The following is a 57,671-nucleotide window of genomic DNA, read 5'->3' as shown; positions in this document are numbered from 1 at the left end:
CATTTTTCCAATAAAATCGGGAAGTATAAATTGCTCCCTTCTTTCATCGTCCTTACAGTTTTCGGCAATACCATTGGCCACATGTACAAGAGTGTCCAAGCCTACGACATCAACCGTTCGGAAGGTGGCCGATTTTGGTCTGCCTATTACAGGTCCGGAAAGTTTGTCAATTTCTTCTACGGTAAGGTCCAATTCCTTTACGGCATGGAACAAACTCATAATGCTGAAAGTCCCTATTCTATTACCAATAAATGCGGGAGTATCTTTGGCAATCACCGAAGTCTTGCCTAAAAATTGTTCACCATAACCATTTAAAAAGTCCAGCACTTCTGGAGAAGTTTTTGGTCCTGGGATTATTTCAAAAAGTTTTAAATATCTGGCAGGGTTAAAAAAGTGGGTTCCACAGAAATGTTTTTGGAAATCCTCGCTTCTTCCCTCACTCATAAACTTTATGGGAATACCCGATGTGTTGGAAGTAATTAAAGTACCAGGTTTTCTGTGCTTATCCAGATTTTCGAAAACTATTTTCTTTATATCCAAACGTTCTACGACCACCTCTATGATCCAATCTACCTGTCCTACTTTGGCAATATCGTCTTCAAGATTCCCAGTTGAAATTCTTTGGGCAAATTTTTGATGGTAAATAGGGGAGGGTTTGGATTTTAGCGCAGCCACCAATGATTCGTTTACCAACCTATTTCTTACCACTTTATCCTTTAGCGTAAGTCCTTTTGCCTTTTCCTTGTCGTTAAGTTCCCTAGGGACAATATCCAAAAGCAATACTTCCACCCCAATATTGGCAAAATGACAGGCAATACCACTTCCCATTATACCTGAACCAATAACTGCTACTTTTTTAATGTGTTTGTTCATCAATAAAAACGTGTTAATTAGGTTTTAATGTTATGTATAAATTTTCTTTTCAGCTATTAATTTGTTGATGACCTCAGCTACCTCAAAAAAGGTATCCAATTTTTCCATGGGTACATGATTTCTTACCACTTCGTTAAAACGAAGTACAACGTCCTTTGAGTCCTTTCTCTTTTCCAAGCCAAAAGCCGTGAGATGTATTAATACGCCCCTGCCATCGTTGGGGTTGGGTCTACGTTCTATTAGGCCCTTTTCCTCCATACTTTTTAATATACGGGAAAGACTTGTTGCCTCCATGCCCATTTTTGGGCCTAGAGCCGTTGAAGGTGTACCGGTTTTGGGGTCTATGCTCAATAAGGTAAACCCTACGGCCATGGTACTTTCAAATTTTCTTGCCTCTTCATTATACATCTTTGTCACCGCTTGCCAAGTTGCCCGCAGCGTATAATCTATCGTTAAGTCTTTCATGTTGAGTTGTTGGTTCTTCCAAAGATATGAAAATATATTATGCATGCATAATATATTTTCAAAAAAATATGTAGTTTGAAAATAAAAACAGCCTCTAATAATAGAAGCTGTTAATAAATTAGGATATAGAAATCCTATTAATGCTCGTAGATGTCATTATATAGGTCGATATATTTTTCCTTGACAATTTTACGTTTTAATTTCATAGTAGGGGTAAGGTGACCTCCATCTATACTCCAGATATCCGGTGTAAGTCTAAATTGTTTAACCTTTTCCCATTTGGCAAAACTTTCATTGGCCGAATCCACTTCCTCCTGGAATCTGGCAATTACTTTTTCATTTTTAACCATTTTTTGGTTATCACCAACTTCCACATTATGAATTTTCGCCCAGTTACGCACAAATTCGAAATCGGGCTGAATTAAGGCTGCGGGCATTTTTTCCCCTTCACCGACGACCATTATTTGTTCTATAAATCTCGATTGCTTAAATCTGTTCTCCAATAACTGCGGGGCAACGTATTTACCTCCCGAGGTTTTGAACATTTCTTTCTTCCTGTCCGTAATCTTGAGAAACCCATCTGCATCAATCTCGCCTATATCGCCGGTATGAAAATATCCATCCTTTATGACCTCGGCTGTTTTTTCGGCATCCTTGTAATAACCTAACATTACTTGTGGACCTTTAACACAAATCTCGCCGTCTTCTGCGATTTTCACCTCGGTATTTTCCAAAAGTTTTCCAACGGTGCCAATTCTAAATCCACCATTCCTCATATCGTTAACCGAAACCACAGGGGAAGTTTCCGTAAGGCCATAACCCTCCATGACTCCAAATTCAGCAGCATTGAAAATTCGTGCCAAACGAGGCTGCAACGCGGCGCTACCCGATGCTATTAATGAAAGATTTCCTCCCAGACCTGCTTTCCACTTACTGAATATTAATTTTCTGGCTAGGGCTAATTTCTTTTCGTACCACCAACCATTTTGTCCATAAGGTTCGTATTGTAGACCAACCTCAACGGCCCAGAAAAATAATTTCTTTTTTATGCCGGTAAGTTCTGTTCCCTTGGCGATGATTTTGTCGTAAACTTTTTCCAATAATCTGGGAACAGCGGTCATAACATGGGGAGAACACTCCTTTAGGTTATCACTTATCTTATCCATGGACTCGGCAAAATAGATGGTGACGCCAGCGTATTGATACAAATACATCATCATTCTTTCGTAAATATGACATACGGGTAAAAAGCTTAAGCAAGTAGTATTGCCATAATCTATGGGTAAACGTTTGGAACTTGCAATGGAATTACTAACCACGTTATCATGTGTTAACATAACCCCTTTTGGTCTACCGGTAGTTCCCGAAGTATAAATCAAAGTGGCCAAGTCATGCGGCTTAACCATGTCCTTTAGCTTTACAACTTCCTTTTGATTGGAGGTGTCCGCGCCCAACTCAAGAATTTCACTCCAATTTTTACAATTACCCAGAACATCAAAAGAGTATACATCTTTTAAATGTGGAGTATTTGCCTTAACCGCATTAACCTTGTTAAAAACCTCCTCACAGGAAACAAAGACGTATTTGGCCTCTGAATGATTTAGGACATATTCATAATCATCTTCCGATATGGTAGGGTATATAGGAACGTTTTGTGCCCCTAATTGCAGAATTCCTATGTCCATAATATTCCATTCGGTTCTATTGGCCATGGAAATTAGGGCAATTTTATCGTTGGGTTTTACACCAAGTCGCAACAAAGCCCTGCTTATGGCATTTGCCTTGTCTATATATTCCTGGGTGGATGTTGCTACCCATTCTCCATTATACTTAGTGACCAGTGATTTTTTTAAATTGAATTTCTTTAATTGGTAATAAGGAAAATCAAAAAGGCGGGTGATTTCTTGCATATTTTATTTGCTGTTCGTATTCGCAAATTAAGAAAAGGGAACGGTATTTTAAAATGACATTCGTATAAAAAATGTAAAATAATTATTGAGTCCGCATTTTATGCGCTTAAATAGGTAAGCTTGTGGCAATGTTTATATAGGTAGCATCCTTGCAATCGAAATGTTTTAAGATAGAAATATTTATAATTTTTAATCAATTTTATGCCCATCGGGGATTTATGTTGATAATGGACATTTATTCAAGTATATGTGGGCCGAATTATTTTTGGGGTAGAATAATGTTGTTTGTATTATTTCCGAGGTTACTTAGCTAAGATTTATAGGTTGGAAATTACAAAATGATTAAGTTCAGTCCTTAATACAATATTAGAAGATCAGCGTTTCGGCATTTTTTAGGGTAACCAAAGTGCTTAAATGTGCATTACATTAAATTTTTAATAACAAATAAACTAAATCAATGAAAAAGCTTTTTGTAACGGCAGTGGTTATTTTTACTATGATTTCCTGTGCCGAAAAAACCAAGATTCCTGTATATGCATGGACGGGTGGACCTGGAGAGGCCACTGATCAAGAACTTATGGCAACCTTTAAGAACTATAAAGAGAAAGGTATTGATGGACTTATGTACAATGGCGGACATAATCCGGAAACGTATAAGCGGGTAGGTAAATTGGTAAAAGATGCTGGAATGGAATTCCACACTTGGGTACCGACCATGGTGCAAGGGGATAATCCAAAATTGCCCAAAGATCTTTATGCCATAAACAGAAATGGAGATTCGGCTTTTGATAAACCTGCCTACGTTTCATATTATAAATTTTTGTGTCCTAATAAGGAGGGTTCATTTAACTTTTTGTCGGAATTATATGGAAATATTGCTGCCGTGGAAGAAGTTGACGGAATACATTTGGATTATATCCGTTTTCCGGATGTAATTTTAGCGGAAGGTCTTTGGGATAAATATGGACTGGTGATGAACGAGGAATATCCTATAGCCGATTACTGCTACTGTGATAAATGTGTAGGGGATTTTAAGGAGAAATCCGGAATAGATATAAAGGAGGTTGAAGACCCTTCCCAGGTTCAGGAATGGAAGCAATTTAGATATGATTTAATAACTAATATCGTAAATCGTTTGGCCAAGGTGGTCCATGAAAAAGGTAAAGAGATAAATGCTGCGGTTTTTCCAGGTCCAAGCAATGCTATGAAAATGGTGAGACAGGAATGGAACAAATGGAATTTGGACGCCTTCTATCCCATGAATTATAACGATTTCTATTTAGAGAGTCCTGAATGGGTAGGGGAGATAACCAAGGAAGAGGTAGCATCCGTTAAGGGAGAAAAACCTATTTACAGTGGACTTTTTATTTGTCCTAACCCTGAAAATAAAACAAAGGAAAATGACCCTGAAAATCACGGGTTGTTACCGTCTGAAATTGAGACAGCAATTAGAACATCAATGGAGAACGGTGCCGCAGGGATTTGCCTTTTTACACCGGAAAGAATGAAGCCCGAACATTGGGAAGCCTTTGACAAGGCCATTCATGCTGATTATTCCAAAAAATAAAGAGATGTAGGAACATCGCTAGGCGGTGACACCATTGTTTTTTAATAGTAAATCCCTTGGAAGGGGGTTGAGGTCAAAATTGCTCAAAGTGCAACTTTATCCAACTTCTTTCCAAGGGATTTTTTATTTGTGGAATTACAGGTGTAGTTTTAATCCTTCGTGGGTAGCTTTGAACCCCAATTTTTCATAAAATCTGATGGTGTTCGGCCGCTGCTTGTTAGAGGTTAATTGCACCAAATGAACTCCTTTTTCCTTGGCTCTTTGAATAATCCATTGGAACATTTGTTTGCCAATTCCCATACCAGTTTGATCTTCCCGAACATGGACATTTTCTACAAGGCAACGTATACCTCCAACATAGGTAAGGTACTGCAGGAAACTCAATTGAAAGGTAGCAATAACTTGGCCTTCGGAATTCACGATAACCATAAGCTGCTGATTTTTATCCCCATCGATACGATCAAACGCGCTATAGTATTCCTTTGGAAGGGGGTCTTGATAATTCTCACGTAGACTGCCCAAGGCATCATTGGCAATCATTTTTATTATTGCCGGCAGGTCTTCCTTGGTAGCTCTTCTAAAAATCATGATTATCCATTATTCACTTCCAGCCATTTCCTGGCATTTATAAACGCTTCAAGCCAAGGGGAAACCTCATCTTTTCTTCCTGCTGGATAATGTGCCCAATTCCACTGGAAAATAGAGCGTTCTATATGCGGCATGGTTACCAAATGTCTGCCTGTGGTGTCACATAACATTGCGGTATTAAAATCGCTACCGTTAGGATTGGCAGGATAGCCTTCATAGCCATAGCTTGCCACAATATTGTAATTATCCTTGGAAAGCGGCAATTTAAATTTCCCTTCACCATGGGATATCCAAACTCCTAAATTGGCTCCTTCCAAAGTTGAAAGCATTACGGAATTGTTTTTTTGAACAGCTACTGAAGTAAATCCACTTTCGTGTTTGTGGGAATCATTATAGGTCATTTTTCCATGTTCCTGATGCTCAGGATTGATCAATTCCAGTTCCATGAATAACTGACAACCGTTACAAATACCAATGGAAAGGGTATCAGGTCTGGCAAAGAAATTCTTTAGGGCGGTATTCGCTTTTTCGTTGTATTTAAAGGCACCTGCCCAACCTTTTGCACTGCCCAGAACGTCCGAGTTTGAGAAACCTCCAACAGCCCCTATAAATTGTATATCTTCCAAGGTCTCCCTTCCGGAAATCAAGTCGGTCATGTGTACATCCTTAACATCAAAACCGGCAAGGAACATGGCATTGGCCATTTCGCGCTCGGAATTACTACCTTTTTCTCGTAGAATCGCCGCTTTTGGACGAGAAGTTGCCTTAGATGGCAGCTTGCCATCAAAATGTGCAGGGAAGGTATAAGTTAAGGGTTGATTTTTATAATTGCTGTATCTTTCTTGGGCCAGGTTGTTGGCAGTTTGTCTTTTATCTAGAAGGTAGGAAGTTTTAAACCAGGTATCTCGCAGGGAATTAATGTTTAATCCCATTTCCATCCCTTGATTTTTAATGGTCAAGGTAGCTGCTTGGCTTACGGATCCAATTTTGTGAAAATCAATTCCTGCATCGGCCAATTCCTTTTCTACTGAACTATCCTTGACCTGAAAAACGATTCCTGCGTTTTCAGAAAACAATAATTTTATGGTATCTGCCTCGCCTATTGAAGTCAGGTCCAAATTGGCACCTAAATCCAGGTCGGCAAAACAAAGTTCCAGAAGGGTTGTAATCAGGCCGCCCGAAGCTACATCATGCCCGGCCAGAATCTTACCGTCAAGGATCAAACCTTGAAGTGTATTGAATACGGACTTAAAATTATCCGCATCGTTTATTGTTGGTGCCTCATCACCTATGGTATTCAAAATTTGGGCAAATGAAGATCCTCCCAGTTTATAGGTATCTTTTGAAAGATTAATGTAATAGATATCGCCTCCATTTTTTTCTAAAACCGGTTCTACCACTTTGCCAATATCGGTACAGTTTCCTGCGGCCGAAATGATTACGGTACCTGGAGATATAACTTCTGCATCTTTATAGCGTTGTTTCATGGACAGGGAATCCTTTCCAGTAGGAACATTGATTCCCAATGCAACGGCGAAATCCGAAATAGCCTCTACCGCCTCATAAAGTCTGGCGTCTTCACCAGGATTTTTACAGGGCCACATCCAGTTGGCCGAAAGAGAAACTGAGTCCAAACCGTCTTTTAAGGGTGCCCACACAATATTGGTCAAGGCTTCGGCAATACTATTTTTGCTTCCGGCAGAAGGGTCTATTAATCCAGAAATAGGGGAGTGGCCTATAGATGTGGCTATTCCTTCCTTTCCTTTATAATCCAATGCCATAACACCACAGTTGTTCAAGGGCAACTGTAAAGGACCAGCGCATTGCTGTTTGGCCACCTTACCACCTACACAACGGTCCACCTTATTGGTAAGCCAGTCTTTGGAGGCCACGGCTTCCAATTGCAGGACTTGGTCCAAATAATCGTGGAAGTGTTCCAAAGAATAGGATGGGGCCTTATATTTTCGAGTTAATGTGGAATCGTTCATTACCGTTTTTGGGGAACTCCCAAACATATCGGATAGCTCCAAGTCCATTGGACTTTCTCCTGTAGTGGCAGATTTGAAGGTAAACCGATTGTCGCCAGTAACATCACCAACCTCATACATGGGTGAACGTTCCCGATCCGCGATTCGGTGCAGCATGTCCACATCCTTTTTCCCGATTACCAGTCCCATACGTTCTTGGGATTCGTTCCCAATGGTTTCTTTGGCCGATAGGGTAGGGTCTCCTATGGGCAGTTTATCCAAATCTATTTTTCCTCCGGTTTCTTCCACCAATTCGGACAGACAATTTAAATGTCCTCCTGCACCATGGTCGTGTATTGAAACAATAGGGTTATGATCACTTTCTACCATACCTCGAATGGCATTGGCAGCTCTTTTTTGCATTTCTGGATTGGACCTCTGAATGGCGTTGAGTTCTATAGTCGCCCCAAATTCGCCCGTATCGGCACTGGATACTGCGGCACCTCCCATGCCAATCCGATAGTTGTCACCTCCAAGGATTACAATTTTATCACCGGTTTTTGGTATGTCCTTTAATGCCTGTTCCGCTTTGCCATAACCAATACCTCCGGCCTGCATAATCACTTTATCGTAACCCAACTTTCTGCCTTGTCCATTTGCTGAAGATTCAGCGGCCTCATCATGTTCAAAAGTAAGTACCGAACCGGCAATTAAAGGTTGCCCAAATTTGTTTCCAAAATCAGAAGCTCCGTTGGATGCTTTTATTAAAATATCCATTGGGGTCTGGTACAACCAGTTCCTTTCCTTCATGCCCTTTTCCCAAGGTCTGTTTTCTTCCAATCGGGAATAGGCGGTCATGTAAACCGCAGTTCCCGCCAAGGGTAAGGAACCCTTTCCACCTGCCAATCGGTCCCTAATTTCACCTCCGGCCCCTGTAGCAGCTCCATTAAAAGGTTCTACAGTGGTTGGGAAATTATGGGTTTCCGCTTTTAAGGATATTACAGATTCAAAAGGTTTTTCCTCGTAATAATCTGGCTTGTCAGCACTTTTGGGTGCAAACTGAACCACTTTTGGCCCTTTAAGAAAGGCTACATTATCCTTATAGGCCGAGACAATGCCCCCGGGGTGTTCTAGTGACGTTTTTTTAATAAGTTTAAACAGCGATGATGGTTTTTCCATTCCATCTATTACAAAAGTGCCGTTGAAAATTTTGTGTCTACAGTGCTCTGAATTTACTTGGCTAAAACCGAATACTTCCGAATCTGTAAGTTTTCGGCCAATTTTTTGGGAGACTTCTTGAAGGTAGGATACTTCTTCTTCACTTAAGGCCAACCCTTCCTGTTCATTATATTTGGCAATATCCTCAATTTCCAAAATAGGGGCGGGCAACACATCAATCTTAAAAATATCCTGAGACAGGCCATTGTATTTTTGTGAAAGCATGGGGTCAAAGCTTTTATCATCTTTGTCTACAGCCATAAATTCCTCAATTCTTATAATTCCAGAAATACCCATATTTTGAGTTATTTCTGTAGCGTTTGTGCTCCATGGTGTAATCATGGCTGCCCTGGGACCAACAAAAAAGGCGTCTATTGACGCCGCGTTTAACCTAGGTTGGTTGCCAAACAACCACGTAAGTTTTACACTATCTTCTTGGGATAGGTCGCTTTTGGTCTGTACCGCAAATATCTTAGTGCTAAGGTCTCCAAAGAAATGAATCATCTAATATGTAAATTGTATGGATTATAAAGCTGCAAATTTACGGTTTTAATGTGTAATTTTTCAGTAGAATAGTTAACAGTTTTAGTGGACAATTGTTAATTTCTAAGCGAGGACTATTCTGTAGTGCAGAACGGCTCAATTTTTATTTGGGCTCTATATGGATCAAAACGTGTCCAATGTTGGGGATTTCAGTTCTAAGTCTATCTTTGAGTTTATGGGACAGATCATGACCTTCCTTTACTGTGATACTTCCGTTTACCATGGCATGTAGGTCTACGTGATATTTGGTACCCGCCTTTCTTATAAAACATTTTTCAGTTCCTAAAATGCCGTCAACTTTCAGGGAAACTTGCCGAATCTCATCAATGAGGTCGTCATATAAATGTTCGTCCATTATTTCGCCAAGGGCAGGTCTAAAAATAAGATAGCCATTGTAGAAAATAAAAAAGGAGGCGGCCAACGCAGCCCAATCATCGGCAGTTTCATAACCTTTACCAAAAATCAATGCTATGGAAATCCCAATAAACGCCATTACCGAAGTAATGGCATCACTTCTATGATGCCAAGCATCTGCCTTTAGGGAGGAGCTATTGGTTTGGATACTTTTTTCAATACAACCCTATACGAAATCTCCTTCCATAAAATAATTCCCCCCAAGACCAATAGGGTCCAGGACTTTGGTGTTTTGTGAGGGGTTAATATGTTCATAATGCTTTCATAGGCTATTATGGTAGCCGAGGTAATTAAAAAACCAACCACCAAAAAAGTAATCAAGGGTTCAATTTTACCATGACCGTAAGGATGGTTTTCATCTGCGGGTCTTTTTGCATATTTAAGTCCAAACAAGACCAGTAGCGAGGAAAAAATATCAGTAGTGGATTCAATGGCGTCTGCGATCAACGCATAGGAATTGCCAAAAAATCCTGCAAGGCCTTTGATTACTGCCAGGACTATATTTCCAGCTATGCTGAAATATGTGGTTCTTATGGCCGACTCCTCGTTGTTCATGCTATTCCTAAACTGGATAAAAAATTTAAAGGTAATAAAGATATGTAGCTTTTTCGGGAGGCGAATCTATAATTGTATTTTACTAGTGTTTATGTTGTTCCGAATAGATTCCAAAACTTTCATTTTTCATTAGGAGAGTAAATTGTATCTTACGTATTGTAATCTTAACTAACCTATTATTGTTTTTACCATGGCAAAAGAATATGTAGATATCGCAACTTTAAAATATTTGTTATACCAAGTTCATAAAGTGGAGGAACTGCTTACTTCAGAACGATACCAAGATTATGACAAAGATTCCTTGGACCTATTTATTAATTCTATCAAGGAGTTTTCCGATCGCGAATTATTTCCCTATTTCAAAGAGATGGATGAAACACCGGCAGTATATAAGGATGGTACCATTATGGTACATAAGCAGGTAGATGTAATGATGAAAAAAGGTGGTGACATGGGAATTATTGCAGGTCCTTTTGATTATGGTGAAGGGGGCCTACAGTTGCCATTTATCATCCATACGGCCTCAGCGTATATACAGGAGGCAGCCAACAATCACCTACCGGGATATGCAGGTTTAACCCAAGGAGCGGCAGAGCTAATAGTTCATTTTGCCGATGATGCCCTCAAGGAAACCTTTGTTCCTAAAATGCTATCTGGCGCCTGGGGCGGGACCATGTGCCTTACAGAACCCCAGGCAGGAAGTTCTTTATCGGATATCACTTCCAAGGCAACACCAACAGATGAAGGACATTATAAGATATCCGGACAAAAAATATTTATTTCAGGAGGTGATCATCAATATGCAGAAAACATAGTACATCTGTTGCTGGCCAGAATTGAGGGAGCGCCTTCGGGAACCAAGGGTATTTCCTTATTTGTTGTGCCTAAACTGAGGGTTGAGAGTGATGGTAGTTTAAAACAGAACGATGTGGTGACAGTGGCCGATTTTCAAAAAATGGGACAGAAGGGATATGCCACTACCCATTTGGGCTTCGGTGATAACGGCGATTGCCATGGCTGGTTGGTAGGTGAAGCGAATAAAGGTTTAAAATATATGTTCTTAATGATGAACAGTGCTAGGATCAGTGTGGGGCGGGGCGGGGCCGCAATTAGTATGGCGGCCTATCAAGCTTCATTGGAGTATGCCAATGAACGGCCCCAAGGGCGAAAACTTTCCAGCGATGGAAAAAAAGATCCCAATGAAAAACCTTGCTTAATAATTGAACATCCAGATGTAAGGCGCATGCTTTTGTTACAAAAAGCGATTGCCGAAGGTTCACTGAGTTTGGTTTTGTTGGCAGCCAAATATTATGATATTATTCAATCCACCAAAGACCCTGAAGCCAAGGAAAAGTACGGTCTATTGTTGGAAATGGTAATTCCTATTGTAAAGACCTATCCTACCGAGGCTGGTTCTGTAGCTGTAAGCAATGGGGTGCAGGTATTGGGCGGATATGGATTTTGTTCCGATTTTATTCTACAGCAATACTATAGGGATATCCGAATATTTAGTATTTACGAAGGCACTACGGGAATACAATCCCAGGATTTATTGGGAAGAAAAGTTCCCATGGAGAATGGAAAGGCTTTGGAATTATTATTGACGGAAGTATTGGATACCATAACAGAGGCATTGGAGTTTGATGAATTGCGTTCCTCGGCAAAAATATTGGGAGGCAAGATCAAACTGACAAAAGAGGTTTTGGATTTCTTGATGCCTTTTGCCAAAAAAGGCAACTACGAACGGTATCTGTCCGATGCGAATTTATTTATGGAATTTTTAAGTCACGTCGTTTTAGGCTGGTTATGGCTCGATATTGCGGTACATGCACAACGAAATCTAGAGGAAAGTGGGCAAACCCATTCCAAAGCTTTCTATGAGAGCAAGATTCACACTATGAAATTCTATTTTAAGTACGAGTTGCCAAAAACGAGCAGCTTGGCGGAATCCTTGATGCATCCGGATGTGCTGACCATAAAATCCAAGAATGAGGTCTTTTAAAAACTAATTTGTTGGAAAATGAAGTAGGGTAAATTAGAGGTTGATTGTTTTATATACAAACAGGGTTAAAAATCACGGTTTAAATAAAACAATCAAGTTATGAAAAGATTACAATTTTTAAGTTTGGCAGTCATGCTTTTTACCGCTTCAGGAACTATAGCACAGGAAGTAGAATCTTCAGAACAGGAAAAGCTTTCCTATTACGAACAAAGGGCCAAGGAAGATGCCAAATTTGAGCAATCACAGGAATTGGCAGAACAAGAGGAGGAGGAATTCTGGGAATCACAAAAGGAATATGAGAGCCGATTGAAAAAAAGGGACAAAAAGGCTTATAGGGCATATATGAAAGGAAAGAGGGATGCATATGCCGAACATAGGGATCATTGCGATGCCCATTGTCATCATAGTCAGCATTATCATAGCCATGCCAGCTTCTACTATTATCATAACGATTCTTATCGCTATAATAGTTATCCTAGGAGAACTACAATTAGAACTGGAATTGGGGTCAGTGCGCCTAGTGTAAGAATAGGATTATAAGTTTTAAAATGTAAAAAGAGGCTGCCAATTCCAATTGGCAGCCTCTTTTTTTTGCGTATAAATTTAACTACTAAGCTGGGTTTTTCTCCAGCAATGCCATGTAAAATCCGTCAAAACCAGTTTTGCATGCATAAATATTGTCATCCTTGATCAAATTGAAATCTTTACCAGCTTCAGTACTTAGGAATTTCTTTACTTGCTGTATATTTTCCTGTGGTAATATGGAACAGGTGGCATACACCAACTTGCCGCCAGGTTTCACAATGCGACTGTAGTCCTGGAGGATTTGTTGTTGGGTTACCATGATTTTATCTAAAAAATCAGGCTGAAGTTTCCATTTGGCATCCGGGTTTCTTTTTAGGACCCCTAATCCGGTACATGGGGCATCTATTAGTACCCTATCTGCGGAGTCGTATAACTTTTTAATGACTTTGGTGGATTCTATGGTTCTTGTTTCCACGTTATGGGCACCATCTCGTTTGGCTCTTCGCTTAAGTTCTTTTAGTTTGTTTCCATAGATGTCCAAGGCGATCAGCTGGCCTTTATTTTCCATGAGTGCTGCTAAATGCAAGGTTTTTCCTCCAGCTCCGGCACAGGTGTCTACCACACGTTGACCCGGCTTAACGTCCAAATATGGCGCTACCAATTGGGAAGAGGCATCCTGTACCTCGAACCAGCCATTCTTAAAGGCCTCGGTTATAAATACATTTGAGCGCTCCTTTAGACGTAAAGCATCAGGATACCCTTTTATGGACTCTGTTTCCACTCCGGCTTCATGGAGGGCACTACTTAAATTATCCTTGGTTGTTTTTAAGGTATTTGTCCTAAGAATCACTTCTGCCTGTTCATTTAGGGCATGAATTTCTTTGGTCCATAGTGCTTCGCCCAATGATTTGGAACAAAGCTCGTCCATCCAATCGGGAACAGATTCCTTGTATTTTCGTATTTTGGATAGTTCATCAAATTTTCCTTTTATCCTTCTTTCCGGGGTAGGTTCCAACTGTTTCCAATCAGGTAGTTTAATTCCCTTAAGAACGGCCCAAACGGCAAACATTCTGAATAGGTTGGGCCTGCTATACGGTGCTTTTACTTCAGCTATCTCAGCATATAATCGCTTCCAGCGTACCATTTCATAAGTGGTTTCTGCAATAAATCCTCTATCCCGGGCACCCCATCGCTTGTCGTATTTTAATACTTTTTCTACTACCTTATCTGCGTATTCACCTTCATTAAATATAAAATTTAACGCATCAACAACCGCAAACACTAGATTTCTATGTAATCGCATTTTAAAAAATTAAGATTGCAAAGGTATTGTATTAGAACCTATTCCTATTATTTTTGATGAAAATTATAACCATGCGAAATTATTTGGTGATTCTTATACTCTTTATTTTAAGCTCATGTTCCGAAAAGGAAGAAACGAGCAAGTTCACTACTGTGGAAGTGGAGACCATTTATACGGATTCATTGAGTTTTAGGGCTATTCAAATTATGGATGGTGGCAATATGGCGTTCGCGGCCAATAAGGGCGCTTTTGGATTGGTAGACCTTAAGACCAATAAAGTACGGGTCAATACCCAAAAATATGATAGCATTCTACCTGAATTTCGGGCTGTAGCACAAAATGCAGCAGATTTTTTTATGCTTTCGGTGGGAAATCCGGCCTTATTGTATAAGACTGGCGATAGCGGAGATATGGAACTGGTTTATAAAGAAGAGGACGACAATGTATTCTATGATGCTATGGCCTTTTGGAACAATCAGGAGGGGATTGCCATAGGAGATAGTATGAATGGGTGTCTTTCAGTAATCATTAGCAGGGATGGCGGTAATACATGGAATAAACTACCTTGTTCTTCCTTGCCCAAATCGGAATCGGGAGAAGGAGCTTTTGCCGCTAGTAACACCAATATTAAGGTGCTTGGCAATAAGGCATGGATAGTTACTACCAACGGAAATGTGTATTACTCTGAGGACAAGGGGTTTACTTGGACCGTGATAAAAACCCCAATAGAAAGTTCAGAACCCACACAAGGTATTTACTCCATTGATTTTTATGACGAAAATTTAGGTGTTGTATTTGGTGGAGACTATACCAAGCCCGAAATAGATGATGCCAATAAGGCAATTACCACGGATGGCGGTAAAACCTGGAAGCTGATTGCCAATGGAAAATTACCTGACTTTAGAAGCTGTGTTCAATTTGTACCAAATTCAGAGGGTAAATCCCTTATAGCCATAGGATTTAATGGTATTGCTCATTCCCATGATGCCGGAGAGACCTGGAAACAACTTTCGGATGAGTCTTTTTATACCTTGAGATTCCTAAACGATTCTATTGCATATGCAGCAGGGAAAAATAGAATTGCAAAACTAATTTTTCATTAGACTACAGAAGGGCTGTTGTTAATTTTCTATATACTAAAACCTTAGAAAAAGCAGTTTCTATTTACTACCTCTTCTCTGTCTATATTGTTTTATTAATTGACGTTTGAAATCCTCTTCTGTACGCATCAATAAAATGGTCTTTTTTGCCGAAATGGTCTTGGATATTTTTTCGATATAGGATTTTTCCGCCTTGTGTTTTTCTTCCTCCAACTTCAGCATACGGCTAAGAAGTTCGCTGGCCTTGGCGTCCGAAAGGGCATCCAAATTTTTTATTTCGGTACCTATTTCAAAGCGCTCTTCTCTGAAAAACCCCTCCTTTTTAGATTGATGTTCATTATATATGGGCCAAAAACTTTGGGCTTCTTTAGGAGTAAGCTCCAGTCTTTCTGTAATGAAAGCTACTTTCAGGGATTTTATTTTTTCCCAATCCTGTTTTTCTTGGGAGCTTAGAGATAAGGTAGCCGCAAGGAATAGGAGAGGGGCAAGTATTTTTATTTTTTTAATCATCATTGTGCAAATTTAAATCTTCAAAATCTTCAATATGGGTGTCTAGGTAATCTATGATATTATCATTATCCAGTCTGTTTTCCAGGATATCGTTGAGGTCCATGTCATTTATAGGAAGTATTTCCGCCAAATCGTAGGAGGAAAGCTCCAGGTCATTAAATTCGAAATATTGCTCAATATCGGAATTGGCCAAATCCGAATATGACAGTGTTGTATTACTATTGAATTGAATTACAACGAAAAGCAGTAATACTGCCGCAACGGAGGCAACTGCATAAAAGTGTTTTTTATAGGACTTGAGGGGGATTACTTTTGTCTCCACCGGTGAGTTTTCCAGTTTTTGTAAAATTTGGGTGTTTAGATTATCAAAATAACCTTCAGGTACTTTAAAACCTTCCTTTGGAGACATAGTGGTTTCCTCCTTGGAAATCTTGTCCATAATATTGGCAGATAGGGTATCGAAATAACCATCCGGTACTTTAAAGCTGTTATTTTTATCTATTTTATTCATTTCAATAGTTTGACCTTGAACAATATAAAAGGTTTAGTTTTCTTTTAAAAAAGCTTCAATCTTTTTTGAAGCCAAATGATAGGAGGCTTTTAACCCACCTACGCTGGTCTCCAATATCTCTGAAATCTCCTCGTACTTCAATTCCTGAAAATATTTCATATTAAAGACTAATTTTTGTTTTTCAGGAAGGGTTGCGATCGCCATTTGTAATTTATGGTGAAACTCATCGCCTTCAAAATAAACGTCCGCCCGTAAATCTTCAACCGCCTTATTTACTAACTTCTCATTACTCACCTTAAGTTTTTGCGATTTGGATTTTAAAAATGTCAGGGCTTCATTAGTTGCTATCCTATACATCCAAGAATATAATTTGCTGTCACCTTTAAAGCCATCTATATTGCGGAACACCTTTATAAAAGTATTTTGCAGTACATCATCCGTATCCTCATGGTTTAAAACAATTCTTCTAATATGCCAATACAGACGTTCCTTGTAGGTGTTCACCAACACCTCAAAAGCCTTCGCCTGATGGTCTTTATGCTTTAATTGTATTACAAGAGTTTCTTCTGCAATCAACATTTTGGACTTAAGTTCCATTATTTGACTATAAAAATTGTAAAAGGTTTATTTACAGTTTCATTAATTCTTTCATTTTGATACCTAAGATAATCAAGATCAGCGACTATGCTAATTTTCTAATTTACTGCTATTTATAAATAAATGTCTTCATTTTTACCTATTTTTGATGTTATTCCTTGTGATAAGGGACTATATAGGTGCTAATTAATTCGAGAATGTAATAAGTGTTAATCCTTAAAATAACATAATAAGTGACATTTAAATTACATGATAGTTGGTACAGTCTTATGTCCAAGGAATTTAATATGCCTTATTTTAAATCCCTGACCAGTTTTATTGAACAAGAGTATATTGATCGGACCTGTTTTCCAAAGGAGAGCGATATTTTTGCCGCATTTGACCATTGTCATTTGATGGATGCCAAGGTGGTAATAATAGGACAGGATCCCTATCACGGCCCCGGACAGGCAAATGGACTTTGTTTTTCCGTAAATGAGGGTGTAACACATCCGCCTTCCCTGATTAATATTTTTAAGGAAATAGAAATGGATGTGGGAACCCCATATCCTAAGAGTGGAAATCTGGAACGTTGGGCAGACCAAGGGGTTTTGTTGCTGAATGCTACTCTGACGGTGAGGGCGCATGAAGCTGGTAGTCACCAGAACAAAGGATGGGAAACCTTTACGGATACCGTTATTCAAAAATTATCGGAAGAAAAAGAGGGCTTAATATTTTTGTTATGGGGCGGTTTTGCTAAGAAGAAGGCAAAGTTGATCGATGCCAAAAAGCATTATATTTTAACTTCCGGACATCCGTCCCCTTTAAGTGCCAATAGGGGATATTGGTTTGGCAACAAGCATTTTAGTAAAACGAATAGAATATTAATGGAAAATGAAAAACAACCAATTAACTGGTAATGCGCGTTTTGTAAAATTGGTTTTGAAATAATCCAATCGGTTGAAAGGGAGCCAAGGTGCTTCAAAACGTCTTTTCTAATTACGAGGTAACGAAAGAATATTTATATGATTTTTTTATCCAAAAGTGTTAATGTACTATTAACTAAATCTATATTTGTATTTTTTGTTAGATCTATTTAACATAATTTAAAAAAGCACATTTGATTTTAAAGATTAATAAGTTAATGAATTCTACTAGATTAAAATGGGTGTTATTGGTTGATGACGACGGAACGACCAATATGCTAAATAAACTTTTTTTAAAAAAACTAATTCCAGATCTAGAAATAGATACTGTTACGGACGGACATAGAGCTTTAGATTTCATAGAGAAAAATATTAATGATATAGATCCGGGAAGTTTTCTGTTGATACTGGATATTGAAATGCCAGTAATGGATGGATGGCAATTTTTGGAGGCTTTTAATATCCTTTTTAGACAAGAAGAAAAAGAAAAGATAGTTATAGCCGTATTAACTGCAAATGGATGTGAAGAAGTAACTTATAAGGCCTTGTCCAATCCCCAAGTCAAAGAGTGCCTACACAAACCTTTATCCGATATTAACTTTAGAAGCATAATTCAGTCCTATTTTTACGACTAGAGGTTAGCTGGGATGTAAATCAATATATTACTGGGTGCACTTAAATTTTTCTAATAAATTATCTCTGAACTAGGAACTATCCTTTCAATAAGTTTTAAGTCCTTTAAGGTGTTTTGTACCAATTCCAAATTGTGCTTACCAATATTCTTTTGTCCCCATTCCGTTAACGATAACCAATGTTGAATATCCTCCAACTGCTGGTTATAGGTATTGGCCAAAGTACGATCTATACTGGGTATTCGTTTAAAATCGGAAGTGTATACATTAATTATCTCCAGAATATGAGCCAAGGTACCAGGGTTTTCTGCCAAAAACTGGTCCGTTGCGGCAATTACAAAACAAGGCCATGGGGTAGGACAGTCTGTAATTCTTCTAAATATGCCTTGGTCCACCAACGGTTTTGTGGTGAATCTTTCCCACATAAAATAATCCGACTTACCTTCTGTTAAAGAAGCCACCGCACCATCCAGATTATTAATTACCTCAAATTTCAGATCTTTAGTAGCCCATCCCTGCTTTTGGGCATTTACGTAAGCCATTAAATGACTGCCACTGCCATATCTACTTATGGCTGCGGTCTTATTTTTTAAATCTTTTAGTGTGCTGTAGCCACTTTTTTCAGCCACGTGGATTCCCCATAAAAGGGGAGTAGCTATATATTCCTGTACTATTTTCGAAGGATTGCCCTCAGTAATACTTTTTACAATCCCTTCGGTCAGGATAATGGCCAGATCGGTTTCATTGTCCATTAACAATTGTGCCATTTTACCGGTGCCTTCTGGAATATCTTTCCATTGCAAGTTTATGCCCCTAGCTTCGAAAGCTCCTTCTTCGATTGCCAGCTGCCAAGGAAAATTAAAGTGTTCGGGAACACCAATAATATTTACATTTTTCAAATCAACTTTTTTTATATAGTTTGTCAACTTATCTCCAGGTGTTATTCACCAATTAACAGTTTAACTTTTATCGTAGATTGTACATGGTAAAACTTTTTTAATCAATAATTTAATAAATATTAATCGATAAATTCTTCTGCTATTTTGGTCATGGTAAACTTAATTAATTCGTCCATTGCCAAATCCGGTCTAGTAGAAAACTTACCATTGGGCCTGTTTGCAACAATACAGTTCAGGGATACAGCCCGATGCCCCAATAGTTTTGCCAAACCATAAATTCCTGAGGTTTCCATTTCCAAATTGGTGATGCGCTTGTCATCATAATTAAAGCTGGCCAATTTGGCGTTCATATTTTCATCTTCCAATTTTAGGCGTAAAATACGTCCTTGGGGGCCATAGAAGCCAACATTTGTAGCAGTAAATCCCAGTTGGATTTTGTCCGACATAAATCTTTGAGCCAGTGATTTGCCATAGGTAACCACATAAGGTGTGGATTTATCCTTAAGCCAATTGGTATGCTTTAAAAATGCTTGCTGTATCTGTGGGTGTTGAATATGTAAGCTGTCGTAAAAATGCAGTAGACCGTCCAGGCCAATAGCGTATTCGCTCATCAGAAAGGAATCTACGGGAATATCTGGTTGTATGGCCCCAGAAGTGCCGATTCGGATAATATCCAATTGCCTCTTGACCTTTTTTATAGTCCTCGTTTCAAAATCTATGTTTGCCAAGGCATCCAGCTCATTTAGCACAATATCTATATTGTCAGTGCCAACTCCAGTTGAAATTACGGTAATACGTTTATTGTTTATCCATCCGGTATGGGTAAGGAATTCGCGCTTTCCTTTTTTTAAGTCGATCTTATCAAAATATTGGGAAACGAGCTTTACCCTATCGGGGTCGCCAACAGTGATTACGGTATCTGCTAGGTCCTGGGGTAATATATTAAGGTGGTATACGCTTTTGTCTGCGTTAAGGATTAGCTCTGAAGAACCAAATTTCATTTTATAATTTTAGAATGCGGTCCGTTTCAGAGTTATATAGAAAATTATATTTTAATGCACCGCCCAAATAGGCATCATTTTCTTGGATACAGGAATAATAGCTGGTTTTACCATCCAAAATTTCCATACCTTTTTTAGAAAGTTTTACGGGGCTGAAATTAGTGAAGAGTGGCCTTAATTTGGTTATAACACGCTCGTATTGGGTGTCGCCAAAACCGTAACGGCCTTGATTTTTTAAAACCGTATTCAATAATTCCAGTTTGGTTTTAGGCTTGGCGCTACGGGCCAATCGCAAAATATTATTTTCTACTTCATTGAGGCCATTTCTAATAGTTGGAAATCTAAATAAATGGGCTTCTATAGCCCCGGAAAGGTGGGAAAATTGAAAACTGTCAAAGTCTTTTAGATTTTCCAATCTAATAGGGTTATCACTACAATACAATTGCCAAACATAATCGGCATATTCTATATCGTCTTGCGTTAAAAGAGTACGATTGGTGTAAAACTTGTGAAGTTGTTCATCCGCCAATTCCCCAAGTCCGAACAAATTATCCAAATTTTCGTCCTCATTACCGGATACCAAGGAAATTTCGGCATAAGGTCTATGTGTCTTTAGCCAACTTATTACGGCCAACATATTTATTTGATCAAATAAATCGTAATCGAACCATAGGACTATACTGTCTTCCTTCTTGTGATTACATAAGGTACGGTATTCTTTTAAAGTCTTATCAATGAACCAAGACTTGGATACTTTATAGTTTTTGTTTAAAAACTCAAACCTCGTTTTCCAGAATGATTCGCTCCCCACATTAGTTTCCGTCTTACCTTCGCACAGCATTTCGCGCCATGTAATAATTTCCCCGTCCAATTTCAGGGTTCTTAATTTTCCGGTGAACATGTCGCCGTTCGTAATGTGTAATTGGGAACTCATTGTAGTGGTGGTTTAGGTTGTGGCTAATAAATGTAGTGTTTTATCTTAAAATCAAAAAATAATTAACAAAAATCTAACCTCCAACGCGTTTTACCTTAAATCCTTTTTCCTGTAATATTTTCATTATTTTATCTCTATAATCCCCTTGTATTATAATAGAATCGTCTTTAAAGCTCCCGCCTACACTAAGCTTGGTTTTCAGCTCTTTGGCTAATTTTTTAAAATCCTCATCAGCTCCGGTGTACCCCTCTAAAATGGTAATGGGCTTTCCCTTCCTTTTTTCATACTTGCAAATGATGGGGGCCTCCTGTAACCAAATATCATTTTCAATACTCTTTTTTTGGTCGTCTTCCGATGGCGTGTGATCCGGAAATAGATTCTTTAATTGATCTTTTAAGTCCATTGTAAGTTCTAAAAATTATGCTAAAATAGTATTTCAAGGCAAAAATAAAAACCCATTCTTCGCAAAACTTCAATTTGTTGGAATGGGTTGTAAGTCTATAATTTCCCAATTTATTCCATTGGAAAATCCTCGTCATCCATTACTTCTTCCATTTGTTTTATATGTCTTTCCGTGTGGCCAGACATAAAAAGAAGAATTTGATAGGCATCAACGGTTCCAAACGGAAGCTGTTGATAGCGATTTCGCAGATCATCCTGGGTGCTTTTTACATAATCTATATGCTCCTTTCTTTTGAATTTGAATTCTGCGACTGTTTCTTCAAAACTACCGTATTTCCCTGATGGTTCAAAAGCCTCTCCTGTTTTTACTTTATTACTACGATCTTCAATCATGGCAATTAATTGTTCATCGGAGACTTTTACTTCAGAGCGTTTGGATGGATCCGCTTCATTGGCCAAAGTGGCTTGGAGCATACCAAAGATCATATTTTCGGAGATTGCGATATGTTCTGCACATTCCGCAATGGACCATGAGTCATCGGTTATTTTGTAGTTGAGCTGTGCCTCACTCAACCCCTCCAAGGTATTTAAAAAATGATCATGGGATTTTGTCATTTCTTTAACGGCAAATTCCCTCTCCGCATCTGTAAGGGTAGATTTAACTACCCCAAATGCTAAAACTGTCAATACAACAATTGATAAAATTAATTTTTTCATAGTGTCCATGTTGAAATGTTAATACTAAAGATTAATCACTACCTATGGCATAAATAAAGCATGGATTAATTTTAATCTACTTCGTTATTAAGCCCAGGTCTATCAGTCTTTCATGCAAAAAGTCCCCAGCGGTAATATCCTCAAATTGTTTTGGATGTTCGTCATCCACACAATTTCCCAAACAATTTAATGGCATTTCGCTAATGGGGTGCATAAAAAAGGGCACGGAATATCTGGAGGTGCCCCATAACTCCTTGGGAGGATTAACCACCTGGTGTATGGTGGATTTTAATTTATTATTGGTTAAACGGGATAGCATATCACCTACATTGATCATCAGTTGATCGGGTTTGGCTATGGCATCTACCCATTCTCCTTCATGATTTTTAACTTGAAGGCCCTTTCCATGGGCTCCCATTAAAAGGGTAATTAAGTTAATATCACCATGGGCCGCAGCTCTTACCGCATTTTTTGGTTCTTCCTTAATAGGGGGATAGTGAATAGGCCTTAAGATGGAGTTGCCATTTTTAATGTACTCATCAAAATAGGTTTCGTCGAGTTCCAAATGCAGGGCAAGCGCACGCAAAACATATTTTGCCGTTTTTTCCAACATTTTATAGGTTTTTTTGCCCGTCTCATCAAAATGATCCAACTCCTCGACCTTTACATTAGGGGGATATGCTTTTTCCAGTTTTGGGTTATTCTCTACATATTGTCCAAAATGCCAAAATTCCTTTAAATCGCCTTCCTTTCTTCCTTTTGCGTGTTCTTTTCCAAAGGATGTGTACCCCCTTTGCCCTCCAATGCCAGGAATTTCATATTTGTCTTTGACTTCCTGGGGAAGATTAAAAAAATTCTTTATTTCGGTATAAAGGTCCTCGACCAATTTTTCGGACAAAAAATGACCGCTCAAAGCCACGAAACCAATGTCCTCAAAGGCACTGCCTATTTCCTTTATAAATTTTTCTTTTCTTTTTTTATCGCCGGATATGAAATCTTCAAGATTTACACTGGGTATTGCGTTCATCAACCTTATTTTTTATTACCTCAAAGTTAATAAATATATAGGCAATCTTATTGAAAAAATATTCGACTTTGTTTTTCCGATTTGTTACATTTATAAATTAATATCGACAAAAAGTATAAAAACATAACATGCAATATAAAGGCGATAGTGTTGATAAGGCCATGCAATTAAAACTTTATCAACGAATGTTAAAACCCCGTTTGATTGAGGAAAAAATGTTGATTCTCCTTCGCCAAGGGAAAATTTCGAAATGGTTCAGTGGTATTGGCCAAGAAGCGATATCTGTCGGAGTGGCAAGTGCTTTGACCCCAGACGAGTATATATTGCCCATGCACCGTAACTTAGGGGTTTTTACTACGAGGAACATTCCCTTGCACAGACTTTTTTCCCAATGGCAGGGAAAAGCCAATGGCTTTACCAATGGCAGGGATAGAAGTTTTCATTTTGGGACCCAGGAGTATAGAATTGTGGGGATGATTTCCCACTTGGGCCCCCAGTTGGGTGTAGCGGACGGGATTGCACTTGCAGACCTTCTTAAAAACAATAAAAGGGTTACTGCAGTTTTTACAGGAGAGGGAGGCACTAGTGAGGGCGATTTCCATGAGTCGTTAAACCTTGCTGCTGTGTGGAATTTGCCTGTATTGTTTTGTATTGAAAATAACGGGTATGGTCTGTCTACACCAACAAATGAACAATATAAATGTGAAAATTTGGCGGATAAGGGTCCAGGCTACGGAATGGAATCGCATATTGTGGACGGAAACAATATACTGGAAGTGTTTTCTATGGTTGATGAGATTTGCAAAAGTATGCGCAAAAATCCAAGACCTGTTCTGTTGGAATTTAAAACGTTCAGGATGCGAGGCCATGAAGAGGCGAGTGGGACCAAGTATGTACCCCAGGAATTATTGGACGCTTGGGAGGAAAAAGATCCAATCGTAAATTTCGAAAAATTTCTGTTGGACGAAAAGATTCTTTCCGCACATTTGATAGAAACCCTTAAAAATGAAATTTATGCTGAAATCGACTATGATTTAAAGAAGGCTTTTTCGGAGCAGGAAATAGAGGTAGATCAAACCAAAGAGTTAGGGGATGTTTATAAAGTATTTGACTATCAGCAACATAACCATAGTTCCGCCACCAGTAACATTAGATTGATAGATGCCGTGTCCCAAGGACTGAAACAATCCATGGATAGGCATGATAACCTTGTTGTTATGGGCCAGGATATTGCGGATTATGGAGGTGTATTTAAAATTACGGAGGGTTTTGTGCAAACCTTCGGGAAAGAGCGGATTAGAAATACCCCTATATGTGAATCAGCTGTGGTTTCCGCGGCCATGGGGCTCTCTATAAACGGAGTGAAATCGGTAATGGAAATGCAATTTGCAGATTTTGTGAGTACGGGGTTTAATCCAATCGTAAACTATTTGGCAAAGGTGCATTACCGCTGGGGAGAAAATGCCGATGTAGTCATAAGGATGCCCTGCGGTGCCGGTGTAGGTGCTGGGCCTTTTCACTCCCAGACCAACGAGGCCTGGTTTACCAAGACCCCAGGCTTAAAAGTGGTATATCCAGCGTTTCCCTATGATGCCAAAGGTCTTTTGGCCACTTCCATAAACGACCCCAATCCAGTATTATTTTTTGAGCACAAGGGACTTTACAGGAGTATTTATCAAGAAGTGCCAGAGGATTATTACACCTTGCCTTTTGGTAAAGCTGCCATCTTAAAAGAAGGCTCGGATATTACCGTAGTTAGTTATGGACTAGGAGTACATTGGGCCTTGGATGCATTAAATGAGAATCCAGATATTAAGGCCGATCTGTTGGATCTAAGAACCTTACAGCCCATGGATATGGATGCTATTTATACCTCCGTACAAAAGACCGGCAAACTCATTATCCTACAGGAAGATAGTCTGTTTGGGGGAGTAGCAAGTGATATTTCAGCCTTGGTAATGGAAAACTGTTTTAAATTCTTGGATGCTCCAGTTATGCGGGTAGCCAGTTTGGAGACCCCAATTCCATTTGCCAAAAATTTGGAAAATAATTATTTGCCAAAAGCGCGATTTGTAAATGAGCTATTTAAGTTGTTGGCCTATTAAAGGTTTTCTAGAAATAAAATATCTATAATACAGATGATTTCAGCGGAAGAAAAGCTCAAGGAGCGAATTAAGGAGCTTACTTGTTTATATGAGGTAACTTCCATTATTGTTAATTGTGACTATGACCAAATTGAAGACGCCCTAAAAGGTATTCTATATTGTTTGCAGAAGGCTTGGCGTTTCAGCGATGTAGCACAAGTAAAACTCTTCACGGACCAGTATAATATAGCAACGGCAGATTACCCCGTTGATGCTGTTTTCTTGGAAGCCAATGTGCAAGTATTTAATAAGAAAGTTGGGGAAATACATGTGGCTTATCCCAAGCCAGAATACAAATTAACCGATTTTTTGCAGGAAGAAAAAAAATTGCTGAAAAACGTATGTCTGGAAGTAGGTAATCTTTTGGAGAGAAAGCAAATAAAGGACAATGAGATAATTATAAAACGTCAAATGGAAAGAGCGGACCGCCTAGGGATTTTAGGCGAAATTACCGCTGGTATTGCCCATGAGCTAAATACCCCTTTGGCGAATATACTGGGTTTTGCAGAATTATTAAAAACGCGGATAGCCGAGGACACTCAAGCTAATAAGGACCTGGATAAAATTATAAATAGTGCCATATTCTCCAGGGAGGTGGTTAAAAAATTAATGTTCTTTGCTTGTGAGATGCCCCAACAAATGACTTTGGTGAATATAAACCCAATAATTGTCAATGCCATTAATTTAATGGAACCAAGTCTTAACAAAAAGAAAATTGTACATGAACTCAATTTTAATGCACCATCTATATTTCTAAGGGTAGATACCATTCAATTGACCCAGGTTATTTTTAATTTGATTCTAAATGCAATATATTTTTCACCGGTCAAGGGAAAAATTCTGATCGATGTAAAGGAAACCGATGATAAGGTAGAAATAAGAATATCGGATGAAGGACCTGGAATTGACCCAAAAATCAGTGATAAGATCTTTGAACCCTTTTATAGTACCAAGCCTGTTGGAGAAGGCTCTGGATTGGGTTTAAGTGTTGTACACGGTATAGTTAAAAGTCATAAAGGCGTTATAAGCTATAGGTCCAACAAACCTAAAGGGACTATATTTACCATTGCTTTTCCAAAAATTTAAAAAATATGGGTTTTAATAAAGAAAATGTACTGATCGTAGATGATGATGTAAATATACTGGAGCTCATTCATAGACACCTACAATCCTTTAATTACCATACTTACAAAGCGGTCTCTGTTAAGGAAGCCCTGATTATCCTAAAAGATTCCAAAATAGACCTTTTGATCACAGATCTTAAGATGCCCGATGTAGATGGATTGCAATTGGTTAAATACGTGTCCGAACATTATCCAAAGCTACCAAAATTGGTCGTTACGGGTTATCCATCGGTTGATGATGCCTTGAGTGTGATAAAATCGGGGGCTTTGGATTACTTGGTAAAACCTTTTACCAAGGAGGAATTAAGGCAAGCAGTCATAAAATCGTTCTCGCACAATTCTGTCAATAAAGACCGTTCCAATAATAATAATAGAACCTCTAAAAATAATAATGTTGGTGATTATGGTGAGCTAATAGGGGAGTCCCAGGCCATACAAAAGGTGACCGATATTGTAGATAGGGTGAAAGACAATAAGGCTACGGTATTGATTCAAGGGGAAAGTGGTACAGGAAAAGAATTGGTGGCCAGATCTGTGCATTATACGGGGAAATTTTCCAGATCCCCTTTTGTAGCAGTGAATTGTGGTGCTATTCCCGAAAGTCTTTTGGAAGCCGAGCTTTTTGGTTACGCCAAAGGAGCTTTTACCGGTGCCGATGAAAACCGAAACGGATTTTTCCAAGCCGCCGACAAGGGCACGCTTTTTTTGGATGAAATAGGCAATGCCTCACTTTCTGTCCAATCCAAATTGTTAAGGGCTCTTCAGGAAAAAGAGGTGGTAAAAGTAGGTTCCCAAAAAATAGAAAAAATAGATATCCGAGTCATTGCAGCTACTAACAGTAATTTGTACTCCCAAGTACAGAAGAAATTGTTCAGGGAAGACCTTTATTACAGATTAACCGTGGTGGAAATAAATGTTCCATCGCTCAAGGAGCGCAAAGAGGACATACCTCTATTGGTTGAGAAGTTTTTGTTCAAATACGGGGTGGAGTATAAGGATAGGTTGGTTACTATTGCTCCTGAAGCCCTAGCGCTCTTGAAACGTTACCCGTGGCCGGGAAATATTAGGGAGTTGGAAAACGTAATTCAAAGAGCGGTAATTATGTGCGATAGAAGAATAGAAATAGAAAATTTACCGGATAATTTGAAGTATAAAATAGATTTTCCCGAAGATGATTTGCTGCCGTTGAGGGAAGTTGAAAAAAGGCACATCCTAAAGGTCCTGGAGGCAACCGGCCATAATAAATCCAAGGCAGCGGAAATTCTACAGATCGATCGCAAAACGCTGCGTCAAAAAATTCAATAATTCCATTTTTTTTAGTGGGGAAATATTACCCATCTGGGGAAAATATCCCTGAATTATATTTAAGTAGTTTTCATTAAATGCAGGTCAATTTGTTGATTTGTAGTTACTTACGTGTTTTGTATTCACTATCCATATTTTTTGGCATTCTAGTTGCCTTCAACCTAATTCTAAATTACACTGCTATGCGAGATGAAACTAGTTTATGTCCGAGTTGTGAGTATTTTAAAACTTGTGTACTCACCAAAAACAAGACCCATATTTGGCAATGCAACGAATATGAATCAGCGGATTCAGGAATGGTAGGCAATAGAGGTCAATTGGTTTTTAAAAGTCAAGTAAGATTATTCTAAATAGAATTTTATGATTACAAAGTCAAAAATAGAGTCGAAACAAGGCATGTTGGAAAACGTGATGCGTCAATTCAACCATGCTGCCGATATTATTAATTTAAACAGTAATATTAGAAAAATACTAAGTATTACCAATAATGAACTGCTTATACATTTCCCTGTTAAAATGGATGATGGGGATGTTGAGGTTTTTACAGGCTACCGAGTACAGCACAATAACGCCTTGGGGCCATATAAAGGTGGACTTCGCTATCATCCTACGGTAGATATAGATGCGGCCAAGGCTTTAGCTATGTGGATGACCTGGAAAACCTCCTTGGCAGGGCTGCCCTATGGTGGGGCAAAAGGAGGAATACAGATTGATCCTTCCAAATATTCCAATGCGGAATTGGAAAGGATTACAAGAAGATTTACATACGCTTTGGGCGATAATATTGGTCCAGAGCATGATATTCCGGCACCGGATGTGAACACCAATTCACAGACTATGGCCTGGATCGTGGATACGTATATGTCCACAAAATCTCCGGCCGAAAGGTCTAAGAATCAGCACGTGGTTACGGGAAAACCCTTGGGTTCCGGAGGATCGGAAGGTAGGGATAGGGCTACAGGCTATGGAGTTTTTCTGAATATAAAATTATGGGCCGAAAAGAAAAAAATTGACCTAAAGAACAAGAGGTTCATAGTACAAGGTTTTGGTAATGTTGGTTATTGGACGGCCCATTTCCTGGAGAACGAGGGAGCTAAATTAGTGGGTGTACAGGATGCCTATGGCAGCATTACAAATGGTGAGGGCATTGCAGTTTCCACATTGTTCCAGTATATGCAAACTAACAAAGGCAGCATAATGGGCTATAGCTCAGCGGAAGCCATTGATAAAGATCAATTTTTTGAATTGGATTGCGATATCTGTATACCAGCGGCCTTGGGCAATCAAATCACAGCCGAAAATGCAGGAAAGATCAAGGCTTTTTTAATTGCCGAGGGTGCCAATGGTCCTACGGATGTGGAAGGCGAGGAAATTTTGCTTAAAAACGGCGTTGGAATAATACCGGATATTCTCTGTAACTCGGGCGGTGTCATAGGTAGTTATTTCGAATGGCTACAGAATAGAAATGGGGAGCTATGGCAATTGGAGGAAGTGTTGTTCAAGTTGGAAAAGAAAATGAAGGAAGTCTTTGAAAAGGTATATGAGATGGCCGAAAAAAGAGACGGGGATATGAGGACAGCAGCCTATATCATCGCTATAGAAAGAATAGAAAAGGCCTATGTTCAAAGAGGAATATTTCCATAAATTATTATAAAATCACAATATTATGAAGTACGGAAATTTAGTGCTGGAAGAGAAGGAATTTGTCCTTTTAAAGCGTTTGGTAAATGTATCTGGGTTTTATACCGATAACACCTATAAGAATTCCATTAATAAGCTAACCGAGGAGTTAACGTCCGCAGTAGTTTATAATGAGGAGGAAATGCCAAAAGATGTTATTAGGTTTAATTCAATGGTAACTATCCAGGCCGTCAACGGATGGTCCAAACAATTTCAGTTGGTAATTCCATCACAAGGAGATTTTAAAAATAGTAAAATATCCATTTTAACCCCTATGGGTGCTGCAGTTATTGGTTATGCCAAGGGGGACGATATTATCTGGGAGTTTAGAAATGGGGAACAAACCCTTAAGGTTGCCGATGTAAAGCAACAACATAGCACGATTAACTCTGATATCTTGTTGTAATTATGGAGGTATTTTATGAACATGATTCGGATGATAGGTTAATTGCCAAAAAAGATGCACTGGAGTTAAACAACTGGATTGTTCATCTAGTTGGCAATGGAGAGGAACTTGTGATATTAATAAATATAGCGAAGAAGTTGTCCAATGGCGAGGACATGGTTAATAAACTAAATGAATTGGCCCTGGAAAACAAATTGCATTTGGGCGTTTTTTATAAATATAAGAATTCCATGGTGAATTTACATGAATGTGAAGATATGGAGTGTGATATATACTATATAAACAAGCATGAGGAGTACCGCAATTTATATGCGTCTATTTTGGAGTCTTTTCACAAATTAAAAGAAGAATTATATACGATGATATTGGTGGAATTATAATGTTGGTTGTTAACAGTCTGTTTGTTGGTTTTAATATTAGAGTTTTGACTGTTAATGCACAAGGGAAAGCAATGCTTTCCCTTGTTTTTTTTAGAAAGAATACCGTTTTCCTACTTCATAGGCCAAGCAGATGGAATCTTCTACTTTTTTGACTAAACGCGCTTCGGTAAAGTCAATAAAATTTCTTTTGGAGCAAACCCATTGTTCCCATTTACAATAGTTTTGAAAATAATATTTTAGGAAAGAGTACTGTGCTTTAAGGTTTTAGTTTTTATGTTCACATTATTAGAACTTGACACATACTTTTATTCCAGTTTCAACGTATATATGTTCAAATAATAAATATGAAAATTATGCATTTAAAAAAGGTTATATTATTGCTAGTGTTTACAGCTGGTCTTGTTACCTCCTGTTCCGTTTCCAAGGCGGCCAGACAGGATAGGAATGTTTTAAGTGGTAATTGGGTTTTAAACAATGTTTCCTATCAAGGAAGTCAGGGGAAATTTAAATCCGTATTATTTAATGACGCCGATGCCTCTTGTTTTGAGGGCAGTACCTGGTTTTTTAGAAATAATAACAGTACTGGTAGCTACATGTTGGGAAACGGTAGTAATTGTGATGGGGCAGAGCGCTTTATCCGTTGGTCTGTTGTTGACAGGGAAGGCATGACGAGTCAATTGCAATTTAAATTCATTGATGATAAATACAAGGATATATCCGGGGGTCTAGGATATAGGTTGGACATTGAACTGCTAAGCGAACAACAAATGAGGTTGACCTCAAAAGTTACTGTTGAGGGACAACCGTTGACTGTGGTATACGACTTTTCAAAAAACGACCAAAATTTATAAACAACAATATTGAAGACACCTTCACACGGATATCGGGACAAGTGGCGATTGGCATAGTTTCTGTATAGATGGAGGTATGAGACCCTAATAATAGGGACTAACATTAAATAATAAATTCAGATGAAAAAAATAATAGTAAGTAGTTTAAGCATTATAATGATTTTAGCTACATTCAGTAGCTGTCAGGCAGTTAAGAACACCAACCATAAGCAAAGAGGTGCAGCAACGGGTGCTGCCGGTGGCGCAGTTATTGGTGGTGTTTTGGGTAACAATGTAGGAAAGGGTGGTAATACTGCTTTGGGTGCCATAATTGGAGCTGTGGTAGGTGGTGTTGCCGGTGGTTATATAGGTGATCGAATGGATCGCCAGGCCGAACGTATAGAGGAAGAAATTCCAGGTGCAGAAGTTACTAGGGTTGGTGAAGGAATAAATGTAACTTTTAATGAGGATGCAGGTGTGTATTTCGATACCAACAAATCTGATGTTAAAGGTACTTCCGCTTCAACATTGGACAGATTGGTTGGTATTTTGAAAGAATATCCTGACACCAATATTTTAGTTGAAGGTCATACCGATAGTGCGGGACCAGATGATTACAATTTAAATCTATCCAAGCAACGGGCACAGTCTGTGACCAATTACCTAACTAGCAACGGAATCTCCAAAAATAGATTAACTACTGCTTGGTATGGTGAATCCCAGCCTAAAGCTGATAACAGCACCACTGCCGGAAAAGCTAAAAACCGTAGGGTAGAATTGGTGATTGTAGCCAATGAGGCTTTGCAACAAGAAGCGCTTATGAAAGCCAAAAAATAAAAACGGCTTACACTTATATAAAACCCGGCGATATTCGTCGGGTTTTTTGTTTATTTTCTGTACCTTTTCTTAATGGATTCTTTTGATGTTATAATTGTTGGAGGAGGTCTGGCCGGATTAACGGCTGCCATTCATTTGAAACTAAAAAACTACAATGTGGCGGTTTTTGAAGCTAGGCAATATCCCCATCATAAGGTTTGTGGAGAGTATGTTTCCAACGAAGTATTGCCATATATGGCATTTTTAGGGGTTTTGTTGCCACGAACAGTTCAGATCAATAAAATGTTGTTTAGTACCGTAAATGGTAAAACATTGAAGGCTCAATTGCCATTAGGCGGCTTTGGTATTAGCAGGTATACTTTTGATAACGCTTTATATATAAGGGCAATTGCCTTGGGGGTTTTTGTTATTCCCGAAAATGTAACCTCAGTGGAATTTGAAAATGACAGCTTTGGAGTTTTTACAGCGTCGGGGAAAAAATATACGGGAAAATTTGTGATTGGCGCTTATGGTAAAAGAGGGATTTTGGACAAAGAATTACAGCGCGAATTTATACAAAAAAAGTCCCCCTGGTTGGGGGTGAAAGCCCATTATAAGTTAGATTCCTTTCCTGATAATCTGGTGGCGATCCATAATTTCAGAGGCGGTTACGGCGGTCTGTCCAAGACAGAGAGCGGTGCTGTTAATTTCTGTTATCTGGTTTCCTATGATAGCTTTAAAAAAGAGAAGGATGTTGATAGTTTTAATCAGAATGTTATTGCTAAGAACCCCTATTTGAATAATTTTCTAGATAATGCCGAGATGCTATTTGATCAACCACTGGCCATAGGGCAGATTTCATTTCACAAAAAAAAACCTGTGGAAGAACATATCCTTATGTGTGGAGATACCGCGGGCTTAATACATCCCTTGTGCGGGAATGGTATGGCTATGGCGATTCATAGTGCAAAAATGGCCTCGGAATCATTGGATGTTTTTTTTAGGAATGGTTCTGTAAATCGGCATCAATTGGAAAGTGACTATGAAAGGCAGTGGAGACAAATGTTTTCCAGGAGGCTATGGTTGGGCAGGCAGCTTCAAAGGGCTTTACTGAACGAAAAAGTCTCATATATGGCTATGGGTATAATGGCAAAGTCTCCATATATGGTGAATATGCTAATTAAGAATACCCATGGACAATTAATTGAATGCGAATGAATTTTTCGAGCCGTAGTTGTGAGAGGGAGCTAATGGATGATCCCAATTTGGATTCCTTGCTTTTGCAGGAGGTTTATGCGGACATAAATATGGTCAATAAGGTTTTAAAAGGTTTCTACCTTTCTCTGAGAGCTATAAATAGTATCATCGAAGATAACCATCAGAATTCCTATACCATTTTAGATATGGGTTGTGGGGATGGGGCCATGTTGAGAGAAGTTGCTTCTTATTTTAAGGGTAGGTCCTTTGATTTAAATCTGATTGGGATCGATTTAAATTCAAGGTCCATTCAACTCGCTAAAGAGAATTCCAAGGAATACCCCAATATAAGATTCTTGGAACAGGATATCCTTGCGTTGGAACCCAACAAACTACAATGTGATATTCTTCTTTGCACCTTGACCATGCATCATTTTGATTCCGAGAAAATTCCTATTTTTCTTAATCAATTTGTAAAACTGAGCAGATTGGGGGTCGTTATAAATGATTTACACAGAAGTAAAGTGTCCTATTATCTTTATAAACTCTTTAGCCTTATTTTTATGAAAACAAAGATTGCTAAGCATGATGGCTTAGTTTCCATAAAAAGCGCATTTACGAAAATGGATTTAGTAGCTTTTTCCATTAATCTACCCAATTTAGAACACCATATAAGTTGGAGATGGGCGTTTCGATATTTATGGATTATACGTGTTAAGGAATAAAATACACCATATGAGTGAAACCAAGATAGTTACGGTTACCAAAGCATTACCGGAATACAGCAGAAACACCAAGGATATTTTGCCTTTTGTGGAAGAATGGATGAAGGGTCAGGATACGCGGTTTCAGCGAAAAGTACTTAAAATTTTTGAAGGGGCGGCAGTAGATAAACGATACAGCATTATGAGTCCAGAAGAGGTTTTTGGAGTAACCTCTTTTGAAGAGAAAAATAATGTTTACATCCGAGAAGTTAGGAAACTGGGAAGGACGGTATTGGAGCAGGCCCTAGTCAAAAGCGGTTGGAGTCCGGACAGTCTGGATTATATTATAACAGTTAGTTGTACTGGAATCATGATTCCTTCTTTGGACGCCTACCTTATAAATGATTTAGATCTTAGGCATGATATTATCCGTTTGCCCGTTACGGAGATGGGCTGCGCGGCAGGTATTTCAGGTCTAATTTATGCTAGTAATTTTCTTAAATCCAATCCCGGAAAGAGAGCGGCCATAGTTGCTGTTGAAAGTCCCACCGCTACATTTCAACTCAATGATTATTCTATGGCAAATGTAGTAAGTGCCGCAATTTTTGGCGACGGAGCGGCATGTGCGTTGGTTTCCTCGGAAAAAGAAGCAATCGGTCCCAGGATTGTCGGCGAAGAAATGTATCATTTTACGGATGCTACGCAGCTGATGGGTTTTGATTTGACCAATACGGGACTAAAAATGATTTTAGATCCCCTTGTGCCACAAGTTATTTCCGAACATTTCCCCGATATTGTTCATCCTTTTTTGAAGCGCAATGGTAGTTCTATTGAAAAAGTCGACCATTTAATATTTCACCCAGGGGGAAAGAAAATTGTGGAGACTGTGGAAAGCCTCTTTGGTAAATTGGGCAAGAATTTGGACGATACCCGAGAAACGCTCCGATTGTATGGCAATATGAGCAGCGCAACTGTGCTTTATGTTTTGGAGCGCTTTATGGATAAAGGTATTCCTAAGGGGGAGCAAGGTTTGTTGCTGAGTTTTGGCCCTGGATTTTCTGCCCAACGGATATTGTTGGAATGGTAATCGAGGCTTAAATTGATGGGTTTTAGATTGGTGATACTTGTCCATAAAATTAAAGTGATAGTTTAAATAAAGTGAATTTAAATGTTATATATCAATAATATAATTAAAAAATTGCCATACACCGATCCTTTTTTATTTGTTGACGGACTTCAATCGGTAACGGAAAACACTATTGAAGGTAGCTACACTTTTAAAAAGGATGAGTTTTTTTATATGGGACACTTTAAGGAGCATGCTGTTACTCCTGGAGTAATTCTGACCGAATGTTGTGCGCAGATCGGTTTGGTATGTTTGGGGATATACTTGTTGGATGGTCAAGAAGAAACTACCGGGAATTTTCAAGTGGCCCTAAGTAGTTCCGAGATGCAATTTTTATTACCGGTTTATCCTTTGGAAAAAGTAACGGTAAAATCGAATAAGGTTTATTTTAGATTTAATAAATTGAAATGCGAAGTGAAGATGTATAATCAACAAGCTCAGTTGGTTTGCAAGGGGGTGTTGTCCGGGATGCTAAAGAATAGTGATATATGAACACGCGTGTAGTGGTAACTGGACTTGGTGTATGTGCTCCCAATGGGGTAGGCTTGTATAATTTTTATGATTCACTGCAAAGCGGAGCAAGTGGAATTACATTTCATCAGGAGTTGGCGGACTTGGGCTTCGGATGTCAAATCGCCGGGAAGCCTGAAATATCTGAAAGTTTAAAAGAATCCTACTTTACACCTTTACAGCTTAAGGGTTTGAATTCAAGTGGCGTGGTTTATGGGGTCATGGCGGGAACTGATGCGTGGATGGATGCTGGTTTGGGCAAGGCAAATAAGGATAAACCCGATTGGGACAGTGGTATTATATTTGGCACTGGAATTTTGGGAATAGACAAGCTCAGGGAATCTATTTATTTAATAGATGACAATAACACCAGGCGTTTGGGCAGTAATTCCGTTATGCAGACCATGGCCAGTGGCATAAGTGCTTATCTGGGAGGGATTTTGGGATGCGGGAATCAAGTGACCACCAATTCATCGGCCTGTGCAACAGGGACAGAGGGGGTTATTATGGGATTGGAACGTATTAGGTCAGGAAAGGCCAAGAAGATGTTGGTTGGGAGTTGTAATGACAGTGGCCCATATATTTGGGGTGGCTTCGACGCCATGCGCATACTTCCTTCCAATTATAATGATGACCCAGAGGAAGCCAGCAGGCCAATGAGTGCCACAGCAGCGGGTTTTGTCCCAGGAAGTGGGGCAGGAGCTTTGGTTTTGGAGTCCCTGGGTAGTGCCCTGGATAGGGGAGCCAAGATTTACGCAGAAGTTCTAGGTGGTGCAGTAAACAGTGGTGGACAGCGTGGCGCAGGGAGTATGACGGCGCCGAATAGTGAGGCGGTCCAACGCTGTATTTTAGATGCATTGTCCGATGCCGGAATAGAGAGGTCAGAGGTGGATGTAATTAATGGCCATTTAACCGCGACCTCCAAGGATGCTGAAGAAATAAAAAATTGGAGTGAGGCTTTAAAGCGCTCAGGTAAGGATTTCCCGTTTATAAATTCTACAAAGGGAATGGTAGGTCATTGTCTGGCTGCAGCGGGAAGCGTTGAATGTGTAGCAAGTCTATTGCAATATAGAGCGGGGGTGGTCTTTGGTAATCGAAACTGTCAAGATATACATCCCGATATCCTGAAATTGGTGGATGTTTCCCAAATTCCGCGAAAAACGATTGCGCATAGACCAAAAATAATTGCAAAAGCAAGTTTTGGGTTTGGAGATGTAAATGCCTGTATTATCTTTAAGGAATATAAAAAGAGGTAATTATGGTTGATAATGATGAACGTTTGGCCAGACTCAAGGAAATCGTTAAAACATATCTCCCTGAAGATGTTCCAATTGAGGCCGTAGAGGAAGAGAGCAATTTTGTAACAGAACTGAATATTAATTCCGCCCATTTGGTAGATATTATCCTAGATCTAGAGGATACTTTTGGTATCCGATTGGAGAATGAGGATATGGATAAAATGCAAACAGTAAGGGATGCTCTTAATATTATAGACCTAAAATTATTGGATAAAAAATAAGAGGTTTATTTTGTAGCCTTGTCCTCCGGAATAAGCAAAGAGGTGATTATGCCAACAATCAAGGATACCGATATTACCGTCAGGGAAACCCACTCAGGGATTTCGATATGATGGGTGAAAAGCATTTTTAAACCCACAAAGGCCAGTATAACCACCAGGCTATAATTTATATACCTGAACTTTTCAAGCATTCTGGAAATTAAGAAATACATAGATCTTAAACCTAGTATTGCCAAAATATTGGAGCTAAAAACAATAAAAGGGTCTGCCGTAATAGCTAAAATTGCGGGAATGCTATCCAATGCAAACAGTATGTCCGTTAATTCTATGATTACCAGGGCAACAAAGAGTGGCGTGGCGGCAGTGACCCCCATGCGCTTTACAAAGAAATCATGGCCATTTAAGGTTGCTGTTATGGGGTATATCTTTTTTAGCCTCTTGAAAACGAAAGAGTTTTTTGGATCAAATTTACTTTCGTCCGATCTTAACATCTTAAAGGCGGTATACAACAGGAAGACTCCAAAAACATAAATCACCCATTCGAATTTCGTAATAAGGGCAACGCCGAATACTATCATTAAGGCCCTAAATACAATGGCGCCCAAAATGCCCCAGAACAATACCCTATGTTGGTAAATGGGCGGAATCTTAAAGGCACCGAAAATTACTGCAATTACGAAGACATTATCTATACTCAGAGACAATTCTATGAGATAGCCGGTTATGTATTTTAAAACTGCATTATTGGGTGTTAATCCTGTGGGGTTATCTATTAGGCCGCTGGAGAATAACCAGTAAATCACACCACTAAAACTGAAGGCAACAGTGACCCAGATTGCGGTCCATATACTGGCTTCCTTGGTTTTGATAACATGTTCATGTTTATGGAAAACGCCTAAATCCAGTGCTAAAAATATAATAATCAGAACAATAAAGGATCCCCAAATTAACATAGTCAGAATGATTTTAAGACACAAATGTAAGTATCATTTTTAAATCCTAATAGGTACTAAACCAATCTTTTTAAATTGATAATTGCCGCCTCGTTTTTCAACATGGAAGCACTGTAAATGAAGGTTTTATGAAAAAAAATCGGTAGGACGTTCAAAAACACTATATAAGGCATGTAAAATCTGAATTGAGGGTTTAGTTTGGCGAAAAATTGTTATAAATTAGAGGGAACTCTATTTGGGAATGATGAAGAAGGGAATTTACAGTGCTGTGTTGGTGCTCTTTATGGGATTTTTCCTAATGGAAGGTTATGCCCAATCCGTAGAAAAAGATAGTGTAGGGCAGAGGTTAAAAGTGGAAAAATGGACCATATTGGAAGAGTATGAGCCAGAAATGATATTGTCTGCCCAAGACAGGATCAATTTAAAGAAAAAACGTATCGTTGAAGCTAAAAGAAGAAAGGGTGTTTTGGATACCCTGGATATTTCAGACCGCAAAAGAAAAAAACTATTAAAGGATTTATATAAAAACCCATTTTCCGATCGATTGATGAAAACCCTTGCAGATGCTAAATTTGAAGACGCTGAGGATTGAACAAATTGAATTTTCTATTACCAAATAGTTAATATAAAATGCCCTAGAAAAGACTTTGAGTTTTTCTAGGGCATTTATGTTATTATGGGCTAAGTGCTAATGGGTTTTCATCTTGCCTTTTCTTTTTTCCAATTGTCTTTCAAGTTCTTCCACGGAAGCGGCGATGCCCATTTCAAATTTACCATTGTTGGATTCTGCGAATAATCTTGGGCCCGGAGCACTGAGTCTAATATTACAAATTAACCCTGTATTGGGGGAAGAGGTGTTCTCTTTTTTAAAGAAAACGTCGGCACGCACTATAAAATCATATTTATCTTCTAATTTTTCTAACTTCTTGGTAGCCAATTCCTCTAAACGGGCACTCGCTTTTACATCATCATATTCAAAATTGATAGTCATATTTAAGTGATTTTAGGTTAACAAATCCAGGTTGAATCTGGTTTCAATTCTAGAAATTAAGTTAGGCTTTATTTTTTACAAACCAAAGGGAAATCTATGGTAAATTCTTACAATCCTCCCTTTCGGTTAGGGGAGCGTTGGGACGGCCAAGTGCCTTGTTCCCCTGTTTTTTTGTTTATGGGCAATACCCTTCGTTCCCGGGAGGCCATATCAGGATCTTCACTGGCCATATAGGTCAATATTGCCGTTAGAAGTACATTGTTCTTAACATCGTCAAAAATTATCTTATCGTAAGTATCTCTGTTCGTGTGCCAAGTATAACTCCCATAGGACCAATTTAAAGAACTAAGTCCGAATGCCGGAGCGCCTGCTGCTATAAAGGAGGCATTGTCCGATCCTCCACTAGCGGGCATTCCGGGAAATGTAGTTTCTATGTGTTGTGTTACCTCGTCAGGAACAGCGGATAGCCACCTGGAGATATAATCATAGGATTTCAAAAAACCACCTCCGGATATTTGTACGACCCTTCCTGTTCCATTATCCTGGTTAAAAACTGCCTGGATATTGCCCACTATTTCCGGGTGATCTTCCACATAGGCTCTTGAGCCATTCAGTCCTTGTTCCTCGCTTCCCCAATGCCCTACCAGGATGGTTCTTTTAGGATTTGGGTATAATTTTTTAAGTACTCGCATGGTTTCCATCATTACCAATGTTCCGGTTCCATTATCCGTGGCTCCGATACCACCATCCCAAGAATCAAAATGTGCGGATAGAATAACATATTCATTTGGTTTTTCGGAACCTTTAATCTCTGCAATGGTGTTGAACGTAGGTACGGCTCCCAGTTCCTTGGATTCAGCTCTAATGCTGATTTTAGGTCGATCTTTATACTCTACCAATCTATATAGCATGGTATAGTCTTCCAATTCTAGATCTATGGTGGGGATTTTCTCCGTGCTAGCACCAAAAATTTTATTGGCGCCAAATCCTTTGGACCAATAGGAGGTTACTATTCCAGAAGCTCCCGCTTTTTCCAATGCTAATGGCAGGGATCGTCGGTCGTATCCGGTGCGTTGCATATTCTGTGACCATTCATCTTCATATAAATCCCGTTCTTTTTTCATTTTTTCAAAGGACTCGGGCGTTGCAAATTCTTCCCAATTGTAATCTGGTCTCCCTGTGGGTTCCTTCATTGAAATCATTACCAATTTGCCTTTAACAGTTGGTAGCCACTTGTTGAATTCATTGGAATCTGCTATAGTGGGCAAAACAACCAATTCCGCAGTAACACCTTTTTTGCCAGTGCTGGGACTCCATGCCAGTTGGGTGCCTTTTAAGGTCTGGATTCTTGGATATACCATGTCTATATGTGTAATTCCACGTTCCCAACCCCGCCATTCTCCCCATTGTTCATTATGGGCAGGGATGCCCCAACCGTTATATTTTCTAATGGCCCAATCATGTGCCTGTTGCATCTGCGGCGTACCTACCAGTCGGGGACCAATGACATCCAGTAATTCGTGTGCCAAAACTTCCAATTGCGAATTTTGTTTGACCTCCCGTTCTATATCGCTCACGAGCTGATCATTAATTTGGGTAAATCCGGTCTGTGTAAAGCAAATGAAATAAAGGATTAATAGTAAGTAGGCTTTTTTCATTTTTAAAATTTTAGATTAGTCTGCGGGTTCAAAATAATAATTATCCCAAAGTTAAACCCACGAATTAAGTTTTAATTAAGAATCTATTTTCTACCTTGATTTTGTTCAAGATATTCCACAACGGCAATTATGAAGATTATAAACTTTATCTTTGAAAAAAAATATAGGGAATGAGCACTTTTGCCGATTTTAATATAACAAACCAACTACAATATGCCATTGAGGATTTGGGCTTCACAATCCCAACTCCGATTCAGCGGGAAGCATTTTCGGTAATCATGTCTGGTAAGGATATAGTGGGTATTGCGCAAACGGGAACTGGTAAAACTTTTGCCTATATGTTGCCTCTTTTGCAAGACTTGAAATACTCCAAACAGCTAAACCCTAGAATATTGATATTGGTGCCCACAAGGGAGTTGGTCTTGCAGGTTGTAGCCAATATAGAGGCATATTCCAAATACATGAGTGTAAGGGTCTGCGGAATTTATGGTGGGGCAAATATAAATACTCAGAGGCAGGCCGTTGCCCAAGGATGTGATGTTTTGGTAGCTACCCCAGGTAGGTTATACGACCTTACTTTGGATAGGACTGTTAAACTTAGGGATATCAAGAAATTGGTTATCGATGAGGTGGATGTTATGTTGGATCTTGGCTTTCGTTTTCAAATCACCAATATTTTTGAATTAATGCCACAAAGACGGCAGAATATAATGTTTTCCGCTACAATGACGGAAGAAGTGGCCCAATTGATAGAAGACTTTTTTATTGCTCCGGAAAAAATTTCAATAGCTGTTAGTGGAACACCATTGGAGAATATTGAACAAGTTGCTTATGCCGTTGAAAATTTTTATACCAAAGTAAACCTATTGGCTTATTTGATTAAGGATAAAACAATCTTTAGAAAAGTATTGGTGTTTGTGTCCAATAAAAGAAGCGCCGACAGGTTGTTTGAAGCTTTGAAGGAGGAATTTGGAGATGAGGCGGCAATAATTCACTCCAATAAAACTCAGAATTATAGAATAAGATCGATCAAGCAGTTTGATGAAGGTAAAAACAGAATACTGGTTTCTACAGATGTAATGTCCAGGGGTTTGGATTTGGATGAAATAACCCATGTAATCAATTTTGATACTCCCACTTTTCCCGAGAACTATATGCATCGTATAGGTAGGACCGGAAGGGCGGAGAAAAAAGGGAACTCCATTTTAATGTATACCGAGAAGGAAGAGGGGTGTAAAGATGCTATTGAAAAATTAATGGATTATGATATTCCTTTGTTGACTTTCCCTGCGGCAGTAAAAATATCCGAGGAACTGGCTCCGGAGGAGCGACCTAAAAATTTGGAACACAACAACCCTGTTAGTGCTGCCGAAACGGATGCTCGTGGCGCTGCCTTTCATGAGAAATCGGAAAAGAATAAAAAGATAAACCAAGGAGGATCCTACAAAAGGGAAATTGCAAAAAAATATAAGAAGCCCTTAACAAGGGGAGATAAAACATTTTCCAAGAAAAATAAAAAAAGAAAATAGTGCACACTAAAATTCAAGTGTATACATATATTTATATAATGCTTTACTTTAAATGAATAACAATAATAATCCTTTACACGGAATTACTTTGGCGGTCATGTTGGAGTCGCTTGTAGCCCATTATGGATGGGAAGAAATGGGTGCTAGAATTAATATCCGTTGTTTTAATCATGACCCTTCCATAAAATCCAGTTTAAAATTTTTAAGACGGACCCCTTGGGCGAGGGAAAAGGTGGAGCAATTATACCTGAGGTCCATAAAGCAGTAATCGATTAATGGGTATCGGGGGTAAACACGGGCCTTCAAAAAAGATCTAGGCTGTCCTTTTATTTTACTTTTCAATTCTTATTTTTGAAATTTCTTAGTTTATATTTAACAATAGCGTCTGGAATTTAACGCTATATTTAAAAAAATCACAGAAAATTAAATCAACTTTTGATAATTAATCAATAATATAAATTTAAATGAAGTCATTCACTGTTGAACAAATAAATGAGCTCTTAAATGGGGAGCTTATAGGGGGATATGATAAGGTTATAATTGGGGCAGAGCAAATGGATAGGGCCAAAAACCAACATATTACCTTTATTTCAAGTAATAAATATGCTCGAAAATGGGATTCCTGTAATGCGAGTGCAGCTATTGTGAGTGATAGTATAAAAATATTACCAGGTGAGAACAAGGCTTTTGTCAAGGTAGCCAATGCAGATTTGGCCATGGCAAAATTGCTGGAGGCATTTCAGCCCGAACCACCCGAGTTACTAGAGGAAGTGCATCCTATGGCAACAGTGCACGAAACCGCTGTTTTGGGCAAGGGTTGCAAAATTGGAGCAGGTTGCTATGTAGGTAAAAACGTAGTTTTAGGGGATGGAGTTATTTTGTATCCCAATGTTGCTGTTTTTGATGAGACTACCATAGGCCATCATACCGTGGTCTGGTCCGGTACCGTAATCAGGGAAAGGAGTGTAATAGGTAATCATTGTATTTTTCATCTCAACGTAAGCATAGGGGCGGACGGATTTGGTTATAGACCGAGTGAGGATGGAAGGGGTTTGGTGAAAATACCTCAAATAGGAAATGTGGTGATTGGTAATTATGTAGAAATTGGGGCGAATTCCTGTGTTGATCGAGGTAAATTTAGTTCTACCATTATAGGTGACGGTTGTAAAATTGACAATTTGGTCCAAATAGCTCATAATTGTGTAATGGGAAGGTCCTGTATTATGGCTGGACACAGCGGTTTGGCAGGTTCGGTAACTCTGGGTGATGGTGTAATAATAGGAGGAAGTGCTTCAATAAAAGACCATACAACCATTAATTCAGGTGCTGTTGTTGGTGCTGGGTCAGGTGTGATGAGCGACGTCCTTCCAGGTAAAACTGTTTTAGGTTACCCGGCTACCGATTCCAGGGAAATGCTAAAACAGTGGGTAGCACTTAGAAAACTGGTAAAGAACTAGAAAGTGGTCCGCCGATTCAAATAATGTGATTGGCAAATTTCAAGTACTTTATAGTAAAAAATATTCATGTTAAGAGTTTTAGGAATTGACAACAGACATTGATGTTCAGAAAAAATATTCCTTAATTTTTCCAAAATTATTCGTTAAACACCCATTAAAGGGCTTAATTTTGCAGTCCAATAAAGAGATTATGTCGGAGACTTTGATTGCCAATGCCATTGTAGAAAGAAAAACGGATAAGGAGCTGTATAGCTATCAAAAAGGGGCTATAGACCAGATTTTTGATAAATTTGAAACAGCACCAGATGATTATCATCTTTTGTATCAATTGCCTACAGGTGGAGGTAAAACCGTTATTTTTTCTGAAATAGTACGGCAATATTTAAAGCATCATAGCAAGAAGGTGCTGATCATGACCCACCGAATAGAGCTCTGCAAACAAACTTCTACCATGTTAACCAGCTTTGGGGTAACCAATAAGGTGGTGGATAGCAAGGCCAATTTGGACGACCAGGAAGAATATAGCTGCTTTGTGGCTATGGTGGAAACTTTGAACAATAGGCTACAGGACGACAAATTGGATATTTCCGATGTAGGTCTGGTAATCATTGATGAGGCGCATTACAATTCGTTTACAAAACTGTTCAAGTTTTTCGAAAACTCCTTTGTTTTGGGAGTAACCGCCACACCTTTGAGTTCCAATAAGGATTTGCCCATGAAGGACAATTATGACGAATTAATTGTCGGTGAAACTATAGTGTCCCTTATCGAAAATGAATTTTTGGCCAGAGCTGAATTTTACTCCTACAATATGGGTCTAACCTCTTTGGAGGTAGGTTCCAATGGGGACTATACCGTAAAATCTTCAGAGGATCTTTACAACAATAGCATGATGTTGAGCAAGTTGTTGGAAGCATATGAGAAACATTCCAAAGGAAAGAAAACCTTGATTTTCAACAATGGTATTAATACTTCCCTGCATGTATATGAGACGTTTAGAGCTGCAGGATACCCTATTGCCCATTTGGACAATACCGCTACCAAGAAACAGCGTAAGACCATCTTAAAGTGGTTTAATATGACGCCTAATGCCATTTTAACCTCGGTAAGTATTCTGACCACTGGATTTGACGAACCTACAATAGACACCATTATTTTGAATCGGGCTACTAAATCCTTGACGCTGTACTATCAGATGATAGGTCGTGGTTCCCGAATATTGAATAATAAATCAACTTTTTCCGTAATCGATCTAGGAAACAATTTCCATCGTTTTGGTCCATGGGGCGCCGACCTGGATTGGCAGACTATTTTTAAATCTCCTAATTTTTATGCTGATAGGCTTATTAGTGATGAGGAACTGGAAAGCAACTTTAAATGGGAAATGCCCGAAGAGTTGCGCGCAGAATTCGCTAATTCCGAGGAGGTGTATTTTGATATCAAGGAAACTTATGTGGATTCCATTAAAAATGGGGAGACCTCAAAGGTGGTGTTGGAGCGGTCTATAGCACAACATGCAAGAATTTGTGTAGAAAACAGTGAGGACGTGTATGATGCACTTGCACTCTCCAAAATGTTGGGTCCGGATATCGATGATAGAATTCAGCGCTATGCCAAATGCATTAGTAAAAGCACCTATAACTTCCTTAAGTGGCTCACTGATGACTATCACAAGAAACTAAGTACCCATCTACGCCAGAATTTCGATACAATTTTTGAAGACATTCACGGAAGACCACCAGAGGAATAATATAACCGTTGGTACATTGTCCAATTGGTTATAGACCGTGTTTGATCAGACAAAACCTAACCTAAGTATTGAACTGTAAGGGCGGTTTTCGCAAAGTATATGCTTTTGATGCGAAATAAAGCAGCACCTGAAAAATGTTTTGCATCTAACGCCATTATTGGTACTCCAATCCGAAATTTCCTTTAAAACCTTAGAAAGATTAAGGATGTCCGTATCTTTATAGTTAGGCAATTTCCTTATCTTTAAGTACTCCCTTTGATAACGCTCTATTGACTCTGAAGGCTGTTTTGTATTGTCCGGACTAAATGTTGGGGCCCAGCCTGCGTCCTAACATTAAAACTCCAGCATCATGCAAAACAATTATGTGGATTTTCACTGCCATCCGTCCATAAAGCCTTTTGGCAAAAGCTTTAATCGCAACCCCAATGGGGAAAACTCGGCCAATAGAAATCGGGTAAGGAGTATTTGGCGTTACAATCCGCCAACTTTGGTGGATAAGCTTTTAAATTATATAATTGGCGTCACAAAATTTTCCCAATCCAATTTTGCAAGCCTATCTTATGGTGGTGTAAGGGTTGTGTGTGCTTCACTATATCCTATTGAGAAATATTTTTTCCGTAATAAAATGACCAATGAATTTATTTTGGACATTGCAGCCAATTTTGCCACAGGGGTAGGGAAGAAGCGAGTAGATTACATTCAGGGAATAAAAGATTACTTTAAGGATCTTGAAATGGAACGGGCCTATTATAGGGAACTTGATGGCACCATTGTTCATTTGCCCGAAGGTAAATTCAGGTATAAAATAGTAAAGAGTTATATGGAAATCGAAGCCATGAGGCTTGCAGATGTGAATACCAAAATGCAAACAATTTGTATTGTTATGACCATAGAGGGTATGCACGCATTGATATCGGATATTGAGAAGGTTCCCACCCGGGATGGGATGTTGCAAAACCTTATGAAAGTCAAGGCTTGGGAACAGCCTCCATTTTTTGTTACCCTGGCCCATCATTTTTGGAATCATTTATGTGGCCACGCCCAAAGTATGACAGGGATTATTAAAAAGAAGACAGATCAATCTGAAGGACTTAATACAGGGATTACCACTTTAGGTAAATTTATAATAAAAAAGTTGTTGGATGACAACAATGGCAAACGAATCTTAATAGATATCAAGCACATGAGTCCAGCATCAAGAAATGATTATTACCAATTACTGGATACTATTCCCGAATATAACGATATACCAGTTATAGCCAGTCATGGAGCTGCCAATGGGCTTATTTCGTCAAGTGATAGGAATCCGGGTAGGCCTAGAACCGCTAGTAGACTAAACCCATCCGATATAAACTTCTTCGATGATGAAATAATTAGAATAGCCAAAAGCAAAGGAATTATAGGGTTGCAATTGGACGAACGTAGAATAGTTAGCAAGGAAACCCTAGGAAATATAAAAAAATCCACGAAGAGAAATAAAATAATGCATTATAGGTCGGAACTGTTATGGAATCAGGTGCAGCACATTGCAGAGTTGTTGGATGCAGAAGGTATTTTTGCTTGGGACTGTATGGTGATAGGAACTGATTTTGATGGTATTATCGACCCATTGAACAGTTTTTGGACTGCTGAGGAACTCCCTTTTTTAGCTGATTTTTTGGAGCGACATGTCTTTAATTATATGTCCAACAATAGGCTGAATGTGCCGGCCAATAATATAAAGGCCGACGAAATTGTATCCCGAATAATGTCTTTGAACGGGATGGAATTTTTAAAACTCAATTTTAAATGATAATTATTTTTGATTAGAGGCTGAGTATAGGATGAAATAGATATTAAATTATCAGTTTAATCAAAACCCCTATAATGCTGATTTATAAGGTTTTTAGATACTCTATTATTGCAGTTCGTTCAGTATTGGTCAGCTGATCTCCAAAGGTGTGACCTGTATTGCCATACCCCTTTAAAGTAGTGTCATAAGTGTTTTTGTCCACTTTGGTTTGTTCTATTGTATAGTTCCAACCGACTTTTATTTGGTCGTAATCGGTATTTATGAAAGACCTGCTCCAAATCTTCGGTCTATTCTCGCTATTCAGTACGTCTTCCAAGGTGGGGACGGAGCCGTTGTGGAAGTATGGTGCCGTGGCCCAAATACCATCCAAGGGAGGAGCTATATAGCCACCTTCCGCTTTTATCTGCAATTTATTGGATGTTGTTCCAAACCAACCGGAGTTGAACCAGTCCATAAAGTAATCGTTTATTGGTGAGGAGGTAGTGTAATGGTTGGATAATTCGGGGTCGGTTCCGACGGACTTTATAGTCACCAATAAGTTGGGATAAGTAGGGTTGTCCCCGTAAGTGCCATGACAGGTTGCGCATGTATTTTCAAATAGCAGTTTCCCTTGTTGTGCCAAATCAGTGTCAATGGTAAAAGGGTATTCCGGTGCTTCCAAGCTTTGGATGTAGGCCAGGACATCTACCATTTTGCTGTCTATTTCAGCTGCCTTGGAGGCATCTCCCATTGTTAGGAGACTTGAGCCGATAAATGATTTGCAAAAATCATATCGTCCTATGGCGTGGTAAAACATAGCGTTTTTCTTTTTTAGCAACCACCAAGCCGGTACATCGGTCGGTATAACATCTTCAGAGACTTCAACAAAAGGGGTGTCTTGCCATACCAAAGTATTTTTGTCCCGGTGACTGATCAATACCTGTGCAATCTTATCGGCTGGATTGGAGCCTCTGGTTTCCGTAATGGTCTTAGGGCCTATAGCAACAATACTTTTTCTAAATTGATCATAAGCCAACCATTCCGCACTCTCCTCTCCACCATAAAGAGCTCTTATACCAGAATTCAATAGGGCTATATTACTGGCTCTATTTACGGTAAAATCAGCATCATGATTTCCTAAGCCTATTATAAAATTATTGTTAATGGTAGAGGCGTGGCATGCCATGCAGTTGGGTGCTACCACCTTTGCGCCATTTGAAGCTGTTATGGCGGTATAATCATAGGGGATATCGGCGTTGTCACCGCTTCTATTAAGGCGGTTATCGGGATTCTCGCTTGTTCCCAGCAAAAATGCGTCGTAAGGTATGCCCGAACTCATGTAATCCCCAGAAATTAAATATTCGTATCCCGCCGAAGCATCCCCTGTTCTTTGAGGATTGTTGGGTAAGGGGCTACTCTCTATATTGGGGCCTTCCACTTCGGGTTCTTCCTCAGGTTGGTCAATAGGTTTTTCATTGACCACAATATCTATAAGGTCCTCTTTGCTCTCTTTGGAGCACGAAAAGACAAGGGTATAGAGGATAATAGTCGAAACCAGAAAATAAATTTTTTTCAAAGCAATAGATTTTTATCAAAAAAAGCATAGTCAATTTAATGATAATTTAAGACAAACAGGCGTGCTTACTGGTTAAAATCGACAAACCACCGTGGAACTCGCTAAAAGGTGGATTATGTTCGATTGGCTGGTAGTAAGGGTAAAGGTGTTATTACTTTTTCTCGGCCAAACCTTCCAGTTTCTTGTTGGGTACCGCCCAAATAATGGCAACCGTAATGAATCCAGCTACAGCTATCCATGTATTGATATAGGCGAGTGGAATGGAGGCAATGTAAATTAGCATTGATATGTTTTCTTTCAAACCTCGTTTGGTGACCAATTTTAATGGGTAGTTTTCATCATGATGCTTTATGAGGTAAATTTCCAGAATTCTATATGCTATGGCGCACATAAAGAGAACAGTGCCATATAGTGCAATAGTTAAAGGAGCGTGGTAATTTTCCCCTACCCAACTCGTGGCAAAGGGAATCAGGGACAACCAAAAAAGCAAGTGGAGGTTGGCCCAGAGAATCGGGCCATTTACTTTTTCAGTAACCTGCAATAAATGGTGATGGTTGTTCCAGTAAATCCCTAAATAAATAAAGCTCAGGACATAACTCATGAAGATGGGGAAAGTAGAAGTTAGTCCTTCCAGGGTGGTTTCTTCAGGTGCTTTCATTTCTAGAACCATAATTGTGATGATGATAGCCAAAACCCCATCGCTAAATGCTTCCAATCTTCCTGTTTTCATAATAAATTGTTTTGTTTATGTCGGTAAGGGTACAAAATCAGATTCGCCGGGTACTTTTGGAAATTTCTGAAGTTTCCAATTGTTACTGGCTCTTTCAATGATATTTTTATCAGAAGAGACAAAGTTCCAGTAAATATGTCTTTCTTCTGGGAATGGTTCGCCGCCAAAAATATAAATAATAGTATTGGCAGCCAGTTCAAATTCGCAAAGACTGCTGTCTTTGGCAATTAAAATTTGTTTAGGGCCATAGGTATTTCCATCACTGGAAAGGCTTCCTTCCAACACGTAGAGACCACTTTCTCCGAACAATTCCGGTCCTATATTTATTTTTTTATTTTCCCTACTTGTCAATTCCAAAAAATATAGTTTACTGTGTACGGGTACGGGAGAAATCCTGCCTAAGACCTCCCCGGCAATTAGGGTTGCTGTAACGCCTTGGAATTGCCATTTGGGGATTTCGTCTTTGTTGAAATGGGTAAATGTGGGCTCCATTTGTTCCTTTCTTTTAGGAAGTCCTACCTATATTTGCAGTCCATGCAGCGACTTTTTACTGTTTCTCAAGTGTTCTAAAGTGCGTTCGGAATGTACTACTCCCTTGCCGGCAGTCATCCAATTAACGCCGCCGGGATTAATTTGCACCTCATTTCCTAAACTATCCCGGTGCATAATTGCTCCGTCAAAAAGAAAGGTGAGTGTAGAAAGTCCAATGTGTGGATGCGGTGGAACATCCAAATTTTCATTCTCGTTCATTTCAACTGGCCCCATATGGTCTATAAAAACAAAAGGCCCCACCATACGCTTTTGCCTAAAGGGCAATAATCGGCCAACCATAAAATTGCCGATATTGGCCGCCCTTTCCGGAATTACGAGTTTAATGTTGGACATAACTTCTTTTGTTAACAATGAAATACTTAAAAATAGAAAAAAGCCAGCAATTATTATAAATTTAATGGGACTTCCATCAACAGTACCTTGCTGGGCTCTGTGGAAGTAAGGGTGATTTCGTTAGTTTCCCAAATCCCTAAGGCATCACGCCGTTTCAACTGATGTTCCCCTATGGAAATTTCACCTTCCAAAACAAATATATACAGTCCATTGTTAGGTTTATTTAAAGTATAAGTTGAGCTAATTCCAGTTTCAAAATCACCCAAGGAAAACCAAGCATCCTGATATATCCATACCCCTTGATTCGATTTATTTGGGGAAAGTATTTGGTAAAAGGAATTTTTGGTAGCCAGATTATGGGTGGAAATTTGATCATACCTTGGTGATACATTTTGGGCCTTTGGAATTACCCAAATTTGTAAAAATTTCACTTCTTGATTTTTGTTCTTGTTGTACTCACTGTGAAAAACACCGGTTCCTGCGCTCATTACCTGCACATCACCTTCCTTAATTACGGTGGTGTTTCCCATACTGTCCTTATGTTCCAAATCTCCTTTTAGGGGAATGGATACAATTTCCATGTTTTTATGGGGATGTTGTCCAAAACCCTGACCGCCAGAAACGGTATCGTCATTTAACACCCTAAGAACACCAAAATTCATCCTTTCTGGATTGTGATAATTGGCAAAACTAAAACTGTGATATGAATTTAGCCATCCATGATTGGCATGGCCTCTGCTATCTGCTGAATAAAAAATTGTTTTCATGATTTATCTTTTCGTTTTTTCAAAATTAAGGACCAACAGCAGAATATGCATTGATGTATGATAAGTAAGTCCAATTTATAATAGAAAATTCATTTTGGATTGTAGCGAAATCTTGGAGAAATGGGTAAACTGATTATTTGGCGGATAATTATTGAGCATGTTTCGGACAAAAAAACTGTTCGTTCGTCCTTACGCGATTAAAAAATAGTTGGAATCTAATTTACTTATGGTTTCATCAGATACTAAACTGTTTCTGGGAATAAATAATAATCAAAGAACTTATTTAAAATGAAAAAATCAATTCAAATGGCTATGGTACTTATGGTGGTATTTGGCTATTCGCAAAAGAAAAAAAACGGGACCATTTTTTTGGAACATCCCGCAATTGAAGTTGTTAATGGTATGATGACCGCTTTTGTGGCCGGGGATGCCGAAAAGGTGGGTTCCTACCTAGCCGATGATTTTAAAGCCTATAACGGGTTTAGTACCAATAAAGATGACAAAGGGTCTACCAAAGAAGAGTTTTTGGAACAAGTAAATTTTTGGAAAGATAATGTTGCCTACCTGTCTTCAGCACCAAGCGAAGGTGCCTATCCGGATGCCTTGGAATATAAAGAAAGCGGAGTTTGGGTTCAAACCTGGGATCATATAAAAGGAATGCATAAAAAAACTGGGGTAAAATTGGATATGCCTTATCATAGGTTATATAAGCTAAATGACGATAACAAAATAAAAAGCATGATCAATTATTTTGATAATGATGTCATCTGGGAAGTCAGAAGAAGTTTTGGTGATCGACAAAATGGTACAATATTTAATCATCATGATAATATTAATACAGTAAGGAAATTGATGTATGCCTTTGAATTTAAGGATTTGGAGACCTTTTACAGTTTCTATGCTGAGGATGCTAGATTTTATAGTCTAGAACTACCTGATGGAGAGAGCCTTGGATTGGAAGAGATAAAGGAACGCAATAAGAAGTTAATGGAGACTTATAATTTTGATAGTATAGATGAGACTGGTTATCCGGATTATTTGGAATATGATATGCAGGATGCCAAGGTGGTTCAGTCTTGGTGGAAATTTAGATTGACAAGAAAATCTGATGGTAAGAAAATTATTGTACCAGCCTTATATCTTCATGATTTTGATGATGAAGGAAAAATTACGAGGTCCATCGCATACGTAAGTACCAAGATTTTGGATGCTAAATAGTACCAAAATTAAGGTAGGAAAAAGAGCGCCCACGACGCTCTTTTTTTATTTAAGGGGTATTGGAGCGTCCTATAGTAATTGAATTGCAAGGTATTTTGGCGGTATGGAGTCATTCCTTGGGTATCCTTGCTATGTCGTATAATTTGTAAAATAGCCTGCTGCCCGAACAAAAAAATAAAGTAACTTAGTGGAGACCATATTTTAAACAAAAAAAACACTGAACCATGATTACGTTAATTATTTTTTTAGGAATCGCAGCTCTGTTAGCCCTATTCCTAGTAAATGTTTTTAATCACTTTGCCAGACTTAGGAATCTAGTGAAGGACGCTTGGAGTAATATTGATGTCGCATTAAAAAGACGGTACGACCTAATACCTAATTTGGTAGAAACTGTTAAGGGCTATGCAAAGCACGAAAAATCTACCCTAGAGTCTGTTATAAATGCACGCAACGCTGCAATGGCTGTCCCATCGGGAGATATTAATGCCCAAATAAAGGCAGAAAACCAACTGCAACAAAGCTTGAGAAGTATATTTGCTTTGGGAGAGGCTTATCCGGATCTAAAGGCCAATGCCAATTATTTAGATCTTCAACAAAAACTAAATGAGATCGAGGAAAATCTGGAACGTGCCAGGAGGTATTACAATGGTTCGGTGAGAGAAAACAACACTTATGGGGAGAGCGTTCCGGGAGTGCTTGTAGCAAGTTTGTTCAAATATCAACATTTCGATTATTTCGAAGCTGAGGAGGCTAGTAGGGCCAATGTAAAAGTAGATTTCTCTTAATGAAAAACATTTCTTTTTTTCTTTTTATTCTTCTTGTCGTCGGCAAGGGCGTGGCTCAGGATTTTACGGTTATAAACTATACAGTGGACATTACAATTCATCAGGAAGGTTATTTTGATGTGGTGGAAAACTATGATCTTAATTTCGAAATCCCAAAACACGGCATTTACAGAAACATTCAGACAAAATATGATCTTGTGGATGCCGAGGGTTCGGAATCAACCCGAAAGATTAAAATAAGTAAGATAAAGGTTCCGAATTATAAATATGACGCTCCGTTCGACTTTGTACAAAAGTTGCAGGACAATGTGCAGATAAAAATTGGGGACAAGGACATTACCTTAGTTGGTCCCCAGCATTATGAAATAAAATACAGGGTTCACAATGCCCTTCTCTTTGAGGATTCCCATATTCGCTTCTATTGGAACATAAAACCGGAGGATTGGCAGGCCGATTTTCACCAAGTCAGTTTTAAAGTACATGTTCCGGACAACGTATATCCAGACAAAGAAAATAGCTTTGTTTATTCGGGCGACAGCGGTACTAGCACAAGGAGTACGGATATACAGTTATATTACTCGGCCAACGAATTTTCTGGTACCAGTAAGTCAGGCTTTGTATCACATCCAGGGCAGAGTGTTACGGTTCTGATGAACCTTCCCTTTGGCTCGGTCATAGAAGAGAAACCTTTTTGGCCTTTTTGGGAGCAGTTCGGTTGGGTGTTCTTGATCGGGATAATGTTTTTTGCATTTTTTAGGGTATGGTGGAATTTTGGAAGGGACGAGCGTATAATTGCCACCACCAGTTATTACCCACCGGATAATATAGATCCGGCCATGGTAGGTTTTTTAATCAATGACAAGGATGATAATTCGGATTTAATCTCGTTGATACCTTATTGGGGCTCAAAAGGGCTTATAAGACTTGAAGAAATCCCCAAAAAAGGTCTTTTTGGGTCCAAGGACACCAAAATCGTCCGTCTACAATCTTTGCCATTGGATTCCCCAGCCTATGAAATGGAAATATTCCAGGGGCTGTTTGGCGACAATAACAATGTAGTTGGGACCGAGGTGCTGGTGAGTAGTCTAAAGGATACTTTTTACACCAAGATGATCAAAGCTCGCAGCGAATTGAAGAAATTGGCGCAGCCCTATTACGAAGCAGAATCCAAAAAAATCCAAGGCATTATGTATTTTGCATTGGTGGCCCTTGCTATTGGACTAACTTTGGTTGGTCTTTTCTATTGGGGTCCTTTGGCCGCCGTGGCAATTGTGGTCTCTTGTATTCTTCTGATTTTTGTAAACCGATTTATGGTAAAAAAGAATGCCAAGGGCAATGAATTGCTATCAGAATTAAAAGGATTTAAAAGATTTATTAAGGTAGCAGAGGAAAACAGACTAAAGATGCTTATCAAGGATGACCCGCATTATTTTGAAAATACCTTGGGATATGCCCTGGCCTTTGGTTTGTTTGATCAATGGGCCAAAAAATTCAGGGACCTTAACATACCCCCGCCTGACTGGTATTCGTCTTCTTCGAGTAGTGCTTTATCAATGAATCAGTTTTCCAAATCCTTTTCCAGTTCCATGGCCAGCACTAAGTCCTATATGGTAAGTTCACCGTCCAGTAGTGGAAGTTCAGGGGGCGGATCCTCAGGTGGTGGCTTTGGAGGCGGTGGAGGAGGAAGTTGGTGACCGGAGAGTTAGTTGCAAAATAGAATTTCAAAATACTATTAAGGCTAATTATTATTTTATGGTGATTCTGGTGTAAATTGAAGGTAAATATCTTGTTACCGTAACCATATATCTGGTAGTATTGACATTTTTAGTTCGAAAAATGGAGCGACACGGAAGAGCTTATTTAATAAAAGTTATACTTACTTTTGTGCTTCATTGGAAAAGCTTTTTTTATGTCCAAATCTCGGAATACCTTACTTATTGTACTTTCCTTTTTTGCCATATATGTAATTTGGGGTTCCACCTATCTTTTAAATAAGATTTCGGTGCAAGAATTGCCACCTTTTATGTTGGCTTCCATACGTTTCTCTGTGGCGGGTATTTTGATATTTGCGCTTTGTAAAATAATGGGAATCCCATTGACCATTACCAAAAAGCAATTATTAAACTCCAGTATTGCGGGATTTTTGTTCCTGGCCTTTGGAAATGGTTTTGTGGTTTGGGCGCTAAAGTATGTGGATAGTGGTTTTGCAGCATTGGAAATAGCTGCGCAACCTCTGGTTATTTTATTATTGATGAGGATACTTGAGGGGAAAAAGATTCAGACCATGTCTTTGGTAGGGGTTATAATTGGCATATTGGGTATTTATCTATTGGTAAGCCAAAATCAGGTAATAAGTAAGGAGAATTCGGTTCTGGGAATGGTCATGATATTTTTATGTATGATAAGTTGGGCTTATGCAAGTTTGTTTGTGGCCAAAGCAGATCTGCCAAAGAACTATTTTGTAAATACGGGCTTTCAAATGTTCGCCGCCGGAATCATTTTAATGGTGGGGAGTTTGCTAATTGGGGAAACCTGGTCCCTGCCTACCACCTGGAGCAGCCCAGTACTATATTCCATGTTATTGCTAATTATATTTGGCAGTATTGTTGCCTTCACAGCCTTTAATTATTTACTGAAAGTGGTTTCGCCGGAAAAGGTAGCTACATCCACTTATGTAAATCCAATTATTGCTCTTTTATTAGGTTGGTTCTTTTTGGGTGAAGAGATAACCACTCAATCCATTATTGCCGCTGTTGTCCTTCTAACAGGGGTCTATTTTATCAATACCAGAAAGAAATTGGTTTTGTTCTCCAGGTTTTCAAGTCGGTATTCGCCTAAGGAAGATTAATAACAATTGATTTTTTCAAATCTTTATCTGGAAAGTAGGGGAGCGCATATATTGACTGTGATGATCGGGTATAAAAAAAGCAGCTGAATCTTAAACCCACTGCTTTTAAAATTTAGAGCCCTATCCTACTTAATTTTTATAAAATTAGTTACAGTATATTCTGCGCTCCGCCCAACGATTTTTCTTGATATCTCGAAAATTTACCATCAAAATACTTTCTCCCGTCAACTGAAAATTAGTTGATTCTGACTGTGATTTATGAATAAAAGATTTCATTATTTCTGTATTATTGGTTTTTAATTTACCTGTAACGCCTTTTGGCGTTCCAGATGTTGCTTTTTGAATTTTCTATTGTTTGTTTTACGTAATGATTGTTTACTGTTTCCATGATGTTGTTTTTTAAATTGATGTTAATGTTGTAACTATTTATTGCGGTAAGTTAATTGTACCGTCTTTTACTGTTCCAAATTCTACTTTTGGAAGATTCCAATGTTTGTTTTACAAGGTGTTTGTTAATAGTTTCCATGATTTTATTTTTAAAATGATTAATTGATTTACTACTTATAGACGACGTATGAATAAAATTGTTACGGTACTATGTATAAAATAGTACCGTTTTAAGCAATATTTAACATTTGGACAAAGGGGTAAAAGGGGGTGAGTGGGGTTTAAATATCTGATAATCAGAAATTAAAAGGCTTTGTGTAAATTAATCTATTTTTAAAAAAAAGGGTTTAGGCGGTTCACTGAAGCTTTAAAAGAGGTATGAATTAAACCGACTCTGCTATTAATAAAGCAAATAGGGAAAATTTAATTTAATTAAAGAATGCGGAGAGTACGGAATAAAATTTTTGCAGTACCGTTCTGCTCTTAATTTTGAAGGCAAACAATACCGCATGAAAAAATATTGAATATTTGTAAATACCTACTCAGAGACATTTGTAGGAATTATGAGAATTTTATGGGAATATCATTAGCTATTTAATATCTTAGGGGTAGAAGGAAAATCAGTCTTTTGGGTCCATTTCCTTCTTACTTAAATACCAGTCCTTTCTTGTTCTTATAAACACAATTGGATTGGACCCATAAGTATTGTTTAAAAGGTTAAGCAGCGAGTTAGTGGTAAGGATGGGAGAATTTGACAAGTAGCCAATGGGTAAGTGTTTAGCTCGAATTAAATTGAATTATTAACGGATTATAATAACCTTAAATATATAAGTATGAAATTCAGTAGAAATGCAAGTGCAAACTGGAAAGGTAGCGGTAAGGATGGTAAAGGTACCGTAAGTACGGGAAGTACCATCCTGAAGGATACCCAATATTCCTTTAAATCGAGATTTGAAGATGGCAAGGGTACTAACCCGGAAGAATTGGTAGGAGCCGCCCACGCTGGTTGTTTTACTATGCAACTAAGTTTTTTATTAGGAGAGGCCGGGTTTACACCGACCAACTTGGATACCAGCGCTAAGGTGAACTTTGAGGACGGCAGTATAACACAAATAACATTAAGCCTTAATGGTCAGGTACCGGGAATTAAGGAGGATCAGTTTAAGGAAATTGCCAAAAAAGCCAAGGAAATTTGCCCTATTTCCAAATTATTAAAGACAGATATAGTGTTGGAGGTAAGCTTAAAGGCATAGGAACCAAAGCTGTTTACATCCTATCCTTATGGGTATCAATAAAAAAAGCCACTTTTAAAGTGGCTTTTCTTTTATTTGTGATGTCCCGTCCTAAAATAAGTTGACACAAAATCGACTTATTTATGAAACATTCAAAGATTACAGGTAATAAGCGTACACAACGCGATTACAATCTAGGTTTTAAATTGGCCGTTATTTCCCAAGTTG

General features: G+C 38.8%; 52 protein-coding genes and 2 pseudogenes (1 of these 54 running past the window's edge). 31 read left to right on the top strand and 23 right to left on the bottom strand.

Annotated features, from left to right (window positions below; translation table 11 throughout):
* The 3 genes from H4O18_RS12770 to H4O18_RS12760 all read right to left on the bottom strand — a co-directional run.
* Positions 1-873: the beginning of a 3-hydroxyacyl-CoA dehydrogenase/enoyl-CoA hydratase family protein gene (locus H4O18_RS12770; RefSeq protein WP_187585170.1), read on the bottom strand. The gene continues 1,518 nt to the left of window position 1, outside the view; the window shows 873 of its 2,391 coding nt (coding positions 1-873); the start codon lies at positions 871-873; its stop codon lies off the left edge, out of view.
* Between the two features lie 30 nt (positions 874-903).
* Positions 904-1,338 carry a MarR family winged helix-turn-helix transcriptional regulator gene (locus H4O18_RS12765; RefSeq protein ID WP_187585168.1) on the bottom strand — a complete coding sequence of 145 codons (435 nt, stop codon included), beginning with the start codon at positions 1,336-1,338 and terminating at the stop codon, positions 904-906.
* A 137-nt stretch (positions 1,339-1,475) separates the two neighbouring features.
* Positions 1,476-3,248: an AMP-dependent synthetase/ligase gene (locus H4O18_RS12760; RefSeq protein WP_187585166.1), complete on the bottom strand. Its 1,773-nt coding sequence runs from the start codon at positions 3,246-3,248 to the stop codon at positions 1,476-1,478.
* Between the two features lie 457 nt (positions 3,249-3,705).
* Between H4O18_RS12760 and H4O18_RS12755 the strand changes: the two genes are divergently transcribed.
* Positions 3,706-4,815 (top strand): glycoside hydrolase family protein, encoded by a 1,110-nt coding sequence (locus H4O18_RS12755; RefSeq protein WP_187585164.1) that lies wholly within the window; start codon positions 3,706-3,708, stop codon positions 4,813-4,815.
* A gap of 135 nt (positions 4,816-4,950) precedes the next feature.
* Here H4O18_RS12755 and H4O18_RS12750 read toward each other — a convergent pair whose 3' ends face one another.
* The 3 genes and pseudogenes from H4O18_RS12750 to H4O18_RS12740 form a co-directional block, all read right to left on the bottom strand.
* Positions 4,951-5,403: a GNAT family N-acetyltransferase gene (locus tag H4O18_RS12750; protein WP_187585162.1), complete on the bottom strand. Its 453-nt coding sequence runs from the start codon at positions 5,401-5,403 to the stop codon at positions 4,951-4,953.
* 2 nt (positions 5,404-5,405) lie between these two features.
* Positions 5,406-9,092, bottom strand: coding sequence for a phosphoribosylformylglycinamidine synthase (gene purL / locus H4O18_RS12745; RefSeq protein ID WP_187585160.1), 3,687 nt, complete (start codon positions 9,090-9,092; stop codon positions 5,406-5,408).
* Positions 9,093-9,234: 142 nt separating this feature from the next.
* Positions 9,235-10,100 (bottom strand): annotated as a pseudogene (locus H4O18_RS12740) (cation diffusion facilitator family transporter).
* Positions 10,101-10,290: 190 nt separating this feature from the next.
* On the opposite strand from H4O18_RS12740, the gene H4O18_RS12735 reads away from it, so the two are divergent.
* Positions 10,291-12,102 (top strand): acyl-CoA dehydrogenase family protein, encoded by a 1,812-nt coding sequence (locus tag H4O18_RS12735; RefSeq protein WP_187585158.1) that lies wholly within the window; start codon positions 10,291-10,293, stop codon positions 12,100-12,102.
* Positions 12,103-12,201: 99 nt separating this feature from the next.
* Positions 12,202-12,642 carry a hypothetical protein gene (locus tag H4O18_RS12730; RefSeq protein WP_187585156.1) on the top strand — a complete coding sequence of 147 codons (441 nt, stop codon included), beginning with the start codon at positions 12,202-12,204 and terminating at the stop codon, positions 12,640-12,642.
* Positions 12,643-12,712: 70 nt separating this feature from the next.
* On the opposite strand, the gene H4O18_RS12725 is transcribed toward H4O18_RS12730, so the two are convergent.
* Positions 12,713-13,930 (bottom strand): RsmB/NOP family class I SAM-dependent RNA methyltransferase, encoded by a 1,218-nt coding sequence (locus H4O18_RS12725; RefSeq protein WP_187585154.1) that lies wholly within the window; start codon positions 13,928-13,930, stop codon positions 12,713-12,715.
* 71 nt (positions 13,931-14,001) lie between these two features.
* Between H4O18_RS12725 and H4O18_RS12720 the strand changes: the two genes are divergently transcribed.
* Positions 14,002-15,033: a WD40/YVTN/BNR-like repeat-containing protein gene (locus tag H4O18_RS12720; protein ID WP_187585152.1), complete on the top strand. Its 1,032-nt coding sequence runs from the start codon at positions 14,002-14,004 to the stop codon at positions 15,031-15,033.
* Between the two features lie 57 nt (positions 15,034-15,090).
* Here the strand turns inward: H4O18_RS12720 and H4O18_RS12715 are convergent, their stop codons facing one another.
* Genes H4O18_RS12715 through H4O18_RS12705 form a run of 3 tightly spaced genes read right to left on the bottom strand, consistent with a single transcriptional unit; the run spans position 15,091 to position 16,627 of the window.
* On the bottom strand, positions 15,091-15,543 hold the full coding sequence (locus tag H4O18_RS12715; protein ID WP_246474255.1) for a hypothetical protein: 453 nt from the start codon (positions 15,541-15,543) through the stop codon (positions 15,091-15,093).
* Positions 15,533-16,051, bottom strand: a complete 519-nt coding sequence (locus tag H4O18_RS12710) for a hypothetical protein (RefSeq protein WP_187585150.1) — start codon at positions 16,049-16,051, stop codon at positions 15,533-15,535. The genes H4O18_RS12715 and H4O18_RS12710 overlap by 11 nt, the downstream gene beginning before the upstream one ends.
* Before the next feature lie 33 nt (positions 16,052-16,084).
* Positions 16,085-16,627, bottom strand: coding sequence for an RNA polymerase sigma factor (locus H4O18_RS12705; RefSeq protein WP_425489137.1), 543 nt, complete (start codon positions 16,625-16,627; stop codon positions 16,085-16,087).
* 254 nt (positions 16,628-16,881) lie between these two features.
* On the opposite strand from H4O18_RS12705, the gene H4O18_RS12700 reads away from it, so the two are divergent.
* Positions 16,882-17,547 carry a uracil-DNA glycosylase gene (locus H4O18_RS12700; RefSeq protein WP_187585148.1) on the top strand — a complete coding sequence of 222 codons (666 nt, stop codon included), beginning with the start codon at positions 16,882-16,884 and terminating at the stop codon, positions 17,545-17,547.
* Between the two features lie 224 nt (positions 17,548-17,771).
* Complete coding sequence (locus H4O18_RS12695) at positions 17,772-18,188, top strand: response regulator (RefSeq protein ID WP_187585145.1); 417 nt, start codon at positions 17,772-17,774, stop codon at positions 18,186-18,188.
* A gap of 50 nt (positions 18,189-18,238) precedes the next feature.
* Here the strand turns inward: H4O18_RS12695 and H4O18_RS12690 are convergent, their stop codons facing one another.
* From H4O18_RS12690 to H4O18_RS12665, 6 genes are all read right to left on the bottom strand, one after another.
* Positions 18,239-19,084 carry a substrate-binding domain-containing protein gene (locus H4O18_RS12690; protein WP_187585143.1) on the bottom strand — a complete coding sequence of 282 codons (846 nt, stop codon included), beginning with the start codon at positions 19,082-19,084 and terminating at the stop codon, positions 18,239-18,241.
* Between the two features lie 119 nt (positions 19,085-19,203).
* Entirely contained in the window at positions 19,204-20,085 is an 882-nt protein-coding gene (locus tag H4O18_RS12685) for a nucleoside phosphorylase (RefSeq protein WP_187585141.1), read from the bottom strand.
* Between the two features lies 1 nt (position 20,086).
* On the bottom strand, positions 20,087-21,019 hold the full coding sequence (locus H4O18_RS12680; protein WP_187585139.1) for a DUF1835 domain-containing protein: 933 nt from the start codon (positions 21,017-21,019) through the stop codon (positions 20,087-20,089).
* Positions 21,020-21,092: 73 nt separating this feature from the next.
* Positions 21,093-21,422, bottom strand: a complete 330-nt coding sequence (locus H4O18_RS12675) for a translation initiation factor (RefSeq protein ID WP_187585137.1) — start codon at positions 21,420-21,422, stop codon at positions 21,093-21,095.
* A gap of 110 nt (positions 21,423-21,532) precedes the next feature.
* Positions 21,533-22,138, bottom strand: a complete 606-nt coding sequence (locus H4O18_RS12670) for a DinB family protein (RefSeq protein WP_187585135.1) — start codon at positions 22,136-22,138, stop codon at positions 21,533-21,535.
* A 76-nt stretch (positions 22,139-22,214) separates the two neighbouring features.
* Positions 22,215-23,165 carry an isopenicillin N synthase family dioxygenase gene (locus tag H4O18_RS12665; RefSeq protein ID WP_187585133.1) on the bottom strand — a complete coding sequence of 317 codons (951 nt, stop codon included), beginning with the start codon at positions 23,163-23,165 and terminating at the stop codon, positions 22,215-22,217.
* 128 nt (positions 23,166-23,293) lie between these two features.
* Between H4O18_RS12665 and H4O18_RS12660 the strand changes: the two genes are divergently transcribed.
* The 14 genes from H4O18_RS12660 (at position 23,294) to H4O18_RS12595 (ending at position 36,906) form a co-directional block, all read left to right on the top strand.
* Entirely contained in the window at positions 23,294-25,270 is a 1,977-nt protein-coding gene (locus H4O18_RS12660; RefSeq protein WP_246474251.1) for an alpha-ketoacid dehydrogenase subunit alpha/beta, read from the top strand.
* Positions 25,271-25,303: 33 nt separating this feature from the next.
* A complete protein-coding gene (locus H4O18_RS12655; protein ID WP_187585131.1) occupies positions 25,304-26,395 on the top strand; it encodes a sensor histidine kinase in 1,092 nt (363 codons plus the stop codon).
* Between the two features lie 5 nt (positions 26,396-26,400).
* Positions 26,401-27,738 carry a sigma-54-dependent transcriptional regulator gene (locus H4O18_RS12650; RefSeq protein ID WP_187585130.1) on the top strand — a complete coding sequence of 446 codons (1,338 nt, stop codon included), beginning with the start codon at positions 26,401-26,403 and terminating at the stop codon, positions 27,736-27,738.
* A gap of 360 nt (positions 27,739-28,098) precedes the next feature.
* Entirely contained in the window at positions 28,099-29,382 is a 1,284-nt protein-coding gene (locus H4O18_RS12645) for a Glu/Leu/Phe/Val family dehydrogenase (protein WP_187585128.1), read from the top strand.
* A 22-nt stretch (positions 29,383-29,404) separates the two neighbouring features.
* Positions 29,405-29,824, top strand: a complete 420-nt coding sequence (locus H4O18_RS12640; RefSeq protein WP_187585126.1) for a GreA/GreB family elongation factor — start codon at positions 29,405-29,407, stop codon at positions 29,822-29,824.
* Between the two features lie 2 nt (positions 29,825-29,826).
* The gene (locus tag H4O18_RS12635; RefSeq protein ID WP_187585124.1) at positions 29,827-30,204 is read left to right on the top strand and encodes a hypothetical protein; all 378 of its coding nucleotides are present in this window, start codon (positions 29,827-29,829) and stop codon (positions 30,202-30,204) included.
* Between the two features lie 353 nt (positions 30,205-30,557).
* Entirely contained in the window at positions 30,558-31,055 is a 498-nt protein-coding gene (locus H4O18_RS12630) for a lipocalin-like domain-containing protein (protein WP_187585122.1), read from the top strand.
* Between the two features lie 120 nt (positions 31,056-31,175).
* Complete coding sequence (locus H4O18_RS12625) at positions 31,176-31,871, top strand: YiaD family glycine zipper/OmpA-like lipoprotein (protein ID WP_187585120.1); 696 nt, start codon at positions 31,176-31,178, stop codon at positions 31,869-31,871.
* A 72-nt stretch (positions 31,872-31,943) separates the two neighbouring features.
* Positions 31,944-33,068: an NAD(P)/FAD-dependent oxidoreductase gene (locus H4O18_RS12620; RefSeq protein WP_187585118.1), complete on the top strand. Its 1,125-nt coding sequence runs from the start codon at positions 31,944-31,946 to the stop codon at positions 33,066-33,068.
* Positions 33,065-33,772 (top strand): methyltransferase domain-containing protein, encoded by a 708-nt coding sequence (locus tag H4O18_RS12615; RefSeq protein WP_246474249.1) that lies wholly within the window; start codon positions 33,065-33,067, stop codon positions 33,770-33,772. The genes H4O18_RS12620 and H4O18_RS12615 overlap by 4 nt, the downstream gene beginning before the upstream one ends.
* Before the next feature lie 10 nt (positions 33,773-33,782).
* On the top strand, positions 33,783-34,838 hold the full coding sequence (locus H4O18_RS12610; RefSeq protein ID WP_187585114.1) for a type III polyketide synthase: 1,056 nt from the start codon (positions 33,783-33,785) through the stop codon (positions 34,836-34,838).
* A gap of 81 nt (positions 34,839-34,919) precedes the next feature.
* Positions 34,920-35,369, top strand: coding sequence for a 3-hydroxyacyl-ACP dehydratase FabZ family protein (locus H4O18_RS12605; protein WP_187585112.1), 450 nt, complete (start codon positions 34,920-34,922; stop codon positions 35,367-35,369).
* Positions 35,366-36,643, top strand: coding sequence for a beta-ketoacyl-[acyl-carrier-protein] synthase family protein (locus tag H4O18_RS12600; RefSeq protein ID WP_187585110.1), 1,278 nt, complete (start codon positions 35,366-35,368; stop codon positions 36,641-36,643). Before H4O18_RS12605 ends, H4O18_RS12600 begins: the two co-directional genes overlap by 4 nt.
* Positions 36,644-36,645: 2 nt before the next feature.
* Positions 36,646-36,906: an acyl carrier protein gene (locus H4O18_RS12595; protein ID WP_187585108.1), complete on the top strand. Its 261-nt coding sequence runs from the start codon at positions 36,646-36,648 to the stop codon at positions 36,904-36,906.
* A gap of 5 nt (positions 36,907-36,911) precedes the next feature.
* On the opposite strand, the gene H4O18_RS12590 is transcribed toward H4O18_RS12595, so the two are convergent.
* Positions 36,912-37,859 carry a TerC family protein gene (locus H4O18_RS12590; RefSeq protein ID WP_187585106.1) on the bottom strand — a complete coding sequence of 316 codons (948 nt, stop codon included), beginning with the start codon at positions 37,857-37,859 and terminating at the stop codon, positions 36,912-36,914.
* A 241-nt stretch (positions 37,860-38,100) separates the two neighbouring features.
* Between H4O18_RS12590 and H4O18_RS12585 the strand changes: the two genes are divergently transcribed.
* The gene (locus H4O18_RS12585; RefSeq protein ID WP_187585104.1) at positions 38,101-38,451 is read left to right on the top strand and encodes a hypothetical protein; all 351 of its coding nucleotides are present in this window, start codon (positions 38,101-38,103) and stop codon (positions 38,449-38,451) included.
* A 96-nt stretch (positions 38,452-38,547) separates the two neighbouring features.
* On the opposite strand, the gene H4O18_RS12580 is transcribed toward H4O18_RS12585, so the two are convergent.
* Together H4O18_RS12580 and H4O18_RS12575 are read right to left on the bottom strand one after the other, a co-directional pair.
* On the bottom strand, positions 38,548-38,850 hold the full coding sequence (locus H4O18_RS12580) for an HPF/RaiA family ribosome-associated protein (protein WP_187585102.1): 303 nt from the start codon (positions 38,848-38,850) through the stop codon (positions 38,548-38,550).
* Positions 38,851-38,957: 107 nt separating this feature from the next.
* Entirely contained in the window at positions 38,958-40,508 is a 1,551-nt protein-coding gene (locus H4O18_RS12575; protein WP_187585100.1) for a M20/M25/M40 family metallo-hydrolase, read from the bottom strand.
* A 170-nt stretch (positions 40,509-40,678) separates the two neighbouring features.
* On the opposite strand from H4O18_RS12575, the gene H4O18_RS12570 reads away from it, so the two are divergent.
* The 5 genes from H4O18_RS12570 to H4O18_RS12550 all read left to right on the top strand — a co-directional run bounded on the left by H4O18_RS12570 (position 40,679) and on the right by H4O18_RS12550 (position 47,036).
* Positions 40,679-42,037, top strand: coding sequence for a DEAD/DEAH box helicase (locus tag H4O18_RS12570; RefSeq protein WP_187585098.1), 1,359 nt, complete (start codon positions 40,679-40,681; stop codon positions 42,035-42,037).
* A gap of 52 nt (positions 42,038-42,089) precedes the next feature.
* Entirely contained in the window at positions 42,090-42,305 is a 216-nt protein-coding gene (locus H4O18_RS12565) for a VF530 family protein (RefSeq protein ID WP_187585096.1), read from the top strand.
* Positions 42,306-42,501: 196 nt separating this feature from the next.
* A complete protein-coding gene (gene lpxD, locus H4O18_RS12560) occupies positions 42,502-43,494 on the top strand; it encodes a UDP-3-O-(3-hydroxymyristoyl)glucosamine N-acyltransferase (protein ID WP_187585094.1) in 993 nt (330 codons plus the stop codon).
* Positions 43,495-43,684: 190 nt separating this feature from the next.
* The gene (locus H4O18_RS12555) at positions 43,685-45,244 is read left to right on the top strand and encodes a DEAD/DEAH box helicase (RefSeq protein WP_187585317.1); all 1,560 of its coding nucleotides are present in this window, start codon (positions 43,685-43,687) and stop codon (positions 45,242-45,244) included.
* Between the two features lie 349 nt (positions 45,245-45,593).
* Positions 45,594-47,036: an amidohydrolase family protein gene (locus H4O18_RS12550; protein ID WP_187585092.1), complete on the top strand. Its 1,443-nt coding sequence runs from the start codon at positions 45,594-45,596 to the stop codon at positions 47,034-47,036.
* 82 nt (positions 47,037-47,118) lie between these two features.
* On the opposite strand, the gene H4O18_RS12545 is transcribed toward H4O18_RS12550, so the two are convergent.
* The 4 genes and pseudogenes from H4O18_RS12545 to H4O18_RS12530 form a co-directional block, all read right to left on the bottom strand.
* Positions 47,119-48,591 carry a c-type cytochrome gene (locus tag H4O18_RS12545; RefSeq protein WP_187585090.1) on the bottom strand — a complete coding sequence of 491 codons (1,473 nt, stop codon included), beginning with the start codon at positions 48,589-48,591 and terminating at the stop codon, positions 47,119-47,121.
* 151 nt (positions 48,592-48,742) lie between these two features.
* Positions 48,743-49,321 carry a TMEM175 family protein gene (locus H4O18_RS12540; protein WP_187585088.1) on the bottom strand — a complete coding sequence of 193 codons (579 nt, stop codon included), beginning with the start codon at positions 49,319-49,321 and terminating at the stop codon, positions 48,743-48,745.
* Between the two features lie 15 nt (positions 49,322-49,336).
* Positions 49,337-50,206 (bottom strand): annotated as a pseudogene (locus H4O18_RS12535) (pirin family protein).
* A 53-nt stretch (positions 50,207-50,259) separates the two neighbouring features.
* Complete coding sequence (locus H4O18_RS12530) at positions 50,260-50,973, bottom strand: pirin family protein (protein WP_187585086.1); 714 nt, start codon at positions 50,971-50,973, stop codon at positions 50,260-50,262.
* Positions 50,974-51,261: 288 nt separating this feature from the next.
* Between H4O18_RS12530 and H4O18_RS12525 the strand changes: the two genes are divergently transcribed.
* The 5 genes from H4O18_RS12525 to H4O18_RS12505 all read left to right on the top strand — a co-directional run bounded on the left by H4O18_RS12525 (position 51,262) and on the right by H4O18_RS12505 (position 57,464).
* A complete protein-coding gene (locus H4O18_RS12525) occupies positions 51,262-52,191 on the top strand; it encodes a nuclear transport factor 2 family protein (protein ID WP_187585084.1) in 930 nt (309 codons plus the stop codon).
* A gap of 224 nt (positions 52,192-52,415) precedes the next feature.
* Positions 52,416-52,976 (top strand): LemA family protein, encoded by a 561-nt coding sequence (locus tag H4O18_RS12520; protein WP_187585082.1) that lies wholly within the window; start codon positions 52,416-52,418, stop codon positions 52,974-52,976.
* On the top strand, positions 52,976-54,670 hold the full coding sequence (locus H4O18_RS12515) for a DUF2207 domain-containing protein (RefSeq protein ID WP_187585080.1): 1,695 nt from the start codon (positions 52,976-52,978) through the stop codon (positions 54,668-54,670). The genes H4O18_RS12520 and H4O18_RS12515 overlap by 1 nt, the downstream gene beginning before the upstream one ends.
* Positions 54,671-54,885: 215 nt before the next feature.
* Positions 54,886-55,824 carry an EamA family transporter gene (locus H4O18_RS12510; RefSeq protein ID WP_187585078.1) on the top strand — a complete coding sequence of 313 codons (939 nt, stop codon included), beginning with the start codon at positions 54,886-54,888 and terminating at the stop codon, positions 55,822-55,824.
* A gap of 1,220 nt (positions 55,825-57,044) precedes the next feature.
* The gene (locus H4O18_RS12505) at positions 57,045-57,464 is read left to right on the top strand and encodes an OsmC family protein (RefSeq protein ID WP_187585076.1); all 420 of its coding nucleotides are present in this window, start codon (positions 57,045-57,047) and stop codon (positions 57,462-57,464) included.
* Positions 57,465-57,671: the final 207 nt, after the last annotated feature.

This window comes from Arenibacter arenosicollis (assembly GCF_014397245.1).
Taxonomy (GTDB): domain Bacteria; phylum Bacteroidota; class Bacteroidia; order Flavobacteriales; family Flavobacteriaceae; genus Arenibacter; species Arenibacter arenosicollis.
This window is presented reverse-complemented; position numbering and strand designations above follow the sequence as displayed.

Bases quoted from the DNA above. Each gene is read 5' to 3' on its own strand.
- H4O18_RS12765 (WP_187585168.1), bottom strand. From the start codon at position 1,338: ATGAAAGACTTAACGATAGATTATACGCTGCGGGCAACTTGGCAAGCG.
- H4O18_RS12760 (WP_187585166.1), bottom strand. From the start codon at position 3,248: ATGCAAGAAATCACCCGCCTTTTTGATTTTCCTTATTACCAATTAAAG.
- H4O18_RS12755 (WP_187585164.1), top strand. From the start codon at position 3,706: ATGAAAAAGCTTTTTGTAACGGCAGTGGTTATTTTTACTATGATTTCC.
- H4O18_RS12750 (WP_187585162.1), bottom strand. From the start codon at position 5,403: ATGATTTTTAGAAGAGCTACCAAGGAAGACCTGCCGGCAATAATAAAA.
- purL (WP_187585160.1), bottom strand. From the start codon at position 9,092: ATGATTCATTTCTTTGGAGACCTTAGCACTAAGATATTTGCGGTACAG.
- H4O18_RS12735 (WP_187585158.1), top strand. From the start codon at position 10,291: ATGGCAAAAGAATATGTAGATATCGCAACTTTAAAATATTTGTTATAC.
- H4O18_RS12730 (WP_187585156.1), top strand. From the start codon at position 12,202: ATGAAAAGATTACAATTTTTAAGTTTGGCAGTCATGCTTTTTACCGCT.
- H4O18_RS12725 (WP_187585154.1), bottom strand. From the start codon at position 13,930: ATGCGATTACATAGAAATCTAGTGTTTGCGGTTGTTGATGCGTTAAAT.
- H4O18_RS12720 (WP_187585152.1), top strand. From the start codon at position 14,002: ATGCGAAATTATTTGGTGATTCTTATACTCTTTATTTTAAGCTCATGT.
- H4O18_RS12715 (WP_246474255.1), bottom strand. From the start codon at position 15,543: ATGATGATTAAAAAAATAAAAATACTTGCCCCTCTCCTATTCCTTGCG.
- H4O18_RS12710 (WP_187585150.1), bottom strand. From the start codon at position 16,051: ATGAATAAAATAGATAAAAATAACAGCTTTAAAGTACCGGATGGTTAT.
- H4O18_RS12695 (WP_187585145.1), top strand. From the start codon at position 17,772: ATGAATTCTACTAGATTAAAATGGGTGTTATTGGTTGATGACGACGGA.
- H4O18_RS12685 (WP_187585141.1), bottom strand. From the start codon at position 20,085: ATGAAATTTGGTTCTTCAGAGCTAATCCTTAACGCAGACAAAAGCGTA.
- H4O18_RS12680 (WP_187585139.1), bottom strand. From the start codon at position 21,019: ATGAGTTCCCAATTACACATTACGAACGGCGACATGTTCACCGGAAAA.
- H4O18_RS12675 (WP_187585137.1), bottom strand. From the start codon at position 21,422: ATGGACTTAAAAGATCAATTAAAGAATCTATTTCCGGATCACACGCCA.
- H4O18_RS12670 (WP_187585135.1), bottom strand. From the start codon at position 22,138: ATGAAAAAATTAATTTTATCAATTGTTGTATTGACAGTTTTAGCATTT.
- H4O18_RS12665 (WP_187585133.1), bottom strand. From the start codon at position 23,165: ATGAACGCAATACCCAGTGTAAATCTTGAAGATTTCATATCCGGCGAT.
- H4O18_RS12660 (WP_246474251.1), top strand. From the start codon at position 23,294: ATGCAATATAAAGGCGATAGTGTTGATAAGGCCATGCAATTAAAACTT.
- H4O18_RS12655 (WP_187585131.1), top strand. From the start codon at position 25,304: ATGATTTCAGCGGAAGAAAAGCTCAAGGAGCGAATTAAGGAGCTTACT.
- H4O18_RS12650 (WP_187585130.1), top strand. From the start codon at position 26,401: ATGGGTTTTAATAAAGAAAATGTACTGATCGTAGATGATGATGTAAAT.
- H4O18_RS12645 (WP_187585128.1), top strand. From the start codon at position 28,099: ATGATTACAAAGTCAAAAATAGAGTCGAAACAAGGCATGTTGGAAAAC.
- H4O18_RS12640 (WP_187585126.1), top strand. From the start codon at position 29,405: ATGAAGTACGGAAATTTAGTGCTGGAAGAGAAGGAATTTGTCCTTTTA.
- H4O18_RS12635 (WP_187585124.1), top strand. From the start codon at position 29,827: ATGGAGGTATTTTATGAACATGATTCGGATGATAGGTTAATTGCCAAA.
- H4O18_RS12630 (WP_187585122.1), top strand. From the start codon at position 30,558: ATGCATTTAAAAAAGGTTATATTATTGCTAGTGTTTACAGCTGGTCTT.
- H4O18_RS12625 (WP_187585120.1), top strand. From the start codon at position 31,176: ATGAAAAAAATAATAGTAAGTAGTTTAAGCATTATAATGATTTTAGCT.
- H4O18_RS12620 (WP_187585118.1), top strand. From the start codon at position 31,944: ATGGATTCTTTTGATGTTATAATTGTTGGAGGAGGTCTGGCCGGATTA.
- H4O18_RS12615 (WP_246474249.1), top strand. From the start codon at position 33,065: ATGAATTTTTCGAGCCGTAGTTGTGAGAGGGAGCTAATGGATGATCCC.
- H4O18_RS12610 (WP_187585114.1), top strand. From the start codon at position 33,783: ATGAGTGAAACCAAGATAGTTACGGTTACCAAAGCATTACCGGAATAC.
- H4O18_RS12605 (WP_187585112.1), top strand. From the start codon at position 34,920: ATGTTATATATCAATAATATAATTAAAAAATTGCCATACACCGATCCT.
- H4O18_RS12600 (WP_187585110.1), top strand. From the start codon at position 35,366: ATGAACACGCGTGTAGTGGTAACTGGACTTGGTGTATGTGCTCCCAAT.
- H4O18_RS12595 (WP_187585108.1), top strand. From the start codon at position 36,646: ATGGTTGATAATGATGAACGTTTGGCCAGACTCAAGGAAATCGTTAAA.
- H4O18_RS12590 (WP_187585106.1), bottom strand. From the start codon at position 37,859: ATGTTAATTTGGGGATCCTTTATTGTTCTGATTATTATATTTTTAGCA.
- H4O18_RS12585 (WP_187585104.1), top strand. From the start codon at position 38,101: ATGATGAAGAAGGGAATTTACAGTGCTGTGTTGGTGCTCTTTATGGGA.
- H4O18_RS12580 (WP_187585102.1), bottom strand. From the start codon at position 38,850: ATGACTATCAATTTTGAATATGATGATGTAAAAGCGAGTGCCCGTTTA.
- H4O18_RS12575 (WP_187585100.1), bottom strand. From the start codon at position 40,508: ATGAAAAAAGCCTACTTACTATTAATCCTTTATTTCATTTGCTTTACA.
- H4O18_RS12570 (WP_187585098.1), top strand. From the start codon at position 40,679: ATGAGCACTTTTGCCGATTTTAATATAACAAACCAACTACAATATGCC.
- H4O18_RS12565 (WP_187585096.1), top strand. From the start codon at position 42,090: ATGAATAACAATAATAATCCTTTACACGGAATTACTTTGGCGGTCATG.
- lpxD (WP_187585094.1), top strand. From the start codon at position 42,502: ATGAAGTCATTCACTGTTGAACAAATAAATGAGCTCTTAAATGGGGAG.
- H4O18_RS12555 (WP_187585317.1), top strand. From the start codon at position 43,685: ATGTCGGAGACTTTGATTGCCAATGCCATTGTAGAAAGAAAAACGGAT.
- H4O18_RS12550 (WP_187585092.1), top strand. From the start codon at position 45,594: ATGCAAAACAATTATGTGGATTTTCACTGCCATCCGTCCATAAAGCCT.
- H4O18_RS12540 (WP_187585088.1), bottom strand. From the start codon at position 49,321: ATGAAAACAGGAAGATTGGAAGCATTTAGCGATGGGGTTTTGGCTATC.
- H4O18_RS12530 (WP_187585086.1), bottom strand. From the start codon at position 50,973: ATGAAAACAATTTTTTATTCAGCAGATAGCAGAGGCCATGCCAATCAT.
- H4O18_RS12525 (WP_187585084.1), top strand. From the start codon at position 51,262: ATGAAAAAATCAATTCAAATGGCTATGGTACTTATGGTGGTATTTGGC.
- H4O18_RS12520 (WP_187585082.1), top strand. From the start codon at position 52,416: ATGATTACGTTAATTATTTTTTTAGGAATCGCAGCTCTGTTAGCCCTA.
- H4O18_RS12515 (WP_187585080.1), top strand. From the start codon at position 52,976: ATGAAAAACATTTCTTTTTTTCTTTTTATTCTTCTTGTCGTCGGCAAG.
- H4O18_RS12510 (WP_187585078.1), top strand. From the start codon at position 54,886: ATGTCCAAATCTCGGAATACCTTACTTATTGTACTTTCCTTTTTTGCC.
- H4O18_RS12505 (WP_187585076.1), top strand. From the start codon at position 57,045: ATGAAATTCAGTAGAAATGCAAGTGCAAACTGGAAAGGTAGCGGTAAG.